Origin of the sequence: Leptolyngbya sp. AN10 (genome assembly GCF_050565645.1) — a bacterium.
In the GTDB taxonomy this organism is placed as follows: domain Bacteria; phylum Cyanobacteriota; class Cyanobacteriia; order Leptolyngbyales; family Leptolyngbyaceae; genus Leptolyngbya.
The window spans coordinates 1-57671 of sequence record NZ_JBNXVP010000035.1 but is presented as its reverse complement, the minus strand read 5'-3'; the positions used below and the strand labels follow the sequence as shown (position 1 = coordinate 57671).

General features: G+C 47.4%; 49 protein-coding genes. 25 read left to right on the top strand and 24 right to left on the bottom strand.

Annotated features, from left to right (window positions below):
* Window positions 1-34 precede the first annotated feature (34 nt).
* The 5 genes from ACQ4M5_RS32270 (at window position 35) to ACQ4M5_RS32250 (ending at window position 4116) form a co-directional block, all read left to right on the top strand.
* Window positions 35-163, top strand: a complete 129-nt coding sequence (locus ACQ4M5_RS32270; protein ID WP_430679912.1) for a hypothetical protein — start codon at window positions 35-37, stop codon at window positions 161-163.
* Window positions 164-256: 93 nt separating this feature from the next.
* Window positions 257-541 carry a hypothetical protein gene (locus tag ACQ4M5_RS32265; protein ID WP_430679911.1) on the top strand — a complete coding sequence of 95 codons (285 nt, stop codon included), beginning with the start codon at window positions 257-259 and terminating at the stop codon, window positions 539-541.
* 55 nt (window positions 542-596) lie between these two features.
* Window positions 597-1301, top strand: coding sequence for a hypothetical protein (locus tag ACQ4M5_RS32260; RefSeq protein ID WP_430679910.1), 705 nt, complete (start codon window positions 597-599; stop codon window positions 1299-1301).
* Window positions 1302-1386: 85 nt separating this feature from the next.
* Window positions 1387-1578: a hypothetical protein gene (locus tag ACQ4M5_RS32255; RefSeq protein ID WP_430679909.1), complete on the top strand. Its 192-nt coding sequence runs from the start codon at window positions 1387-1389 to the stop codon at window positions 1576-1578.
* A 123-nt stretch (window positions 1579-1701) separates the two neighbouring features.
* Window positions 1702-4116 (top strand): carotenoid oxygenase family protein, encoded by a 2415-nt coding sequence (locus tag ACQ4M5_RS32250; RefSeq protein ID WP_430679908.1) that lies wholly within the window; start codon window positions 1702-1704, stop codon window positions 4114-4116.
* Between the two features lie 103 nt (window positions 4117-4219).
* Here ACQ4M5_RS32250 and ACQ4M5_RS32245 read toward each other — a convergent pair whose 3' ends face one another.
* A complete protein-coding gene (locus ACQ4M5_RS32245) occupies window positions 4220-4462 on the bottom strand; it encodes an alpha/beta fold hydrolase (protein ID WP_430679907.1) in 243 nt (80 codons plus the stop codon).
* 384 nt (window positions 4463-4846) lie between these two features.
* Here ACQ4M5_RS32245 and drmD point away from each other — a divergent pair, with 384 nt between their 5' ends.
* The 3 genes from drmD to ACQ4M5_RS32230 are packed head-to-tail and all read left to right on the top strand — an operon-like array spanning window position 4847 to window position 12697.
* Complete coding sequence (gene drmD, locus ACQ4M5_RS32240) at window positions 4847-8005, top strand: DISARM system SNF2-like helicase DrmD (RefSeq protein WP_430679906.1); 3159 nt, start codon at window positions 4847-4849, stop codon at window positions 8003-8005.
* Between the two features lie 39 nt (window positions 8006-8044).
* Window positions 8045-8536 carry a hypothetical protein gene (locus tag ACQ4M5_RS32235; protein WP_430679905.1) on the top strand — a complete coding sequence of 164 codons (492 nt, stop codon included), beginning with the start codon at window positions 8045-8047 and terminating at the stop codon, window positions 8534-8536.
* 3 nt (window positions 8537-8539) lie between these two features.
* Window positions 8540-12697: an Eco57I restriction-modification methylase domain-containing protein gene (locus ACQ4M5_RS32230; RefSeq protein ID WP_430679904.1), complete on the top strand. Its 4158-nt coding sequence runs from the start codon at window positions 8540-8542 to the stop codon at window positions 12695-12697.
* 5 nt (window positions 12698-12702) lie between these two features.
* Here the strand turns inward: ACQ4M5_RS32230 and ACQ4M5_RS32225 are convergent, their stop codons facing one another.
* Both ACQ4M5_RS32225 and ACQ4M5_RS32220 read right to left on the bottom strand, forming a co-directional pair.
* The gene (locus ACQ4M5_RS32225; protein ID WP_430679903.1) at window positions 12703-12900 is read right to left on the bottom strand and encodes a DUF2283 domain-containing protein; all 198 of its coding nucleotides are present in this window, start codon (window positions 12898-12900) and stop codon (window positions 12703-12705) included.
* The gene (locus ACQ4M5_RS32220) at window positions 12897-13157 is read right to left on the bottom strand and encodes a DUF4258 domain-containing protein (protein WP_430679902.1); all 261 of its coding nucleotides are present in this window, start codon (window positions 13155-13157) and stop codon (window positions 12897-12899) included. The genes ACQ4M5_RS32225 and ACQ4M5_RS32220 overlap by 4 nt, the downstream gene beginning before the upstream one ends.
* A gap of 177 nt (window positions 13158-13334) precedes the next feature.
* Between ACQ4M5_RS32220 and ACQ4M5_RS32215 the strand changes: the two genes are divergently transcribed.
* Window positions 13335-13472, top strand: coding sequence for a hypothetical protein (locus ACQ4M5_RS32215; protein ID WP_430679901.1), 138 nt, complete (start codon window positions 13335-13337; stop codon window positions 13470-13472).
* Between the two features lie 172 nt (window positions 13473-13644).
* Here the strand turns inward: ACQ4M5_RS32215 and ACQ4M5_RS32210 are convergent, their stop codons facing one another.
* From ACQ4M5_RS32210 to ACQ4M5_RS32200, 3 genes are read right to left on the bottom strand one after another with little or no spacing between them, the layout of a single operon-like run.
* Window positions 13645-14496: a hypothetical protein gene (locus tag ACQ4M5_RS32210; RefSeq protein WP_430679900.1), complete on the bottom strand. Its 852-nt coding sequence runs from the start codon at window positions 14494-14496 to the stop codon at window positions 13645-13647.
* Window positions 14480-15181, bottom strand: coding sequence for a hypothetical protein (locus ACQ4M5_RS32205; protein ID WP_430679899.1), 702 nt, complete (start codon window positions 15179-15181; stop codon window positions 14480-14482). The genes ACQ4M5_RS32210 and ACQ4M5_RS32205 overlap by 17 nt, the downstream gene beginning before the upstream one ends.
* Window positions 15178-15984 carry a TIGR04255 family protein gene (locus tag ACQ4M5_RS32200; RefSeq protein WP_430679898.1) on the bottom strand — a complete coding sequence of 269 codons (807 nt, stop codon included), beginning with the start codon at window positions 15982-15984 and terminating at the stop codon, window positions 15178-15180. Before ACQ4M5_RS32200 ends, ACQ4M5_RS32205 begins: the two co-directional genes overlap by 4 nt.
* A gap of 310 nt (window positions 15985-16294) precedes the next feature.
* Here ACQ4M5_RS32200 and ACQ4M5_RS32195 point away from each other — a divergent pair, with 310 nt between their 5' ends.
* The 5 genes from ACQ4M5_RS32195 (at window position 16295) to drmC (ending at window position 26078) form a co-directional block, all read left to right on the top strand.
* Window positions 16295-16966: an HIRAN domain-containing protein gene (locus ACQ4M5_RS32195; protein WP_430679897.1), complete on the top strand. Its 672-nt coding sequence runs from the start codon at window positions 16295-16297 to the stop codon at window positions 16964-16966.
* Between the two features lie 321 nt (window positions 16967-17287).
* Window positions 17288-19402 carry a UvrD-helicase domain-containing protein gene (locus ACQ4M5_RS32190; RefSeq protein WP_430679896.1) on the top strand — a complete coding sequence of 705 codons (2115 nt, stop codon included), beginning with the start codon at window positions 17288-17290 and terminating at the stop codon, window positions 19400-19402.
* Complete coding sequence (gene drmA / locus ACQ4M5_RS32185) at window positions 19399-23394, top strand: DISARM system helicase DrmA (RefSeq protein WP_430679895.1); 3996 nt, start codon at window positions 19399-19401, stop codon at window positions 23392-23394. The genes ACQ4M5_RS32190 and drmA overlap by 4 nt, the downstream gene beginning before the upstream one ends.
* 8 nt (window positions 23395-23402) lie before the next feature.
* Complete coding sequence (gene drmB / locus ACQ4M5_RS32180) at window positions 23403-25271, top strand: DrmB family protein (protein ID WP_430679894.1); 1869 nt, start codon at window positions 23403-23405, stop codon at window positions 25269-25271.
* 9 nt (window positions 25272-25280) lie between these two features.
* Window positions 25281-26078 carry a DISARM system phospholipase D-like protein DrmC gene (drmC, locus tag ACQ4M5_RS32175; RefSeq protein ID WP_430679930.1) on the top strand — a complete coding sequence of 266 codons (798 nt, stop codon included), beginning with the start codon at window positions 25281-25283 and terminating at the stop codon, window positions 26076-26078.
* Window positions 26079-26154: 76 nt separating this feature from the next.
* On the opposite strand, the gene ACQ4M5_RS32170 is transcribed toward drmC, so the two are convergent.
* From ACQ4M5_RS32170 to ACQ4M5_RS32135, 8 genes are all read right to left on the bottom strand, one after another.
* Window positions 26155-27063 (bottom strand): hypothetical protein, encoded by a 909-nt coding sequence (locus ACQ4M5_RS32170; RefSeq protein ID WP_430679893.1) that lies wholly within the window; start codon window positions 27061-27063, stop codon window positions 26155-26157.
* Window positions 27063-27464 (bottom strand): hypothetical protein, encoded by a 402-nt coding sequence (locus ACQ4M5_RS32165; RefSeq protein WP_430679892.1) that lies wholly within the window; start codon window positions 27462-27464, stop codon window positions 27063-27065. Before ACQ4M5_RS32165 ends, ACQ4M5_RS32170 begins: the two co-directional genes overlap by 1 nt.
* Window positions 27465-27539: 75 nt before the next feature.
* Window positions 27540-32192: a CHAT domain-containing protein gene (locus ACQ4M5_RS32160; protein ID WP_430679891.1), complete on the bottom strand. Its 4653-nt coding sequence runs from the start codon at window positions 32190-32192 to the stop codon at window positions 27540-27542.
* A 109-nt stretch (window positions 32193-32301) separates the two neighbouring features.
* Window positions 32302-32439, bottom strand: coding sequence for a hypothetical protein (locus ACQ4M5_RS32155; protein WP_430679890.1), 138 nt, complete (start codon window positions 32437-32439; stop codon window positions 32302-32304).
* 80 nt (window positions 32440-32519) lie between these two features.
* Entirely contained in the window at window positions 32520-33398 is an 879-nt protein-coding gene (locus tag ACQ4M5_RS32150) for a hypothetical protein (protein ID WP_430679889.1), read from the bottom strand.
* Window positions 33399-33406: 8 nt separating this feature from the next.
* The gene (locus ACQ4M5_RS32145) at window positions 33407-34396 is read right to left on the bottom strand and encodes a hypothetical protein (protein ID WP_430679888.1); all 990 of its coding nucleotides are present in this window, start codon (window positions 34394-34396) and stop codon (window positions 33407-33409) included.
* 11 nt (window positions 34397-34407) lie between these two features.
* Entirely contained in the window at window positions 34408-36603 is a 2196-nt protein-coding gene (locus ACQ4M5_RS32140; RefSeq protein ID WP_430679887.1) for a GTPase domain-containing protein, read from the bottom strand.
* A 555-nt stretch (window positions 36604-37158) separates the two neighbouring features.
* Window positions 37159-37449: a YkvA family protein gene (locus tag ACQ4M5_RS32135; RefSeq protein ID WP_430679886.1), complete on the bottom strand. Its 291-nt coding sequence runs from the start codon at window positions 37447-37449 to the stop codon at window positions 37159-37161.
* A gap of 326 nt (window positions 37450-37775) precedes the next feature.
* On the opposite strand from ACQ4M5_RS32135, the gene ACQ4M5_RS32130 reads away from it, so the two are divergent.
* Window positions 37776-37949, top strand: a complete 174-nt coding sequence (locus tag ACQ4M5_RS32130) for a hypothetical protein (protein WP_430679885.1) — start codon at window positions 37776-37778, stop codon at window positions 37947-37949.
* A gap of 312 nt (window positions 37950-38261) precedes the next feature.
* Here the strand turns inward: ACQ4M5_RS32130 and ACQ4M5_RS32125 are convergent, their stop codons facing one another.
* A complete protein-coding gene (locus ACQ4M5_RS32125) occupies window positions 38262-38453 on the bottom strand; it encodes a hypothetical protein (protein WP_430679884.1) in 192 nt (63 codons plus the stop codon).
* A 178-nt stretch (window positions 38454-38631) separates the two neighbouring features.
* Here ACQ4M5_RS32125 and ACQ4M5_RS32120 point away from each other — a divergent pair, with 178 nt between their 5' ends.
* Entirely contained in the window at window positions 38632-40215 is a 1584-nt protein-coding gene (locus ACQ4M5_RS32120) for a pentapeptide repeat-containing protein (RefSeq protein WP_430679883.1), read from the top strand.
* A 455-nt stretch (window positions 40216-40670) separates the two neighbouring features.
* On the opposite strand, the gene ACQ4M5_RS32115 is transcribed toward ACQ4M5_RS32120, so the two are convergent.
* From ACQ4M5_RS32115 to ACQ4M5_RS32095, 5 genes are all read right to left on the bottom strand, one after another.
* Entirely contained in the window at window positions 40671-40835 is a 165-nt protein-coding gene (locus ACQ4M5_RS32115) for a hypothetical protein (RefSeq protein WP_430679882.1), read from the bottom strand.
* A gap of 4 nt (window positions 40836-40839) precedes the next feature.
* Window positions 40840-41631 (bottom strand): hypothetical protein, encoded by a 792-nt coding sequence (locus ACQ4M5_RS32110; protein WP_430679881.1) that lies wholly within the window; start codon window positions 41629-41631, stop codon window positions 40840-40842.
* Between the two features lie 89 nt (window positions 41632-41720).
* Entirely contained in the window at window positions 41721-41921 is a 201-nt protein-coding gene (locus ACQ4M5_RS32105) for a hypothetical protein (protein ID WP_430679880.1), read from the bottom strand.
* Between the two features lie 27 nt (window positions 41922-41948).
* On the bottom strand, window positions 41949-42209 hold the full coding sequence (locus tag ACQ4M5_RS32100) for a hypothetical protein (RefSeq protein ID WP_430679879.1): 261 nt from the start codon (window positions 42207-42209) through the stop codon (window positions 41949-41951).
* A gap of 215 nt (window positions 42210-42424) precedes the next feature.
* Complete coding sequence (locus ACQ4M5_RS32095) at window positions 42425-45811, bottom strand: CHAT domain-containing protein (RefSeq protein WP_430679878.1); 3387 nt, start codon at window positions 45809-45811, stop codon at window positions 42425-42427.
* A gap of 346 nt (window positions 45812-46157) precedes the next feature.
* On the opposite strand from ACQ4M5_RS32095, the gene ACQ4M5_RS32090 reads away from it, so the two are divergent.
* Both ACQ4M5_RS32090 and ACQ4M5_RS32085 read left to right on the top strand, forming a co-directional pair.
* Window positions 46158-46598, top strand: coding sequence for a hypothetical protein (locus ACQ4M5_RS32090; RefSeq protein ID WP_430679877.1), 441 nt, complete (start codon window positions 46158-46160; stop codon window positions 46596-46598).
* Window positions 46599-47137: 539 nt separating this feature from the next.
* Window positions 47138-47884: a phytochelatin synthase family protein gene (locus ACQ4M5_RS32085; RefSeq protein ID WP_430679876.1), complete on the top strand. Its 747-nt coding sequence runs from the start codon at window positions 47138-47140 to the stop codon at window positions 47882-47884.
* Window positions 47885-47898: 14 nt separating this feature from the next.
* Here the strand turns inward: ACQ4M5_RS32085 and ACQ4M5_RS32080 are convergent, their stop codons facing one another.
* Both ACQ4M5_RS32080 and ACQ4M5_RS32075 read right to left on the bottom strand, forming a co-directional pair.
* Window positions 47899-48138: a hypothetical protein gene (locus ACQ4M5_RS32080; RefSeq protein WP_430679875.1), complete on the bottom strand. Its 240-nt coding sequence runs from the start codon at window positions 48136-48138 to the stop codon at window positions 47899-47901.
* 52 nt (window positions 48139-48190) lie between these two features.
* Window positions 48191-48430, bottom strand: coding sequence for a hypothetical protein (locus tag ACQ4M5_RS32075; protein WP_430679874.1), 240 nt, complete (start codon window positions 48428-48430; stop codon window positions 48191-48193).
* Window positions 48431-48617: 187 nt separating this feature from the next.
* Here ACQ4M5_RS32075 and ACQ4M5_RS32070 point away from each other — a divergent pair, with 187 nt between their 5' ends.
* Window positions 48618-48866 carry a GIY-YIG nuclease family protein gene (locus tag ACQ4M5_RS32070; RefSeq protein ID WP_430679873.1) on the top strand — a complete coding sequence of 83 codons (249 nt, stop codon included), beginning with the start codon at window positions 48618-48620 and terminating at the stop codon, window positions 48864-48866.
* 21 nt (window positions 48867-48887) lie between these two features.
* Here ACQ4M5_RS32070 and ACQ4M5_RS32065 read toward each other — a convergent pair whose 3' ends face one another.
* A complete protein-coding gene (locus ACQ4M5_RS32065; protein WP_430679872.1) occupies window positions 48888-49094 on the bottom strand; it encodes a hypothetical protein in 207 nt (68 codons plus the stop codon).
* 63 nt (window positions 49095-49157) lie between these two features.
* On the opposite strand from ACQ4M5_RS32065, the gene ACQ4M5_RS32060 reads away from it, so the two are divergent.
* Entirely contained in the window at window positions 49158-49571 is a 414-nt protein-coding gene (locus ACQ4M5_RS32060) for a hypothetical protein (RefSeq protein WP_430679871.1), read from the top strand.
* A gap of 424 nt (window positions 49572-49995) precedes the next feature.
* Entirely contained in the window at window positions 49996-50679 is a 684-nt protein-coding gene (locus ACQ4M5_RS32055; protein ID WP_430679870.1) for a hypothetical protein, read from the top strand.
* Window positions 50680-50775: 96 nt separating this feature from the next.
* Here ACQ4M5_RS32055 and ACQ4M5_RS32050 read toward each other — a convergent pair whose 3' ends face one another.
* Window positions 50776-52872, bottom strand: a complete 2097-nt coding sequence (locus ACQ4M5_RS32050; RefSeq protein ID WP_430679869.1) for an NACHT domain-containing protein — start codon at window positions 52870-52872, stop codon at window positions 50776-50778.
* Between the two features lie 159 nt (window positions 52873-53031).
* Here ACQ4M5_RS32050 and ACQ4M5_RS32045 point away from each other — a divergent pair, with 159 nt between their 5' ends.
* From ACQ4M5_RS32045 to ACQ4M5_RS32030, 4 genes are all read left to right on the top strand, one after another.
* Window positions 53032-54246, top strand: a complete 1215-nt coding sequence (locus ACQ4M5_RS32045; RefSeq protein ID WP_430679868.1) for a caspase family protein — start codon at window positions 53032-53034, stop codon at window positions 54244-54246.
* Window positions 54247-54254: 8 nt separating this feature from the next.
* Window positions 54255-55172, top strand: a complete 918-nt coding sequence (locus tag ACQ4M5_RS32040) for a hypothetical protein (protein WP_430679867.1) — start codon at window positions 54255-54257, stop codon at window positions 55170-55172.
* Between the two features lie 153 nt (window positions 55173-55325).
* Window positions 55326-56540: a hypothetical protein gene (locus ACQ4M5_RS32035; RefSeq protein ID WP_430679866.1), complete on the top strand. Its 1215-nt coding sequence runs from the start codon at window positions 55326-55328 to the stop codon at window positions 56538-56540.
* Window positions 56537-57556, top strand: coding sequence for a hypothetical protein (locus ACQ4M5_RS32030; RefSeq protein WP_430679865.1), 1020 nt, complete (start codon window positions 56537-56539; stop codon window positions 57554-57556). Before ACQ4M5_RS32035 ends, ACQ4M5_RS32030 begins: the two co-directional genes overlap by 4 nt.
* Window positions 57557-57671: the final 115 nt, after the last annotated feature.

Here is a 57671-nt window from a genome sequence, read left to right as displayed (position 1 = left end):
GATGAAAACCTTTCTCATCGGGAGAACAAACGGTATGAAACGCCTCTTTGCACTGATGTCTGCTGCGCTGGTTTTTAGCACTTCTGCCACGCTGGTTGCGGGATCGATTGTCATCAATGGGCAACCTGCACAAGCTTATCCTGCTCGTCACCTCGGTGAGTAGTTCGAGCATCTGCGTAAGGTGTTTGTGAGTGCCACTCAGCTTCATAAACACCGATTCACTTCCTCGATGTTGCACTAAATTGCGAGAGTCAAAATGAATTCACTTCTTAACGTTCGCTTACTTCTCGTTACGGCTACGCTCATCTCTGCGGCGGCTACACCTGCATCTGCAATCACTCGAATCGGCAATGCTGAAGCGCCGCAAATCAAGGCTTGTGTTTGTCGAGGCAAAGTGATTCCGCCTCGGCTCTGTCCGCTGATTCACTGTACTGATGATGCGACACTTGGCGCTGCCGCTGAGCAGCCTTCTAATCTTTTGATGGCGCGGGACTGGTTCGGTTGGGAAAGAACGCCCAAATCGAAGCGCACTCCTGTCTAGTTGGTCTTTTGAGGGGCGATCGCCCCTCAGTTTCTAATCCTTTGGAGAATTGATCATGTCACAGATCGATGCGGCTACTTTTCTCAATCCTCAAAGCAATCAGAAAGAGATTTTATTGGCAGACTTGCAAGCTGCAAAATGGATTGAGAAGATCCAGGTAATGACTGATTTAGAAAAGCTCGCTGAGCATTTCATCTTCTATCACCATCATTTGACTCAATCGATCATGGGGACAACCGTGAGCCGCTTGGAGCAGGTGGATAGACAGCGCTTAGGTGAGATTATCCAGAGATGGGCAACGCTCTACTCAGTCGCACTCGATCAACTCAAAATCCATTTTCCGGCGCATTCTGCCCCTGATCTCATGATCAACGGCAAGAACTGGACAGAAACGATTCAGATTAATGGAATCGGACTGATGCGGTTAGCGAATGAATCGAGATATGCAGAGTACTGGGCAGAGAAATCCTTGTCGGATTCTGCAATCTACGACTCTTACAGCGAACGGCTAGACTTTCTGACTACAGAAGCCCATTGGCAGCTTAGCCAGCTTAAATTAACAGAGTCACTCGCCCTTTTCGATGCTGCAAATCTCGGTGTGACAACCTATGACATTGCCAGAGCAATCTATGACGCTCCAGATTCCGACTTTGTGGAACAGTTTCAATCTTTAGGGTGGCAAGTTCATCGCTTTGAGCCAGAAGCGAATCACGTTTGCTTGCTGCTGTATGAAGTCTTGCGGTCATTTAGCGATCGCTAATCCAACTCAGTCATTTTCAGTCTTCAACTCAGTCATGCCTCAGCTTTGATTAGAGCATACAGGCAGTTCAGTCAGGAGAACAACCATGATGCAGATTACGAACAAGCTCGATCGCTTCTCTCGCTTTTTGACTGCGATCGTCAATTTCCAACCGAAGCTAACTCACCTAACTAGAGAGAATTTACAGTCTAGCCCAGAGAATGCGGCTCATTCTCAATCTGTTGAATCGATTCGCGACGTTCAAGCTGCATATCTAAGTCGAGGATGGATTCGATAGACAAGCGATGACAATTGCGCTGATTGTAATTGTTATCACTGGCTCTAAGTATGAAAGTGAAAAGATCCTTAAAGCCTAATGGGTTTTGGGAAAGATGCCCTATTACTCTTAAGTAACAAAAGTATGTCTGGCAAAATCCGAACCGTTATTCCTATGGAATCTCATCATATTCCATCTTCTGTTGTCAAAGTAAGTCGATGTGAAATCGATGACTTGTGTCTAACCGTACAGGCATTCGAGATTCACCCAAATTCTCAGCTTGCAGCGGTTGAAGGGGATGCTGATTTACCGGAAAACTTAGCAGGATATTACTTTGTGGTATCTGCACTAGCTCAACCTAGCACAAGCGTTTTTAATGGTGATGGCATGATCTATCGCCTTGAGTTTCGCGATCGCAAGGCCACTCTCAAAACGCGGATTGCTAAACCTCCCTGCTATTACCTTGATCAAGCGATTCAACGGCATCCTGATCAGTATCCTAAAGCCTATGCCTTTCAAACTTCAGGACTCAACCGCATGAGTCGTAAACTGGGCAGTCGCAATCAACTTAATACAGCTTTTCTGCAAACGCGCGATCGACTAGTTTTAACGTTTGATGCCGGGATTCCTTGGGTCATTGATCCCGATAGTATGGAACTGATCGAGCCAGTCGGCAGAATGGATGAATGGCTCAGTGTCACCTCTCCGTTTGAAGGACTCATCCCGATGCTCAGCGAAGAGATTCTACCGCCCTACTCTAATCCGGCTCATCCCGTTTGCGATCAGTTCAAACCCGAACATGACTTTCTCAATTGCCCCAACTCTCCCGCTGAATTCCAACCAGATCACTTTTTAACCCTAAATTACTCGACAGGCTATAAAGGGAAGTTTAGGAAGAACTTCGATCGGACAATCGGCTGGATTCGGAGAAAAACAGCTCGATCGCTGAACATCGGTCGAGGAAAGAATACACCTTGCACTGATCGAATCTATGGATTTACTGATTTAGTTCGATATACCTTTGAAGACCATCAATTAGAGCGCTGGCAGTTGGTGCTACCGGATTGGGACAAGAACAATCCTGATGATGAGAAATTAGTGATTGGAGAGCAATCCATCCACCAAATGGCGATAACTGAAGATTATATTATTTTGATGGACATTGCTTTCAAAATTGAGTTCTCACAGATCTTTGCACCTTACAGTGTTGGATTGTTTGACCCATTGCTCGATCGACTTTTTAAGAGTCTGGTTCAGATCGGCAAAACACTCTTCTCTAAACAACAGCAAGCGAACTTACTCAAGCAACGATTAGATCTGGGTTATAGACTGTATGCTTTCTTTCTCAAGCTCCTACCTGCTGCTCAAATTACGAATTGCTATATTGTGAGTCGAGCAGAGTTACGAAAGTGCTGCAACAATCCAGGAGGAAGCTTAGCAGAGCCACCTAAATCGCTGCAAGCACGGAAAGTTACTATTCCGAGAGAAGTGTCTCACTTCACCGCAGACTATCATAATCCCGATGGCAAAATTACTCTTCACATTGGGCATCAAAATGGGACGGATGTTACTGAGTGGATTAGCAAATATGACAAGCCTGTAGAAGGACATGAAATGCAGTTTGGTCAAGAGCAGTCTCAGCGATTAGCGGGAATGAGTACAGGCGCAATGGATGTTAGCTCTTTTGGACGTTATGTGATTGATGGCGAAACAGGTGCACTACTGGATTCTAAAGTCTTTAGTGATGTAGAACATACGTGGTGGCCCTCAGTATATACCCATCGCGATCTTTGCCGTGAGCGAGCGACTGAGCCTGCCACTGAGGTCAAAAATATCTATTGGATGTGTTGGGGATTTTCGTGGGAGCTTGTTCCCGATCGAATTTATCAAGCCTATAAGGAGCGCGAGTTTAGAGTCGTTCACCATACTCAGTTGCCCAAAGAAAGCAAACCCTGCAAATTACTCCGTCTCGATACTCAAACAATGGAGATTGTAGACTGGTTTGACTTTCCGCCCGGTCACTTTGCCTGTTCACCTCAATTCATTCCGAAATCAACACCTTGCCCACCCCATCAAGATCCATCCACTCATGGATATCTTGCCTGTGTTGTTCTATCCGACACTTCCGATGCCCAACCCCAGGATGAGTTCTGGATTTTCGATGCTAACAATCTGGGTCATCGCAAGTATGATGATTTGGGTCATCTTATCAGTGAGTCAAGTTGTCTGCATAACAAAGCGGTGGTTTACAAGTTAAGCCATTCTCATACACTCAATCTTAGTACGACAATTCATTCAACTTGGTTGTCATTCAACGACTTTCTTCACAAAAGTAGTTTATATTCTACCCCGCAAAAGCGAAGAGACTTGCGACGGGCTGCATTTTGGCAAGATTTTGGCGCATTCGTTGACCCTAACAGTAAGACAACTGATATGACAAAGAACCCTAGAGCATTCAAAGTGCTCGATGAAACGACAAAATCCCTGTTTCAGCAGATTCAAGCTGAATTCATTGCACAAATATTAGAAGCAAAGCTAAGCAGTACGATTAGTGAATAGGTGTCTCAGCTATTTTGCTGACGCTGAAGGTAAGCCCAATTTTGTACGAGAATCATCATTGTATGTCGCCTGTTCCCAGTCGCTGGCTCGCGTTGTCGTGCCCTCAGTCGGAGCGTAGCACTCGGATGAGTTCTTCAACCACGAGGTCGGGTCGGGACAGAAACGGGTGGTGATCGGCGGCAAGGTCGATCGAGCGGGTGGCTCGACTGTCGTGGAAGCGCTGTAGGGCGAGGGAGGTACTGCGGTCCTCGGTGCAAACGAGGTACGTCGAGGGTCTGCCCCGCCACGCTGCTCGGGTCGTCTTAGTCCCGAAGGCAGTTATCGATTGTGCGGTAATTCGGTTCAACGCCTCGGATCTCTTCGTCTGTCAGGTCCTGCCAGAAGCGATCGCCGCACGAGGAGGCGGTTGTTTACTCTAATTTTCCTAAGTGGAACAGGAGAAGACGAATAGACTTCTTGCGTGGATGCCCTAGCGAATGGAATTCGCGGCTAAACAAACGAAGTCTGCCTGCGCGGACTGGTTGAAAAACGGCTGTCAGTGTACGCAGGTACACTTTGTCCGTATAGCCCCGAATTCTATTCGGTGGGTGTTTCGGATTCACGCAAGAAGACGAATGAACTGGGTGGCAGCGAGAACTGCCTGTTATGGTTGGAGATCGTTTTATACCTGCAAGAGTATGATACGGAAGTAGTTTGCAGCCAATTACTCATTTCGGGCTTCTGTACTTCTATGAGCGCTATCAAAGCCATTCCAGAGCAGGGACAACTCGTTAAGGTGCGGCAGCGGCTGTATGTGGTGACTGACGTGCGCCAGACGACGCTGCCCACCGATGTTTTGTTCTCCAAAGTCCCACCCGCTCAACATCTCGTTTTGTTGTCCTCGATCGAAGATGATGGCTTGGGCGAAGAACTTCAAGTGATTTGGGAGCTGGAGCCTGGAACGCAGGTGTTTGAGCGTGTAGAATTGCCGAAACCCACAGGCTTTGATGATCCAGCCCGACTGGATGCGTTTCTCGATGCGGTGCGGTGGGGAGCTGGCTCTTCCGCTGACATTCGTACCCTCCAAGCTCCGTTTCGGAGTGGCATTGATATTGAAGATTATCAGCTTGATCCGGTGGTTCGAGCAATTCAGATGCCGCGTGTCAATTTACTAATCGCTGATGATGTTGGATTGGGAAAGACGATCGAAGCGGGTTTAGTGGCTCAAGAACTCCTGATTCGCCATCGCTGTCGGCGTATGCTGATTATCTGTCCGTCTTCGCTGCAAATTCAGTGGCGTGACCAAATGCGGGATAAGTTTGGGTTGGATTTTCGCATCGTCGATAGTGCCTTGATGAAGGAATTACGACGGCAGCGAGGAATTCACGTCAATCCTTGGATTCATTTTCCTCGACTGATTACCTCGATCGATTTTCTCAAGCGGGATCGCCCACTGCGACTGTTTCGAGAAGTGCTGCCCGCAGAAGGCGAATCAATTTATCCCCGTCGTTTTGATCTTTTGATTGTTGATGAAGCCCATAATGTAGCTCCTTCTGGCAGTGGGCAATACGCGATCGATTCTCAACGCACCGCCACCATTCGCCTGCTAGTTCCGCATTTTGAACACAAATTATTTTTGACGGCAACGCCTCACAATGGTTATCCAGAGAGTTTTACAGCACTGCTAGAACTTTTGGATACGCAACGGTTTGCCAGAGGGGTCGAGCCGGATCGCAATCAGCTTCAAGTCGTGATGGTGCGGCGGTTGAAGCAGGAAATGCAAAATTGGGATGGGTCGCCCATGTTTCCGGGGCGCAAATTAGAAGCGATCGCAGTCGATTATCCCCAACTAGAACGGCAAGTTCATGCCGCGCTCAAACGCTATACAGAGTTACGAACAAAAGGCGTGGATGACAACGTTGAAAAATATGCCACGGAATTTGTATTGAAGCTGCTCAAGAAACGGCTGTTTTCCTCACCAGAAGCATTCTTGACCACATTGACACAGCACCAAGAATCTTTGACAACTGCTCGTCGTCGTCAAGCCAGTCGTTTGACAGCTAAACCAACCGAAGGAGTTCTACGACGACAACTTGAACAGGTCGAGGAAGATTTTGCGGACGACGACCTGTACGAAGCAGCAACGGATGAGTCGATTAGCAACACGAGCCGTTTGTTCCGATCGCTGGCTCCAGAAGAACAGGATTTGCTTCGAGGGATGCTTCAGTGGGCGGAAACGGCGGCTCGACAACCCGATGCCAAAGCCACTGAACTGCTCAACTGGATTAATGCTGTGATTCGCCCCAATGAGCAGTGGTCAAATGAACGAGTGATTATCTTTACCGAATATCGAGCGACCCAGAAGTGGCTCTATAACTTGATGGCATCGGAGGGATTAGTACAGGGCGACCGTCTGATGATGCTGTATGGTGGGATGAATTCCGATGATCGCGAAGCTGTTAAAGCAGCATTCCAGGCACATCCCGATGTTTCTCCAGTTCGGATTCTGTTAGCCACGGATGCAGCTTCAGAAGGTTTGGATTTACAGAATTTCTGTTCGCGCTTGATTCACTATGAGATTCCCTGGAACCCGAATCGAATGGAACAGCGGAATGGACGGATTGATCGACATGGACAGCGATCGAGCGAAGTGAAAATTTACCATTTTGTCGGCAAGGACTATCAGGAGCAAGCAACGAGCGGGACTCGTCCTGGGGATTTAGAAGGAGACTTGGAATTCCTAATGCGGGCGGCACTGAAGGTCAACAATATTCGTGAGGACTTGGGGAAGGTGGGTCCGGTGATCGCGTCTCAGGTTGAAGAAGCGATGTTGGGACGACGGGTGACGCTGGATACGTCGAGGGCAGAACGGGAATCGGAGCCTGTGCGCCGGATGCTCAAGTTTGAACGCAAAGTGCGCGATCAGATTGAGAAGCTACGAGAGCAGTTACATGAAACACGGCAAAACCTGCGGTTGACTCCGGAGAACATTGAATCGGTGGTGCGAATTGGGTTGGAATTAGCGGATCAGCCTCCGTTGATTGAAGCAGAAATCGAAGGGCTGCAAGGTCGAGCGTTTCATTTACCTCAACTGAAGAGTAGTTGGGCGGTTTGTGCAGAGGGTTTAGAGCATCCGCACACCAAAGAGATTCGCCCGATCGTCTTTGATCCCAATGCAGCACATCGACGGGATGATGTTGTCTTAGCGCACTTGAATCACCGCTTGGTACAGATGTGTCTTCGCTTGCTGCGGGCGGAAGTGTGGTCTACAGAAGGCAGAAAGCAATTGCATCGAGTAGCTGCTAGAGTAGTTTCGCCACAGGCAGGACTGGAAACTCCCGCAGTCATCGCCTATGGGCGCTTAGTAATTCTGGGCAGTGACCAGCAGCGACTGCATGAAGAAGTAATCGTAGCAGGTGGTGAATTGAAAGAGGGGCGCTTCAGTCGGTTAGGGGTGATGAAGTTGCAAGCGGCATTAGGTAATGTCTCTGATCAAGCAGTTCCCGAAGCGATGCAGCAGAAATTAGCTCAGATGTGGGATAAGTGCGAGAATTCGCTGATGCAGGCGTTAGAGGTGCGAAAAGCTGATCGATCGACGAGTCTACGACAGGATTTGCAGAACCGGGCTGAGAAAGAAATTGCTGACATTACTGCGGTTTTGACAGAACTTCAGAAAAGCATCTTAGCTGAGTTGCAGGAACCTCAAGTCGAACAGCTTGAAATCTTTAGTAATCCAGAGCGGGAGCAGTTTGAGCGGAATATCAATAGTTTGAAAGCGAGGGTAGAACAAATTCCGATCGAGATCGAGCAAGAAACAGCTTTGATCCGAAAGCGGTTTGAGAATCCAACTGCGCGGCTGTTTCCCCTAGCAGTCACGTTTTTGGTTCCACAAAAGCTTATTCGCCCCTAATAGACTGGTAGGGCTGACTTTTCGTTCGATGGTGAACTCATGCAAAAGACCCAAGCTTTCGCAATCCTTGCCCCGGTTCCAGAGATGCACTTGATTTCTGGATTGGAAGCGATCGCGGCTCAACTCGATTTAGATGACCTTCCTGCGGATCATGTGCCGAAGGTGGCGTTTGGCAGTATGGCGTTTGAATTGTTTGCGGAAGTTGAGACACTGCGGGCGGGAAAAGCGATCGAGGTTTTGATCTATGCGTCTCATGCGAAAGGCGAACAGCCATTGAACCCAGAGGCAACTTGGCGAGGATTGTATGTGGGATATGTCGGATCGCGTCGGGGTCGGTATCCAGGGAAATCGATTTATCGTCCTAAATCGACGATTACGGATAGTCCGACTTGGGCAGGGTTTTGGGAAGTTCAGGAATTAGAACGGCTTAAAACCGCAATTCCAATTGGAAATTTGCGAGGTAAAAATAAGAAGACCAATTATCAAGCTCGATTTATTCCCGAAGGTTCAGTTCTGATTGAATTCCCCTAACTTATGTCTACTGCTCGTCATCACGCTGAATGGTTGTCGTTAGTTGAAGCATCAGGTCCATTTTTGAGTTTGCCTGTGCTACTCAAGACGTTTCCGGCAGGATTAGATGCTCATGACCCGGAGCATTTGAAGCTGTTGCGATCGGCATCGGAGGAATGGCAGGACAACCAATTTGGACTGAAGCCAGAACCCGCTATCCATCAAGCATGGGTAGAGTTTGTGCTGAAACAAACGCTGGAATTACCGGATGAAGTGTTGCTGAGTGGACAACAGATTCCATCTGGGTTGAGGGTGACGTTCGCAGAACAAAACGAGACGATTCGCCCGGATTGGGTTGTGGTGAATCCAACGGGGACATCGGATGCGGGAAAGCCTCGGCTACTGGTGCAGATTGTTCCGGCAGAACAGGGATTAGAAAAGCCATTGAAGGGGTCGCGATCGTCATCCAGTCCAGCGACGCGAATGATGGAATTGCTCCATGCTTGCAATGTGCGGCTGGGATTGGTGACGAATGGCGAACACTGGATGCTGGTGAATGCGCCGAAGGGAGAAACCACTGGGTTCATTTCCTGGTACAGCACCCTTTGGATTGAGGAGCATTTGACACTGCGGGCATTTCGGAGCTTGCTAGGAGTGCGGCGATTCTTTGGGGTGGATGATTCCCAGATTTTAGAGAAGTTGCTGGCGGATAGCTTGACCGATCAGCAAGAAGTTACGGATCAGTTGGGCTATCAGGTGCGACGGGCAGTTGAGGTGCTGGTGAGCGCGATCGCACGTCTCGATCAAGACCAAAACGGGGCATTGCTGAAGGACATTTCAGAACCTCGGCTTTATGAGGCGGCGCTGACTGTGATGATGCGGTTGGTGTTTCTGTTTTGTGCAGAGGAGCGGGGCTTATTGTTGCTCGGCGATCCGATTTATGACCAGCATTATGCAGTGTCTACTTTGAGGGAACAACTGCGATCGCACGCGGATCAACATGGAGAAGAGGTCTTGGAGCGGCGATCGGATGCTTGGTGTCGATTGTTGGCAACATTTCGGGCAGTGTATGGCGGGATTTTTCACGATACGTTGCAGCTTCCCGCGTATGGTGGGAGTTTGTTTGATCCCGATCGCTTTCCGTTTTTGGAAGGGCGGAAGCAGGGGACAGAATGGGATGAGAGCGAGGCTGATCCACTGCGGCTGAACAATCGGATTGTATTGCATTTGCTCGAAGCATTGCAGATTTTACAGATTCGGGTGCAGGGAAGTGGTGTAGAGCCGCGTCGGTTGTCATTTCGAGCGTTGGACATTGAGCAGATTGGGCATGTTTATGAGGGCTTGCTCGATCACACGGCAGTTCGGGCAACGGTTCCGGTGTTGGGATTGGTGGGGACGCGCTACCAGGAACCAGAGATTGAACTCGCAGAATTGGAGCGGTATCGGGCTGAGGGCGAGGAAAAGCTATTGGCATTTTTGAAAGAGCAGATGGGGAAATCGCCTGCTGCTTTGAAGAAATTGCTCAAGACGGAAATTGAACCTCGTGAGGAACAGCGACTGCGATCGGCTTGTAATAATGATGCGGAATTGTTCGATCGCTGTTTTCCCTTTGCATCGTTGATTCGGAAAGATACGCTGGACTATCCGATTGTGATTTCAACGGGCAGTGTATATGTCACCGAAGGAGTCGATCGACGGCAGAGTGGAACGCACTATACGCCGCGCAATTTGACCGAGGAGATTGTGCAGTACACGCTGGAACCGTTGGTGTATGAGGGCGTGGCAGAGGGGAAACCGAAGGAAGAATGGCGACTGCGATCGGCATCCGAATTGCTGCAATTGAAGATTTGCGATATGGCGATGGGCAGTGGGGCGTTTTTAGTGCAGACTTGTCGCTATTTGGCGGGGAAATTGGTCGAGGCGTGGCAGTTGGCAGAGGCGGAACATCCGGGGCAGGTGGTGATTGCACCAGAGGGAACACTGTCGATCGCACGTCCAGAAGAATGTCCGATTCCCAAAGAGCCAGAGGAGCGGTTGCTGGTGGCGCAGCGGATTGTGGCAGATCGCTGTCTGTATGGAGTCGATAAGAATCCGTTGGCAGTGGAGATGGCGAAGTTGTCGCTGTGGCTGGTGACGCTGGCAAAGGGGCGACCGTTTACGTTTTTGGATCATGCGCTGAAGTGGGGCGATTCGCTACTGGGGATTACTCGCGCTGAACAGATCGAGTTTTTGAAATTGAATCCCGAAAACGAAGCCGTACAACTGAGAACCGTATCCGATCGCTGGAAACCGCTTTTACAAAAAGCGATCGAGAAACGGCAATTGCTAGAGAGCTTTAGTGTGAATGACATTACAGATTCTCAGAAGAAGGAGCAACTCTTTCAGGAAGCAGAAGAAGCCACTGAGAACATTCGTCATGTTGGGGATTTTCTGATTGCAGAAGCCTTGGCAAGCGCAGTCAAGACGAGCGATTTAACTTCGGATGAGTTGAAGGTTTTAGCAGAGTTAGTGCTTGAAGCATTGAATGAAGAAGATGCACAGAAGCGGAAACGAGACATTGCTGCGATTCGAGCAAAAACCTTGCGAATGTTAAATATTGGAACTCCAGAAAATCAAGCTTCTCGAAAGCCATTTCACTGGTTGCTGGAGTTTCCTGAAGTATTTTTTGAAGGAGAGAAGAAGGGATTTGATGCGATCGTGGGTAATCCCCCATTTCAAGGCGGACAAAAAATCACAGGCGCAATTGGGACAGACTATCGCAACTATCTAGTAGAACATCTCGCGAAGGGTCAACGAGGCAGCGCGGACCTATGCGCCTACTTCTTCTTACAAGCCAATCAACTCACGAATAATACTGGTGGATTCGGATTAGTTGCTACAAATACAATCGCTCAAGGTGATACTCGTGAAGTTGGCTTAGATCAATTAGTTGAAAGTGGTTGTGTGATTAATCGTGCGGTTCCGAGTCGTCCTTGGGTTGGGTCTGCAAGTTTAGAAGTTGCGTATATTTGGTCATGTAAAAAGCAATGGCAAGGTGAATACATTTTAGATGAGAAAGTAGTCACTGGAATTACATCATTTTTAACGCCACCTGGAAAAGCACTTGGTAAGCCCTATCAACTGATTGCAAATCAGAATAAATCGTATATCGGCTCATATGTTTTAGGTATGGGATTTGTTCTCACACCGGAAGAAGCACAGGCACTTATCGACAAAGATCCAAAGAATAAAGAAGTGCTGTTTCCCTATCTCAATGGTGAAGATTTGAACTCACGCCCAGATCAATCTCCGAGCCGTTGGGTGATTAATTTCAAAGACTATCCGTTAGATGCGGAACATGATGATCCGAAGAAGCCGAAAGGTGCGCCCTATGCAGCAGATTATCCTGATTGTTTAGCGATCGTGCGTGAAAAGGTGAAGCCTGAGCGGGATAAGAATACTTTCAGTAAGTCTGCTCGTGAAAAATGGTGGCTTTATGAGAGGTCACGCCCAGAGCTTTATGGAGCGATCAAAGAATTTGAGCATGTATTGATAACGGCTCAAACAAGTCGTAGATGGGCACTCACTTTTCAAAGAACAGATATTATTTATTCGCATACAGTTGTCATTTTTCCGATAACAACCTGGACCGAGTATGCAGTAATACAAGCATTTACTCATGAAGAATGGCGCTTAAAATACGGAGCAAGTCTACGATTAGACGCACGATACACACCTTCAGACTGCTTTGAAACCTTTCCTTTCCCGATTCTCAGTTCTCAATTTTCCATTCTCAATTCCATCGGCGAAACCTACTACAACCATCGCCAATCCATCATGCTCGATCGACAAGAAGGACTGACCAAAACCTACAACCGCTTCCATGATTCCAATGAAACCGCAGACGACATTGCGAAACTACGATCGCTGCATATCGAAATGGATCAAGCGGTCGCGATCGCCTATGGTTGGCAAGACCTCGACTTAGGGCACGGCTTCCACCAAACGAAGCAAGGCATCCGCTTTACCATCAGCGAAATGGCGCGGCGGGAAGTCCTCGATCGACTGTTGCAAATGAACCACGATCGATACGCTGAAGAAGTTGCCCAAGGCTTACATGACAAGAAAAAATCCAAAGGCAAAACTACCAAAAAGAAAAAAACTGAAGACAAACCCCAAGATGAGCAAATCAGCCTGTTCTAGAAAGCTCACCCTGTCACAACATGTTCGAGCGATCGCGGATCTTTCACCCGTACAGAAGCACTCAGAACTTCCAGACCCACCACATTTCCCGCCTCGTCATAATCCAAAATAATGCCCGATGAGTCCTCGTTACTCTCCTCGATCGGCGCATCGCTCAACACGATCCGCAGCACATCAGTTTCAGCATCATAGATCACCTTCATTCCTGCCTCCAGTACCGCTTAATCTGACTGGTTCGATAAACCGTGATGACGATCGCGGGTTCCGTATTGTCAGCCACAATTGCCCGAACTAAATAAGTTTTACCATTCTCAAACTCAAACTGCGACTGATACGCTTTATTTCCATCTCGATCGTCTACAATCTGCTGCGGATTTTGCAAAACAGAATCTAAAAACTCCCTTGGAATCTCTCGCCGTTCTCGTTCCTCCTCCGCATGACGCGAAATATAAAAACTCATTGCCTCAAAGCTCCTCATCTCTGCCCAAGTTTACAGCGAAACAAAGTGCGATCGCCTATGATGGCAAGACCTCGACTTAGGGCACGACTTTCACCCAACCAAGAAATCCGCTCTACCATCAGCGAAACGGCGCGGCGGGAAATCCTTGAACACGAAGTGCGCTGAAAGTATCGACTCTTGCAACTGAACCACGATCGATATGCTGAAGAAGTCGCCCAAGGCTTACACAACAAGAAAAAACCAAGAGGCAAAGGTAACGCCAAACAGAAAAAGCCTGACGATTCTCCCCAAGACAAGCAAATCAGCTTGTTCTAGCCCAATTTGGTAAAGTTAAAACAGCATTGAGGACATCAAGCGCATGACTGACACCGCCAACTTTAGGCAAACTCTATTGGAAACTATGTGCGCTGCTTTGCAGATACCGTGAGGGTTGCTACCTCTCACCCAGCCTTTACAAACCAGGACTACCAGATGATGTACTATCCCCTCAACTTTGAATAGAAAGGTGGTCTAGATCGAGCCGATCACTCTGCACATACTCTTTTGCCGTCATATCTTCTAACGTTGTTACAACACCTTCCACACGCTGAAAACGTCCAGCAGCAGAAACCAACCTCAACCACTTCTCAAGCAATTTATTCCAACTGGTTCCCTGAAACTGAAGGTCTTCCTCATTCCGAATAAACCAAAACATCAGTTCCATAGAAACTGCATCCCAAGCAGGAGAAGCTTGAACCCGAATCTCTTGTAGCGATCGTAAAGCCTCTCCTTCAGGGCTATTCTTACCATGCTTGCTTTGTAGCTGTTTCTGGAGCGGTTTAATAAACTCAATAAAATCATCTGGAAATGCAAATCGAACTCGCTTTCGAGCCAATGCTTGCCCTAAATTTCTAAAATCCTGATCACTGATACACCCAACTTGCCGCTCCCATTCTGTAACAACGGCTTTCTCAATCGTCATGACCCGATCGAGATCTGCTACAAGACTTAACTCAGCCGCACCTGGAATAAACGCATACTGAGGTCGTCTCCCTCGCTGTACCTCCTGTAAAGATGCAGCCTCCACCTCGACTAGCGGCACAACCTCCACAAATGGACGATCCTCACAAGAACGTACAATATCGCAAGTTTGCGTCACAACAACTAACCCCCGAACTGCAATCTCTGTCAGATCCACACCTTCCTGAGCATCTCTGATTGCTTCCTGCGTAATCGGTTTCTGAAGGTTGTATCGTAAAACAAACCATTGTTCTCCCAGGACAAAATCCCCTTGTCTCCAGGCTTGAAGAGAAGTAGTTACTGCTTGCAGCCAATCTCCTCGGTCATTGATTTGCGTCATGCTTACGATTCCTTACCACCCGTGCAGGTTTTGATCTTCCAACCTCTCGATGCACCGGATCTTGTAGTGCATTTACTAAATCCGCTGGAGGAGGAGGTAACCGAGACACGATCGCAGTTTCAGACAACGCGGCAACTTGCGGTTTTGGTAGCGCATTCCCCTCTCCCAAACGTTGTTTTACCTCCTCATACTTTCCTGCTGCTAGCAAATCGATCGGTAGCCGGGAATCATCATCAGGACTCAGAAGCAGATTACGATTTAGGCTAGCACTTCCACGATCGATAGATCGAACAGTTCCCAACAACCGATGCAAAGTTTCTTCATGCGCTTTCGATAACGCCTGACCGCTAGCCCAAAAATGCAATGTTCTGCGTGAAACCTGAAAAAGATTCGCAAGTTGATCCCAAGTTAATCCACTCAACCGCCTCAATTCACTCAAAGCCTCCTGAGTCAACTCAGTTGAATTAGAAGCCTCATTATCCGAGACAGCTAGGTGGACAGGTAATCCACTTGTGGTTCTTCTAAAATTTTCTAATGCAGCAGAACTCATTGGCACATCATGGGATGCCGTTCCAGGTAGATGCAGGATCAGCACGCCTACTGCACTAGCAGCGGTGTGACCCATTGCGCCTAAAGCAGAAGTCCTGGCAACAGCATCTAACCTTCTTGTAGACATAGTATTCATACATCACCTCCAAAGCGCCGCAAAAAGCTTGGAGTCACCGCCCATCGAAAAAAAGTATAGATCCGTTCAGCGAAATGTTGTGCTTCATGCATCAGCACTCCAATGTTAAACTCGCGATTTTTAGACAAGGACATATCTAAATCCAAAATCCAGCTTTGCTGATCGATTGGCTCGATCGCATACAAGTCAAAGCTCGTACCAGCAGGTATTAACCCCCATCGAGCAGCAATCTGCTCCTCTCCATTGGGAAGATTGAATAGTGATTCATTAATAGTTTGATGAACAGATGCTTTAATGTCTAGACCGATAATCCCTGAGATTTCAGGGCGCACTAAATCTGCAAGCTGATTGACATCTTCTCCAACCAATTGATCGATATAGCGGAGTCCAAGACGTTCCACAACTTGAGGCTGAATATATGTTTCCAGCGCAGCCAACACTACTTCTAATCGCTTTAGAAAATCATTGCGGCTTAAGTAAGCAGTAGTTTCCAGTGCAACAAAGTCAGGTGCCAATGTAACTCGCCAGTTTCCATCTAGGTCTATAAATCGCCATGTTGTCCGAGGTTCAGTCGGTACTATTCCTTGCATACCCACCACAAACCCCTGAGTTTGCTCTGGTTGTAGAATGGGATACTGTTTCCGTAGTGCTTCTTGAAATCCACTCACAAACTCTTTTCGCTCGATCGATAAGATCAGCGGGAAACGAACTTGAGCAAGTACACGAACCAAAGGTGCGTTTTTCAATGGCACCTCATCAGTCGGTGGCGCTGTGAGTGGATTAAAGTGAGTCGCTTGATCCATATTCTGGTAAGGGTGGAGAAACAACCTGGATTGAGAAACTGGCGTACATTTCTCATGGTTCCCCATGCCCATCTTAGGGGAGATATGTGAAATAGAGTGTGAAGTTTCTCCAGAATTGCGATGTTTTATCTCCTGAGTTACCCCAATCACCTCGTGATCGCCACCTCTTCTTCAGCATATTTAGAAGATGATATGAGAACACATTTTTCAGAATCCCTCAAACTCGTATCTCTCAGACTGCCATTTAATTCGCTTGTCAAATCCTTGAAATCAACCAAACCAGACTCCTCGGTTTGCGGGAGACTCTCTTATGACAATGCTTTTCCTCGCTTGGCAAGACCCATCCTCACGCGCCTGGTTCCCGATCGGTAAGCTTACCTACGACGGGAAACTGTATCACTTCGCTTATCTTCAAGGCACTTTAGAGGCACAGCAGAAAGCAGACTTCCAACCCCTGCTGTCATTTCCCGACCTTTATCAAACCTACGGCTCACCAGAACTGTTTCCCCTGTTTGCGAATCGCCTTTTGCGCCCCTCTCGTCCAGACTACTCAGACTTCGTACAATGGCTCAACTTGCCTAAACATCAAGACGATCCCATTGCCCTCCTCGCTCGTAGCGGCGGCAAACGTGCAACGGATTCTTTTGAGGTTTTTCCCTGTCCAGAACGCGACCCGCAAGGGCAGTACCATATTCACTTTTTCGCACATGCACTCCGGTACATCCCACCCGAAAGCCAGCAATCTATTCAAACTCTGCAAGTTGGAGAGGAATTGCAGGTCATGCACGATCTTCAAAATCCCGTTGATTCCAGAGCCTTAATCCTACGAACCAAGAATCTACACATTGTTGGATTCTGCCCTCGCTATCTAGTGCAGGACTTTTTTGAGTTGGTCTGCCAGTTTCCTCACAAAGTCAAGATTTCTGTAGAACGCATTAATCCTCCTCCAACCCCGCTTCAGTATCGGCTTCTCTGTAATTAATTGGACTACCGAATGGTCAGAAGATTTTCATCCTTTCTCCAGTTCGTCCTATCAGATGATTAGTACAAAGCGCAACTCCGAAGAAACCGCACCTGAAGAATCCAAAGTTCCTGTCTAAACTTGCTGCTTCCACTAAGCCCTAAGCTCCTTGAAATAATATCTAGACACTTGCACTCATTGAGCAATGATCTGAATTAAGGATTCAGATCTCCTTTAGGCAATTCTTCGTTATCATGTGCCAAGATTAACCATGTCGTAACCGTAGAAAACAATCATTTCTGCGATCGCGACATTCGATAGCGACTCAGCCCCCGAACTCTAGTGCCCTTCGAGATCATTCACAAACCCACGTTCACCAATCAACTCCTCGCCATCCCAAAAGAGCGAGTCCTACAGATATTGGAGAAAATCGAAGTTCTACGGGGTGATCCCAAACCTCATGCCAACCTGAAAAAGAAGCTACATGGCTATAAGGGCGACATTTACCGTCTGCGCTCTGGGGATTATCGCATCATTTATACCTATGGAGATGGCTGGGTCGCCTTACTTGGGGTTGATGCCCGCAAGGACGTTTACAGAGGCAATAAGTTAGTCGCAGAGGAAACGGAGATCAACGTTGCTGCCTTTTCTAATCTTGACGATCTCCTCACCCCTGAGAAAGCTCCAACCTCTCCGCCCAACCCTGCTGAAACTGCAACCCTTTTACCCGTTGAGATCACCGAAGAACTGCTCGATCGCTTGCTCATCCCCAAAGCCTGTTATCCAGCTTTGTTTGCCTGTCGTACTTTTGATGACCTGCTCGAAGCGGATATTCCTGCTGGAGTCTGCGATCGCGTTTTTGATTGCATTACCGCACCTAACTTTGACTTAGTACTCAGGCAACCGAGTTTTGTCACCGGAAGTTCAGACGAACTCCTGCGCTTCAAAGAAGGAGATTTGCTGGGTTTTCTGCTCAAGCTCAATTCAGAACAAGAGAAATATGTCACCTGGGCACTGAATGCAACAGGTCCGACTCTGCTCAAGGGCAGTCCAGGAACAGGCAAAAGTACCGTTGCGATTTATCGAACTCGCGAGATGCTCAATCAGCTTAAAGCGAGTCGCGATAGCTCCACTACACAGGTACGTGCCCGTTCTCCTCGAATTCTCTTCACCACTTATACGAATGCGCTTGTTTCATTCTCTGAACAATTGCTTCAGCAGCTTCTAGGCGAGGATGCTCAGTTTGTTGAAGTCAAAACGGCTGATGCTTTGGTATATTCGATCGTCTATCAACTCAGTGGTCAGCCCCAAATTGCAACCACTAAAGAACTACTCACCCTTGTTAAGCAATCGATTCTGTGCGCGATCGTAACGCTTGAAGGCAATGTTCTACAGCAACAGGCACAACGGCTTATCCTGCAACGCCTCCAGCCCGAATACTTACTCGAAGAACTTACCGAAGTCATTGATGCAAGAGGGATTGACAGCTTAGAGGATTATCAAGCCACCCCGCGTACAGGTCGCAGCATCCCACTTAACAAGATTCAACGCCAAGCGATTTGGCACTTGCGGCAACACTTCGATCGTCTCTTAAGCGCAAAAGGAACGGAAACCTGGGCACAAATTAGGCTTCGTGCCCTCAAGCTGCTACAGGCTAGCGAAATGTTGCCAATGTATGATGCTGTGGTCATCGATGAAGCCCAAGATCTCAGTCCCACTGTGCTGCGCTTCCTGATTCAACTTTGTGGCGCACCGAATCGTCTCTTCATTACTGCCGATGCCAACCAATCGATTTATGGCAGTAGCTTCCGGTGGAGCGATGTACATGACTCGCTCAAATTTGTCGGACGAACAGGCATTCTGAAAATCAATCACCGCACCACTCAAGAAATCGGGGAAGCTGCTTATTCATATCTGCAAGATGGCACACTCGATCCGGAAGGTGAGGAGCGACTTTACGTTCACACAGGTCCACCGCCTGCGGTTCGTGCCATTGTCGATCGCGCTTCTGAAGGAGATTTACTCGCTCAATTTTGCCGCACGGCTGCTCATGAATTCCGTTTGGGGCTTGGAGCCTGCGCGATTCTCGTCCCAACTGAAAAGGCTGGAAAGAACATTACTGGACAGTTGAATTATCTGGGAATTGAAGCACGATTTATGACGAGCAAAGACTTAGATCTGAACTGTAAGGGTGTGAAAATTCTGCCACTCAAAGCTGCTAAAGGATTAGAGTTCCCGATCGTCGCGATCGCAGGGTTTCTAGAAACCCCCTACCCTACAATCCCAAAAGGCACTCCCCCCGAAGCCACCAGTGAAGTCCTCGTCCGAGAACGACGCACCTTGTATGTTGCAATGACAAGAGCGATGCGTGCCCTACTTGTTCTCGTTCCTGCTAAGAAACCGTCACTCCTTCTCCAATCCTTTGATTCTCAACTCTGGAACCTCGGCGACTTATGAAGATTATCAAGCTTCCGTCCATTCTTCCCAGCAATCTCGATCTAGAAAAAATCAATCAACAGTTGCGCGATCGTACTGCCCAACTCGATTGGAGCGCCGTTGTTTCAGCTTCTGATGAGTCTCTTAATGTCTTGCTAACTGGACTCGATTTATCAGACGATGCGGATGTTCTAGGGGATAGCACTTTATCAGAAACGATCGCGGGCAAGATCGTGCAGGTGCTTCAGGAACAGCCGGAACCTGTTAAGACTCGACAATCAAAGCCAACTGAGCCTAAAATTACTCCTGCCATTTGGCAGCAATCCACCTTATTGCAGCCTCAGTTCGTAGCAACGAATCCAGAACAAAGTGAGGGGCAAGGCAATCTGATTGAGATGCAATTTGTCCCAACTCCTTCACCAGAAGCTGATTCACCTGCTGCGGAGAACGACAAAGCGCCATCCTCTGATACTGCACCTGTTCTACAGCCCCCTTCTTACTACCAAATCCGAGCTGAGCTAGAGGAGGCTGTCTTAGCCGACTTGTTGGGTCCAGCAGGCGGAGAATATGAAGAAGTGGATGAAGCGCGAGTCAGCGATCGCTATCTCGTTGGGTTACTGGCTCCCCTACATCGACGCAATCGCCCCGCTCAATCTGATGATCAACTTGAACAACTTGATGAACTGGTTGCTGCGAAGACTGGAACCGTTGATGAAAGCACAGAGCAGCTCGATGAATTGGCTGTGGGCGGAACCAGTACGATCGAAGATGGCACAACCGAAACGATCACTCCCGCGATCGAAACCATGTTTCCCTCCTCGATGGGCATGAGCTTCTGTGTGAGTGGCACTGCCAAAGCAATCATCATCAATGCAGGATGGGGACAATACGATCGCACCAAGAGCGAGTATCTCCAAACTCCAACAGGCGCACCTAAAGCCGTATGGCGTAGATACCCAGTCATCGGTCAATCTCCACCCATCGCTCTAAAAGCAGGTGCAGTGAACTCCTGGCGGATCGACCCGGAGCGCGAAGTTTATGTGCGTGGGCAAATTCGTGCAGTTGGCTCCGATTGGATTATTAGTTTATTTCTCGTGAATGAACAGCGAGAACCGGATCGCTCTCCGGATCAGGCATGGCTATTTCAGCCCGAAGTCAGCGTTGAATCTGCTGACCCCAATCATCGTGCGATTTTCATCCGTAAAGCAACGAGGCGATCGCTCGGTAAACTCGACCCGGTACAGTATGCCGAAGAACAAGCGATGGAGATGATCTATCGGCATCAAGTTGAATTTGCTGTCGGGCATGGGACAGGCGTTCACGCTGAATTAGCGGAAGGAAGTGATGATCACGCAATTCGCCTTTGCACTCGTGTCGTTCCCGCTTATGAAGTTCCTAAAACGGATGCTCCCACGCCAGATGAGATTCCTGGACTTGTGGGACTGGTTCTAGATATGAAAGAGCTGGCAGAAGCGACCCCAAGCGGTTTGGTTGCGAAACTCAATCCGCTCGTTGCTGCCTACGCAAATTGGATAGAAGGGCAAGCGACTCGGATTGCTGATCCAACCGCCAAACTGCAAGGTTATGAAGCGATCGCAACGGATGCACTTGCGAACTGTACTCGCGCTTTAGAACGCATTCAGTCCGGTCTGGAGTTATTGCAATCTGATTCACAAAGTTTTGAAGCGTTTCAATTCATGAATCGCTCCATGTGGCAGCAGCGAGTTCATTCGATTTATACAGAGCAAGTCCGGCGTGGCGAAACGGTAGAACTTAGCACGATTGATATTCCTAAAAATCGTTCCTGGCGACCTTTTCAGCTTGCATTTATCCTACTCAATCTGCCCAGCATTACTGACCTCAATCATCCAGATCGTACCGATGAAACACAAGCGATCGCAGATTTGCTCTGGTTCCCTACAGGCGGTGGTAAGACTGAAGCGTATTTAGGACTGACCGCTTATACGATCGGACTGCGGCGATTGCAAGGCACGATCGGAGGACGCTCCGGTGAATCGGGTGTTGCTGTGTTGATGCGGTATACGCTTCGATTGCTCACCCTGCAACAATTTCAACGCGCTACGGCTTTAATCTGCGCTTGCGAAGCGATTCGGCGAGAAGATCCTACGAAGTGGGGAAAAGAACCGTTTCGGATTGGATTATGGGTTGGACAGAAAACGACTCCCAACCGGACTGAACAAAGTGAAGAATTCCTCAAGCAGAAGCTTGGACAGTATCAACCCACGAGCAGTGGTTCTCCCCACCAACTCACGAACTGTCCTTGGTGCGGTTCTAAGATTGACCCTGGCAAACAGAATATCAAGGTTGAATCCTTTGCGAAGGGGCAGGCACGAACGCTAATCTACTGTGGTGACACCCTCGGTCGCTGCTTATTTTCTCAGAAACAATCTCCCACTGAAGGCTTACCGATTCTGGTTGTGGATGAAGAGATCTACCGTCGTCTACCTACTTTGTTGATTGCAACGGTCGATAAATTTGCTCAAATGCCCTGGAATGGCGCAGTGCAAATGTTGTTTGGACAGGTTGACGGCTACTGCCAACGGCATGGATTTGTGTCTCCTGAGATTGAGGATTCTCCGAGTCATCCTGCGAAGTATGGTCAACCGCTTGCTAAGACGCTATCTCACAATCCGTTGCGTCCTCCAGATTTAATTATTCAGGACGAGTTACACTTGATTAGTGGACCCCTTGGAACTTTAGTGGGACTGTATGAAACAGCCGTCGATAAACTGTGTTCCTGGACCGTGAATGGCAAAACGGTTCGCCCTAAAGTGATCGCTTCCACAGCAACCATTCGGCAAGCAAGAGATCAAATCCACCACCTGTTCTTGCGCCAAGTGCAAATCTTTCCACCGCAAGGTTTAGATGTTACCGATAACTTCTTCTCGCTGCAACGAGAGCCGAGTGAGGAGTATCCAGGACGGCGATATCTGGGAATTTGTGCAACCGGACGTAGACTAAAAGCTGCCTTAATTCGAGTCTACACAGCAGGGCTTGCAGCATCCCAGGCGCTTTACGAGAAGTATGGCGAAGCGGCTGACCCCTGGATGACTTTGGTGGGTTACTTCAATTCAATGCGAGAATTAGGCGGAACACGGCGACTTGTTGATGATGACATTCAATCTCGTCTTGGCAAGATGGATCAACGAGGGCTGGCAAAGCGATCGCGCATTGAGGTCAAAGAGCTTACGTCTCGAATTGCTTCAACCGATATCCCGATCGTGCTGGATGCGCTAGAAGTTCCGTTTAATCCGAATCGAGACAAGAAAACAGACTCGCGTAAACCGATCGATGTTCTACTCGCAACGAACATGATTTCAGTCGGTGTCGATGTCCGACGCTTAGGCTCAATGGTCGTGACTGGACAACCGAAAACAACAGCAGAGTATATTCAAGCCACTTCGCGGGTTGGACGAACGTTTCCTGGCATTGTGTTCACCGTTTACAACTGGGCACGACCGAGAGACTTGTCCCATTATGAGCAGTTTGAACACTATCACGCGACGTTTTACAAGCACGTTGAAGCATTATCGGTGACTCCCTTTGCGCCTCGTGCGATTGATCGTGGTCTCGCCGCTCTACTCGTTGCACTCGTGCGTCTGAAAGGAACGGAACTCAACAAAAATGACAAAGCTGGGCGCATCGATCGCAATCACCCGCACGTTCAAGAGGCGATTAACACGATCGTCACTCGTGCTGCGAATGTAGAGGGTCTCAAAACGCGAGATCTAGTTAGACAGGAATTAGAAGCCAAACTGGACTACTGGCTAGAACAATCTGCGAACTTAATGGGTGGAGCCGTGCTGGGCTATCAATCTCAGAAAGATGGTGTGACTCAAGGGTTACTCACGCAGCCTGGACAAGGCGATTGGCAACCGTTTACCTGTTTGAATTCGCTTCGCAATGTGGAACCGACGATCGGACTAATTCTGGACGATCGCATCCCTGATGATGATTTCCGTACTCCTCAACCCATGCCCACACCCGATTGATATCCCTTATGACACAAGCACAACCCCGTAATAAAGTTGGTGAACTCCGACCTAGCCAGATTCTCTTTTCCGCTGGTATCGGCTCCGTGATTGATTTACCCAATCTTTCCACAATGGTCATGGGACTTGATGATTGGGATATCAACTATGCCAAGGAGTTAGGAGAGGAACGATTGCTCGGAGCGGTAAAGCGATCGCTCTCACCCTCTGTCAAGCGTCTACTGTCTCCACCCCTCCCTCCTGAATCCGATGGAGCGCCAAGCTTTCTCGACGAAAGCCACCGAATCGGTATTCCAGTTTCTCCATTTCCCACCTGGATGCTCTGCCCGAATTGCCGCCTCTTAGCACCGCTACAATCTCGATTGTTTGACTTGAAGACCGATCGCTTTCGTCCAGATCAAAACCGCTATGTGCATACGAACTGTCCAAAGGGCAAATACCCACCGACTGTCATTCCGGCTCGTTTCCTCGTTGCCTGTAAGCATGGGCATTTAGATGACTTTCCTTGGCGATACTTTGTCCATCGCGGTGCGGATTGTAAGAAAGGAACCTTACGGTTGAACGAGTATGGGGTGTCCGGTTCTGCGGCGGATATTGAGGTGAAATGTGATAGCTGTGGTGCAACTCGTCGAATGTCTGATGCTTTTGGTGAACCTGGCAAAAAGAATATGCCTCAATGTCGCGGTCGCCATGTTCACCTACGGAATTTTGATGAAGGCGGTTGCGATCAGCAGATGGTTGGTATTCTGTTAGGTGCTTCTAATAGCTGGTTTCCCATTACCCTGTTTGCGCTTTCGATTCCAGCCGTAGCCGATAAGCTGGCACAACTGGTCGAAAAGCATTGGACGGTTCTGGAGAAAGCAGTCAGCCCAGAAGTTCTTGCTGCCTTTCGGCTGATTGGGCAATTAAAGGAATTCTCCAAGCACTCAGATTCAGAAATTTGGGCACAAATCGAGCAGAGGCGCTCTGAAACGATCGACGAAAGTAACGAAGCGAAAGATATCAAAACCCCAGAGTGGCAGGTGTTCTCAGCCGCAGAAACGAGCCTAAATTCTTCAGATTTTTGGCTCACGGCTATTGCGTCTCCCAAAGGCTATAAGTCCTATATTGAGAAGGCTGTGCTGGTCGATCGCTTGCGAGAAGTCCGAGCCTTAGTCGGTTTTTCACGCATCGAATCTCCTGGCGATTTTGCTGAAACTGGAGAGTTGCCCCAAGATTACTGGGCACCCCTCAGTCGTCAAGAGCCAAAGTGGGTTCCCGCCACCGAAGTTCGAGGAGAAGGGCTATTTATCCAGTTCAAGGAATCCGCGATCGCACAATGGGAAACTTTACCCGAAGTCATTACCTACGAGAAACAGAGCATTGAGGCTCATCGTCGTTGGCGCACGGCACGATCGCTGAATCCAGACACAAATTATCCAGGCGTTCGATACATTCTGCTGCATTCTTTTGCTCATGCTTTGATGCGACAGTTTGCGATCGAATGTGGCTATACGGCTGCCAGTCTCCGAGAGCGCATCTACTCAAGAGCGCCGCAGGACGAGAACGGACCGCAGGCAGGAATTCTGATTTATACGGCTGCTCCGGATAGTGAGGGCACACTAGGGGGGCTTGTTAGCTTGGGAGAGCCGACCACTCTCGGTCGCCACATTGATCAGGCGTTAGAGCAGATGTGCCTATGTGCCTCTGATCCGCTGTGCGCGGAACATAGTCCACTACAATCCCCTAATACGCTGCACTGGGCGGCTTGTCACGCTTGTCTCTTTAGTCCAGAAACATCCTGCGAACGAGGCAATAAGTATCTCGATCGAACGGTACTCATTCCAACCGTCAAGACTGAACTCGCTCAACTCGCCTTTTTCAAACTTGGAGAGTGATTGGTGGAAATGTTCTCTTCCAACCTACTAGAACAGATTCGTCGTGTAGCTCAGGAAGTACCCGCCTCAACACTGGAGGCTCTGATTCAGGCTCTTATGACAATTCGGCAGGGCGAGTTGCCCAAGATGAAGCATAACCTTCTTCAACTGCTACCTAGAGCGGCATGGCGGCAAAAGTTCAATCGCCTGGTTGAGATTTGGCAGGCAGAGAGCAGTGATTTGGATGGCAGAGCGATTGCGATCGCGCTCTCCACAGCAGTTCATTGTCAGACGCAAATGCGCCAAGAGCTATCTGTTGAACTTGTTTGGACAGGACCGAATCCAGAATCTTTTCCATTGCGCCGAACGGATCAAACTTTGCTGCAACTGATCCGAGATGCACAGCACGATCTTCTAATCGTTAGCTTTGCAATCTATAACATTCCTGAAATTGTTCAAGCATTAATTGCAGCGCTGGATCGTGGTGTAAACATTCGCATCGTCGCAGAAACTCCTGAAGCTAGCGCTGGCAAGATTTCATTTGGGCTTTTGTCAACGTTTGGGGATGAGGTTCTTAGGCGCTCTCAACTCTGCGTCTGGTTGAAAGCGAAACGTCCGATCGATGAGCAAGGCAGGCATGGCTCACTTCATGCTAAATGTGCTGTGAGCGATCGACAACACCTTTTTGTCTCCAGCGCGAACTTGACTGAGTATGCAATGTCGCTGAACATAGAGATGGGTGTGCTAATTCACAATCAAAGCTTGGCACAACAAGTGATTCAGCAGATTGATAGCTTGATTTTGCACGGAAATCTAACGGTCCGGTAGCAAGAGATAATCTTGCTGTATTCTGTCAAGCGCTGTTTGAGATGATTCTGATTGCAGAACTGTTGAGGTCATTATCTCAGTTATGATCTTTGAGACTAATTGCTTGTGGATGATCGCGCCAGAGATAGCGAGTGAGTTGTTCGCCGTGCTGAGGCTCTGTGTCAGTCCGATCAGGTAGAGGAAAGCGAAGTGATTTATAAAGCAAGTGGCGGTGAGTGTCGAAAGCAGCAGTGATCAGGTCAGCGTAAGTTCTGGCAGCGTCAAGTATCCAGGTGTTATAGATAACTAGAGCGACAATTGCGCCAGAAACTGCCCATTGTGCCCCGAAGATGGGGTACCAAACCATAAATAGAATCGACCAAATCCAAGCACGAGCAGCGGCATTAAGGTCGCTACGAGCGGTGGAGAGATCAGTGCGGGCGGCATCAGGTAGCAGGAGCCAGAGATGAGTCCAGCAGATAATGGCATCAAGTCCGTAACGTTTGAGGGGACGGCGCTCGGCAGAGCGGAGAATATTACCGAGTCGAGTGGGAAGAAGTTCGTTTTCGTCGGGGAAGTAGCGGAATTGTTGATCGCACTGGAAATATAAAGTTCTTTGCTGGGTGTTCATGCTTGACCCAAGGTTATTCAGTGTCCTGAGTTGTTCGATGAGTTGACTACGCTGGTTACGAGATTGTTTTACAAGGAAATTATTTAAGCCTCGAATCTTCTGAAACCAGTAACCTTCGAGGAACTGAATGATGAGGATATCGAAGCGCTGGATAGTCAAAGCAGAGAGGCTAACAATGAGAAAAATTCCGAAAAGGCTGGCAATCTGCAACGATTCGGGCAGTAGAATGAACCAGCTACTCAAGTTTTGCCATCCAAGCTTTTGCCATGCAGCGATCGCACCCCCTGCCCAGAAGATGAACGCTGGAGTCAGGAGCGTAGCGATCCATTGTTCGGCGAACTTACCGCTGAAGGCTTCGAGGAATTTTGCCGACATTACGATTGCATCTCACGGTTATCGATAGGTTGAAGGAGACGATGAGTGGGATCTTTAGCGCAGGAAGGGATGGGTTCGTTGAAATCAATTCGAGACCAAGTATAGCCGCAGTCGGGGCATTGATAACGTGGGTAACTGATTGGTGAACCAGCTCCCGTCAGTCGGACATAACCTTTGACTTCTTCTGTAAAGTCTGATGAATCAGCCAAGAGAGCTTGTGCTGGTTCACGGAGAAGTTCATTGCTACCGAGAAGTAAAAGAATCTCATCGCTAACGTTCTCACCCGCTTGGGCTTGGAGGATGAGCGTATCGAGTTGAGCGATTTGTTCAGGGGGAAGAGTTTGAGCGACTTGAGATCGAAGAATTTGCGCGGTTTTGAGAATTTGCTCAGGGGTGTACATAGGAGAAACGCCTGTGAAAAAGTATGTTTTGAAGTTCAAGTGCTAGGTTTAATTTTCGTGATAAGTTGAGCAGATCTATGCACCTGTATAACTGAAAGCAGCCCAGTGAAAGGAATGTGCGAAATAATTAGGGGGTAAGACGACAAGTCTTTGAAAGAGATCCGGATAGGTGAACTGGAAATATTGAGCTTTCTGCTGGCTAGTAGTGTCGCGAATCCAGATTTGGGCTTGGCAAAGAGCATGATCAATTGGTAAGTTTTCTTTTCGCCATAGGTCATAGAAGCGTGCCAAGAGGATCATAGTGCTGAGTTCGGAGACAGCCCATAAAGAGGCAATGACACCTGCGACACCTACTTGGAGCAGTCCGGCAGGAAGGCTAATAGCCTCGTCGGTATTAGCAATGTCATACAGCACGCTGTGTAGTACACCAGAAAGTCCGGTTTCACAAGCAGAAAGGATAGCAAGACGGATACCAGTTTTTTCGCTCAGGTTTAGTGCAAGAATATCCTTGAGCGTAAGTTTGCCGTCACTCATTTGAAGACAGATACTATCAAGAGGAGAAAAACCTTCTGTAAGCTCTTGAGTTTCGGGATCTGTCATCTCTGCCTCAGTTGGATAAGCTTGACCGTGGCAGGAGAAGTGAACAATTGTTGCTCGTAAGAGGTTTGACAACACAGTCTCTTGAGTTGCATTGGCATGACGAAGAACGATGTGCTGCTCAAAATGGGAAACAGCTCCTTGCACCTCCCATTCAGAGTAAGCTAGGTCTTGAGTAGGATTATCGATTGCCAAAATCACGTTGGGCTGAACACACTCAACGATTCCTTGAGCCGTAGTAAGTGATTTGGCATTGGGAGTATAGGTAAAGTGAATTTCATCTAGGGCATAACGACGACCACTAGGGCTTTTCGCATTTTCAGTCCAAGCAGCATGAAATGGGAAGAAACTCCATACTCCAGAAGGGATGAGAACAGCATGGCTTAAATTCTGGGCTTTAAGATGTTGAATCAGAGGTTCCATCAAAAGGTGCCAAAGTTGGTGGGTGCTTTGATCGATTGCTTCTAACCATATCGATTCATCAAGTTGTCTTTCCCCATAAGCCTTCAACCAAATCTTTAGAGTTTTGCCTAAAGCTTCGTGAGTATGGGCACTGAGCCACAAATCAGTGACTTTATGTGGAGTTACAGTGAGTACAAGAATTCCAGCACTGGTGCCTGTGATATATACAAGAGAGCGATCAGATTGAACAGCAGCATGAATATCAGTAAAGTCGGTCGGTTTGAGAAAATCAGCATAGCCTTCAACTTGACGAATTTGCTTGATAACAGTACCAAGACTTTGGTATAGCTGACGAGCTTGAAGACTGTGGGCTTCGGGAGTGAGGCTTTGGCGAACCTGATATTTTTCTTTAGCTGTCGTACCACTGGTAACATATTCCCTCTGCTGGGCTTCCAAGTTACGAATTTGGTGAGCGATTTCTCTATAGTGGCTATAGAGAGCAAAATTGAGTTGCTTGAGTTCTTCTAGATTGGTCCGATCCCGATCAATAATTTCGCTGAGTCCACGAGCGCGACTTCGTTCTAAAACTAGGGCGGCAGATCTCAGATGCCCGCAGTGAGCAAGCGCGTAGGCAGCGTAAGCGGGAAGATTACCTGTCTCAGAAATTTCAGTAGTCTTGCCATCTAAGAGAATACAGTTTTGGTAAAGACGTTCTGCTGCACGCAGCGCACGAGTGTAAGCCTTAGCGGATTTTAACCAGGCTTGCTTCTTAAAATGTAAGCTACCTAAACAACTTGCAGTTCGCCGACAATCGTTAGGAAAAGCTATCGGGGTGAACACCTTTAGTGCTTTTTCATAGGCAGCAATTGCCTGTGCAAGATTGTCAGCTTTCTCCTCCTGGATTCTGTTCTCATAGGCAACTGCCAAGTGATACTGTGTCATTGCCCACTTTTCTGGGAAAGCCCCACGAGTAAAAACTTGCAGCGCCTGCTTATAAAGCGTAATTGAGTGTTCCAGATTTTCAGCCTTCTCACCTTGGACACGGGACAGATAGGTGTTCGCTAAATTCATCTGCACCATAGCCCATTGCTCCGGGAAAGCTTCATAAGTGAAGACTTGTATGGCTTTACCAGAAATGGTAATCGCTTGTTCAATATTATTGGATCTTTCTCCTTGAATTCGTTCTCCATAAATGCTTGCTAAGTTCATTTGCACCATAGCCCATTGCTCTGGGAAAGTCTCGTAGGTGTAGACTCGCAACGCCTGTTCAGAGTAAATAATCGCTTGTTCCAGATTCTTAGCTTTCTTCCCTCGAATGCGGTATAAATAGGCAGCAGCCAGGTTCATTTGCGTCCTTGCCCACTGTTCTGGAAAAGTCTCACGAGTATAAACTTCTTGAAGTAAGAGTTCAAAGTAAGCGATTGCTTGTTCAAAATTGTCAGATCGCTCTCCTTGGATGCGATACAGGTAAGCAGTAGCTAAATTATTCTGCGCCGTTGCCCATCGTTCCGGAAAAGCTTGGTGTGAGTAGACTTGCAATGCCTGCTTAGAGAAGATTATTGATAGTTCCAAATTTTCAGCCCTATATCCCTGAATGCGGAACACATAGGCATTAGCTAAATTAATTTGTATCATTGCCCACTGTTCTGGAAAAGCCTCATGCGTACAGACTTGCAGTGCCTGTTCAGAGTAAGCGATCGATTGTTCAAGATTACCAGAGCGCTCTCCTCGGATGCGGTATAAGTAAGCAGCAGCTAGATTATTTTTCGTCTTTGCCCACTGTTCTGGAAAACCTTCACGAGTAAAAACTTGCAGTGCCTGCTTAGAGTAGGCGATCGATAGTTCCAAGTTATCGGCTCGTTCCCCTCGAATGCGCCATATATATGAATAGGCTAAGTTCATTTGTGACATTGCCCACTTCTCTGGGAAAGCTTCACAGGTGTAGACTTGCAGAGTTTGCTCAAGCACAGCGATTGCTTGATCTAGGTTATTAGCCTTCTCCCCTCGAATACGTTCCACATAAGCAACAGCAAGGTTCCCCTGCAAGGCTGCCCATTTTTCTGAAGAAGTCTCACGGGTGCAAACTTGCAACGTCTGTTCTGAGATCATGATTGATTTTTCTAAATTCTCCGCTTTTTCTCCTTGGATGCGAGACATATAGGCAGCAGCGAGGTTAACTTGTGTTTCGACCCACTCTTCTTGCAATGCTTCACGAGTCCTGACTTGCAAGGCACATTCATATAAGGCGATCGCGGTTTCAATGTTATTTGCTCGTTCCCCTCGAATACGATCTACATACGCAAGACCAAGACCATTCAAAGTTGTAGCCCATTCCTCCGGAGAGGCTTCACGGGTTCTAACTTGAAGAGCTAGTTCGTATTTTGCGATCGCCATTTCCAGATTATCTGCTCGTTCCCCTCGAATTCGTTCAGAGTAGGTAAATCCTAAATTGCACTGAATTCTTGCCCACTGTCGTGGAAAAGCCTCACAGGTATAAACTTGTAGGGCTTGTTGATAGGCAGTGATTTCCATTTCCAGATTATCTGCCCGTTCACCTTTGATGCGCTTACCATAAGTATGAGCAAGGTCATCTTGTATTCCAGCCCACTCTTCCGGGAAAGCTTCACGGGTAAAAACTTGTAATGCTAAGTGAAAACTAGCGACTGCGTATTCTAGGTTTTCTGCTCGTTCACCAAGAATTCGATCCTCATAAGCGTATCCTAATTTACATTGTGTTTCAGCCCAAATTCCTGGAAATTCTTCACGGGTAAAAACTTGTAATGCTGCATAGTAAGCACTGATAGTTTGTTCGAGATTATCAGACTTATCTCCTTGAATGCGATTTTCATAAGCGACTGCCAAGTAAATCTTTGTCAACGCCCAATCGATTGGAAAGGTATCGTGTTCATAAATCTGTAATGCTCCTTCATATAAACTGATAGCGGTCTCTATATTGTTAGCCTTTTCACCTTGAATACGTTGTCGTTCGTAGATTTTTCCTAGATTAAAGTGTATTCGTGCCCAAATCTTTGGAAAAGCATCAGACGTACAGACTTGTAATGCCTTTTCATAGGCAGCGATGGCGTATTCAATATTGCTAGCTTCTTCACCCTGAACACGTTTCTCATAGGCAGATGCCAAATTATATTGTGTCGTTGCCCACTGTTCTGGAACAGTCTCAAGAGTTTGAATCCGTAATGCTTGCTCATACGCAGTAATTGCAATCTCAAGATTCAGCCAATGAAACCCTTCGGAAAACCCTGCGATTAATTGTCCAAATATGGATAGGTTATGTGCAGTGGAGTCGGGGCTTTTTGTCGTATCTCCGTATAATTGAGATGCTACTTGGGGTAAAGCTTCTAGCAAGTTTGGATTCAAGTGCGCTACCTGCTGGGACCACACTGGATAGATTTGCTGTGGAGCATCTTGGTTGTCTGCGATCATCTGAAACGTTTCTAGCAAAAACTGTCGAGTGGATTCTGAGGCTTGCGGTACGAATTGCTTCAAGCCTAGTGTCTCTGCCAACTGTGCTGCAAATTCTTTCAACCACTGGGCATTCTCGCTCCCCTGACTTTCCAAATGCACCGCAACCTGCTCCATTGCCGCCAGCAACCTAGCATCAACTAAGTCTGGGTGATTTTGCAGGATGTTTGCTTCCTCTCCTTCATGACAATTCAGCAGTTGTTCAATTAATGCCCCATACGCCTGCATCCGTTGCTCATCCACCATACTCTACCCCTCTAATCAACCCAGCCTTGTTGTAGAAACTCCTTACATCGAAAACTCTTTCTCAAAACACAAGACATCAGCTCAAGAATCTATGCCCTTCAATAAAGAGCTAACGGTGCTTGTCAACCTCGTCTATACATTGAATGAAATGCGCGATCGCATCTTTGGCTTGTTCGAGTACCTCTAACTGGCTAGACGAGAGTGAATTTTCACGGGCAGATTGCTGTAATTCATCAACCCGCAGCATGAATTCAAGCATTTGAAGTAAGTAGCGGAGATGATAGCTGGATAGTCCCGCAACCTCCGAAGCTCCCGAAATTGCTTGATTTAGGGCAAGGTAGAGGGACTGTGTGAGGTTGTTGGTACCTTGCTCAATGATGTCGCTGAAGGCGGTTGGCTCGACGTTCCGCTTCTTGGCGGTGAATTCTGAGGAACTGAGTTGAGAGTGCTGCTCCAGATCATCCACCCGATCGCGACCACGATGACCGCGACTAGAATTCCGAGCAACAGAGTTTTTTTTTGCGATCCCAACTCCGTTCTGTTACTTGCTGAAGTAGAGACTTCTACCCAAGTTTGAGACTCAATTCGATTAGACAGCCCCCGCCACACTTGAAATCTCTCTAGTGCCTCCTGTGATTTGAGTGTAGTAACCACGACTAGAATTTGATTATCCAAATCATGCGGAAGACTAAACTGTGACAGTTCTAGAGCTAGATCAGCTCTTAATTCGATATTGTTCTTCCCATATTTAAAATAAGCAGAAGTTGCGGGTTTAACACCAACCTCTAAGTGATCAACTAAATGACGAAGCTGTTCAAAATCGACCTCAAACCCGTATTGACCACCGATACCAATCGCCTTGTCAATGTCTGCTGCTAATTCGCCCCGAAGTGCCCGAACAGTAATTGCTCGAAAAAGCTGCTCGATTTCGGGTTTTTCTTCCGAAACCCAAGCAACAGAATTCCTAATCTGTCGGCGCATAAAATCGCTGCGTTCCTCCCGACTTTCCAGTGCTGTCACTAATAGCAGCAAATATTTACCAGAACGCGCCAAAATAATCGATGGCTTTTGACTTTCAATTAATTCCTCAACCTTGAGGTCTTTCAGCAAAGGAGGAATACTCGGACTCTGGCTGCTCTTGCGAACTTCTAGCCAGCGATAATCGTGTTCCTGAGATCTACCACGACTTTGAACGTAAATAATCATATTTTCTCTCACTGAATATTCAGCCACTTTTCGCCTTTGAGAATGGCAAATCCACTGGTTGTTTTGCAGCCCCGTGCAAATTCATCGACAGCTTTTTTCAAATGCGCGTCTAAGCTGAGCCAATTACGAAGAAAATTAAAAAATCCCCAATTGCGCTGATCCAGATGCAGCTTGAGCAAAAATCTCATCAGATACCGTAGCGGTTGTTCGCTGTCTTTCGGACTATATTTAGCATCATGCTTTGTTTTACGAAAGTAGAAGTGCGGAGTACCATCTGCATCTGGCTCAATTCGCGTCACGATTACACTTCCCACCGTCTGAACCGGAGTAATCACACTTACAATCCAAGGACTCAGCTTCTCAGAGTCAAAATGTTCGATTAAGTTGGCGTAGCCGGATTTAACTTGATTTAATAGTTCGCTCGCTGTCTTTTCGTCCTTAAGATACTTTTCACACTTCACGGGTGCAAAAATAATTAGCCTCGGCGAGTCCAAATCTTGATAAGCCGCATTGAATAGGTCTTTCATCTGCTGTGGGCGGTTGACCTTCTCATGATATTTACCCTTTTCTTCCATCAGCGCTGGGGCATCGATCGCAATCATAACTGCAACTGATTTCTTCAGAATCTCTTTAACAAAGTTTTTCTCTTCAGGTGTTGCCTCTACTTGATGGTAGCCACCAGGATAATCTCGAAAGTTTAACTGTAATGAAGGCTTCTCTCCTTTTTTGCCCAAGCCAAATTTGAATGATCGTAGCGACTCTGGTCCCGCGATTGCCTCAGTGCCTCCAATCCCAACTCTTCCTCTAGCTTCAAACACATCAAGTAAGCTTTTCAGGTCTACTAGTCGATCCTGCAAAATTGCTGAGCTGTCTTCGTCTGGTGTAAGTTGCAGATTGGTGACACCAATATTTTTCTCGAACTGTTCATACATTGCAGTTAAGAGCGTTGTCTTTCCGACACCACTCGGACCCAACATGGTGATTTGAAGTTCTTGCATTTCTACTCTTCTCAATCAATAAATCTGAACTGTTCAATTTGATTTGCTGTCGCGACTCGTTCTACCGTTTCTAGCCAGACTCGACGAGTTCGGCTTCGTTCTCCTAACTCTTGAAATTGTTCGCTCCAAACATCAGAGCGTACATCTTCTAAAAAAATCCGCCATTCTGTTTGAGCATTTTTAGAGCGTAAGACTCGATCGACAAACTCTTCAACGATCGCGAAGGCAGCTTGGCTTGGCTCAGCTAGCAAGTCGTCAAGGGCAGTTCGGCACCGATACACCGCCTCCGCATGTAGCGACGAGAGACAGCTTAATACTTCCTCAGCAGACGGCGAAGCAGAAAGCTGAAGTTGAGTCGTATCCGGAGTCAGATCATCAAGGTGTTGACGAATTCGGTGCTGAATCAAACCTCGGTAAGACAAGTCAAACGAAGCCAAAATCTCAAAGCCTAACTTGATTTGGCTAGAGGAACCCGAAATTAAATGTTCGGGAATTTGGTCAGCAATTGCGCTAAGAAATTCAGCAGAGCGGAATTGAGTGAGTTCTCCCAATTGCCCTTGACTAATCAGCACGTCGGCAACTTGAGATTTGACTCGTATCAGTCCCTGTTTGAGGGCTTCATCAACTACGAGAAAATGCTGTGACAGATGGGCACGAACCTCATTCAAATATTCATAGTAAGCATTGGGGTAGCCACCAATTCGATTTCGTCGCGTCTCGATATCTTCAATTGTGGGTAATCCCGTATCTGCTCGACACGCAACAAGTGCAACTTCTACTTGTTGCTGAAAGTCTAAATCCGGTTGATCTCGCTGATCTTTCAACGCTTTTAACAACCCTTCTAACCCGGTTGTGAGTTGATCCCAAAGCTGCTGAAACAGGGTTTCAAACAACGGAAACCAATTCGTTTTGTAATTAGCGTGATCGATTGCTTGCTGTGCTTTCTTAAGTTCCGAAGCGATCTCCTTTTGCAGTTGAAATAAGCGTTCCTGGCAGGATGCTGCATACTGCTGATCGAGCCGTGCAATATTCTTAGCCATGTACTGAAGCACAGAATCGAGTAGGGCGCTAGTTTCAGTGCGATCAGCGCAGTTTGCAATCATTTGCTGAATCACCTTGATGTGTTTCTCACCCAGACTCTCCGCCAGATCTTTACAGTTATTCTGATTGTCGCCATTTTTAGAATCTGGATTGGTGCGGTTGAGAACCAGAAAAGACCATTCTTCAATTGGCAATGCGGTTAGGGCATCTCGCGCTATGTCGTAGAGACGGACATCAACATCCGCCCAGTAATCTCCCGACGACTTGGGCATTCGCACAAATAGAACAACATCTACGTCTTGCCCTAGTGTCTGAACCAGACGAGATTCATCTCCGACTCCCGTATCTCCCAACCCTGGCATATCTACTAGCGCAATTTTCCCTACCTCTTCATGCGGAAACTTGCAGGTAATCTTAACTTCTTGAACTGCTAGGTAATTAAAGAAGATGCGTTGTCCATCAGGCGTGTCTTGAGCAACGTATTCTCGGATCTCGTTTCTCGAAATTTGTTTTGGAGAAGCGTTTAACAGATGACGATAACTTTCAATGTGAACATGGTACCGCTTGAGATGCTCATACATGGCTCCAGGTTCAGCGTAAGCAGAAAGTTCGCGTGGGAGTTCTGGTAAAAGACCGTTTGCAAAAGTATTGAGAGAAAATGGCTTAGACCCTAAACGAAGTTTCTCGTAGTAAGGCGCGATCACGCCGTTTAGAAAAGATTCCTCGGAGTGAAACCAGACCTCGCCATACGTTTCGAGTACAGGATTGTGATGAATTGTACTGCGAACGCCCGTGCAATGTTGACGATCGCCATCAGGAATCTCATCGGTTGTCAACCCACTCAGACTTTGAAGCAATCGGCTTTTGCCTTGCCTCGCTCGTCCAATGACACCAATATTAAGAGTCTGGCGAGAAAATCGCAGTCTGAGTTTGCTCAATGCCTGTATCTCAGCCGTAATGTGAAGTTGTATTGGCGCAGTATTGACTTCGCTTAGCCGTCCATAAACTTCTGGGTCATCCACTTTTTGAGCCAGTTCACTACACTGATTCTGCAAAGATTGCAGCACTTCAGAAAAGGTTTTGAGATGATGCTCAACTGCCCCTATTCTCTGTGCAAGTGGACTACGTTTTTCGATGATTGCAGCGATTTGAGCTGTCTTCTCCATATTGCGTCCCGCTGGATTACACGGCACTCTATGACTTCCCTCTGAAATAATTCAGTATTCAGTACATAATGCTCCTCAATTGTATTACCCTAATTTCCGTATTTTCATATAAAACTATAATTAAACCTTAACAAAAAAGCTACAGTTCACTTGTTCTTAAGCTGCATAGCTTTAGGCAGCAAGCACGTTTAGAGTGAGACCTAAAGGTGATATTGAAACAACTCGCAGGATTGCGTCTCAATTTTGACAATTATCCTTTCATCAGATTCAAACTTACTTTTCGTTTTGCCTCAAACTGAATTTCATGTTCTGGATGTCAAAGCTTTTAATTGTGATTGCTTGGGGGATTGGCTTACTAATCTATCGGTGAAACCTTTTTCTGTTCACCCTTTACTCGCTAAGCGGCTTGACAGATTAGAACTCGATGATTTGGCTAGAAAAGCGGTCGCTGAAAAAAAGCCGAAAACCTTGCCATGCAGGATCAGGAACGAGTGGTTTTTAGGAGTACCGCTGTAATCAAGTAAAATTATCCAATGCCGCAGATACCGCTCTCCATTAATTCTCAAAAAATGCCCTTGCCTTCTGGCGATGTTCACTTGTGAGCGCACTGCCGATCGTCGCGAGTGCTAATGCAATTACAGAAGCATCATCTGTAAAGCCCAAGCCCACGATAACATCAGGGATTGTATCCATAGGAGCGAGAAAATAGGTCAAAGCGCCTGCAATTGTTAATTTAACCTCGATCCGGGTGTTAGGATCGATCATGCAGAAGTACATCGCGACAGCATCGCTGGTAAAAGGTATTATGCCGACAAATTGGCGAACCTGATTCAGAAAGTCATTCATCCCAAGTCTCCAAGCCTAACATCTAGTATTATTCGTGACCAGACATAGAAGTCGCTATGTCGGAAAACCGAAGCTTAAAGGGTGGGCGATTCCGACAGTCAAAATATTGTTTAAGGAGAAAAATAGCAAATATGATTAAGGAAGGGTGGGCGAAGGGAATCAGCGAAGGAGGCAGTGTATCTCAAGTGAAGGTTATCGAAGAAATCTAGTGAACGCTTAAATCAATCCAGTTCACACAAGCCGTTTTTCAATTCAAGAACTTTGCAACAGAACTAATAGGGCTACGGATACCACTCACCCATAAAGACAAACGCGCCAAGTGTGAAATGATTTTTTCCGATCCTGAACTGCTCGAAGCTCTAGCGATCGAATTGGGGCACCCTGGCACACTCCCAAGCGAGCGAGTGATTGCTGATTATTTCGGAGTATTCGCGCCGCTAATTGGGGATGTCCGCGCAGAGTTTGAGGCGAAAGGCACTGTAAATATTTCTGGTGAGTGAGTCGATCGCAGAGGTCGATCGCTCGAAACTGGCAATATCGGGAAGAAAGGCGTAAAACGTCCGAGTGGCACAACTCAGAGCAGCGATGTTACTCCTGAAGATGACGATAAAAACCTGTAGCAAACAATCCGCCGAACACACCGGAAAAGACGAAATTGCACCCAGATTCACCGATAGCAGCATTTGATCAGAACGTTCTTCAGCAAACTTGCAAGATTTGGAAATCTAGAGCAGCAATTTTAAAAATGGTAGGAGATACGGTTAAAAAAATTGCAGAGATAAAGAACTGGGGGCAATTTCAGCCCCACTCTCCTATTTTTCACTTCCATCAAACACAAAGACAATTCCCTGGTTGCCTCCTCTAAACTCAATTCTGCCGGGAAACTTGAGCGCGATCGCGGTGAGGGCAACGACTCCTGTAACGAGAATTGAAATTGTGATAGGGCGTGAAAGTTTGGCAAAAGCAGAAATCTGTTTTCTTGATGAAGAAGGAAGGTTACTCATATGGACTCCTAAGAGATTGAATTTCATGCTTCTAGCATCCCTCGAAAATCCTAGAAGCTTCTCCAGAAAAGGATTTTATAGATTTCTCTTTAGCCTGATGTATGACTATTTTTATTCATAACTAACTTATGCCCAAGTTTTGATTGGTTTAAGATTGCTGAGAGAGAACGGTAAGACGATGAAGCCTCCAGCCAAACGTGAAAGGATAAAGGTTACAGCCTCAGTCAAAGGAGTCGAGCGATCGAGAAAAGCTTTGGCTCGATTGGGCTTTGACTCAATCAGTAACTTCGCCAAGGCTCAACTGATGGGTAAAAGTACAGTTGATAAGTTTTTCAATCAGCAGTCCATTCAACTCTCCTCATTCAAGAGAATTTGTGAGGGTTTGATGATAGAAGATTGGAGAAGTATTGCAGAGTTAGAACCTATTATTAAGCAGCGATCGCTAGAAGATCCTGAGCAAGTAATCAACCCAGGCGCTGCCATAGCTGTAAATCAGTCGATAAGTATAAAATCGTCTGCTAGCCGCCAAATTACCGTTACTAACAGAGAGAACGGAGAGATCAAAGCAGTTATTGTTCTAGAGGGTGACATTGCCTCTATTAAAAGTGATTCTGAATGGACGTTTGAAGTTCTCCTGAAACAGTACGGAGGACATGACATCCGATTAGGAGAAATTCAGGCGGGCAGCATCAGAGTTACGATTCAAGGCTCTCCAGGAAATGTCGCAAAGCTGATAGATCGAATTACATCAGGAGAACTGACCGAGATAAATGGGTTTCCAGTTGAAGATATCCAAATTTTGACTCCAGAGTTTCTGGAAGAGTCTGAGGGAGAGAGTTCTGATGGAAAATGGGATTTGATCCAAGAGATTGTCAGTCACCCAACTCCGCAACGTCAATTGAGAGAAGTGGATTTAAGTGATGCTGACCTAAGTGATGCTGACCTAAGTGGTGCTAATCTCCAGAATGCCAACTTAAATGGTACTGACCTAGGTTGTACTGACCTAAGTGGTGCTGACCTAAGTGGTGCTGACCTAAGTGGTGCTGACCTAAGTGATGCAAACTTTATCAGCACCCTCGACTGTGACTTCGACCGTGACTTCACCCTCGCCCGCGTCAGCGCCAGCGCCCTCGACTTCATCCTCGCCCATGACTTCGCCCATGACTTCGACCGTGACTTCGACCGTGACCTCGACCTCGCCCGCGACTTCATCCATGACCTAGCCCTCGACCGCGCCAACGCCATTGACTTCGCCCGCGACTTCGCCAACGCCATTGACCTCGCCCTTATCCGCACCAACGCCCTTATCCGCACCCTTATCCGCACCCTCGCTACCACCAACGCCCTTATCCGCACCAACGCCCGCACCCTCGGCTTCGACCTCACCGATGCCCTTATCCGCATCCAAGCCCTCAGCCGCGCCCTCAACCGCGCCCACACCCACGTCACCAACCTCACTAGTGTCCGTAACCGCGCCAGCACCCTTGCCATCACCCTTGCCAGCGCCAGCACCTTCGTCTACCTCGACCCCCTCGATTGCAAAAGAATCAACTTGAGTAACGCTAACCTCAGTAGTGCTAATCTCAGCGGTGTTAACCTCAGTGGTATCGACCTCAGCACCACCAATCTCAGCGGTGCAATCGTACAAAACACCCGGTTTGGCAAAGGCATCGGACTCACTAAAGACGAAAAACTCGACCTGAAACGGCGAGGTGCAATTTTCAATGACTCTACAAGCGATCACGAATTCATCTCCAGATAGCAATTCTTGGTCTGCTGATTTCCCTGAGCTAATACCAATTCGATCAATTAATGCAACATATGGAACAATTGTCGTCTCACCGAGAACCCCTAGTAGAGACGATTCGGCGAATCGTCTCTACGTCGTCGGGTGAACGCAGGATGTGTTGCACTGTTTTTTCAAATTGGTATAATACCGATTCTGATCATTTGATGCAACACATCGAACAATCGTCATTTCACCGCGAAACCTGGGCAGAGACGATTCGCGTGGGCAGAGACGATTCGGCGAATCGTCTCTGCGACATCGGGCAAACGCGGGATTTGTCGCATTGATTTTTCCAATTGGTATAAGAGGAACGATCGCACTCTCAACCCACTAGAGAAAAAGGGCATTGCAGCCCCCTTAAATTTCATAATTGGAATATGGCAACGATTCTGGCAAAAAGGGGCACTTGCTCATTTTTTTGAGCATTTTTACAGATCAACAAGCTTTTTAGGAAGACAGCGATCGTTCAATCGGGCGATATACTTGCCAATGGGTTTAATTTCCGGCAGTTGGAGGAATTCTTCGAGGGTGAGCGACTTGATCGGAATCTGTCCCACGACGGTTAAGGCGGAAATCGTTTGCCTCGCCTCCACTATTTTACTTTTTCTCGCCACTTGTGGGCGGTGTGAACTGAAGCCGATTAGACTGAGATCCCCGGAAAAGGTACTCGGTTACTTCCAAGCCCATTGCTTTTTCTTCTGCGGGATGGGCGGGTAAGGGGAGGCGGAGCGATTGGTAAAGGGAAGTGCGATAGAGGTCAAAGACGGATTCGATCAGGTCGCCGTAGACGATCGCACCATCGAGAATCCAGCAGTAGGCAAAGAAAGCAGATGCGATCGCGCAAGGAATTGCCCACCATGTCCAGATTGTCCAGACTAGAAAGAGAATACTCCATGTCCAAATTCGCACGCCGTTGTTGAGTTCAGTGCGGGCATCTTGCAGTTCTTTTCTGGCGCTGTCGGGCATGAGGAGCCAGAGACGCGACCAGCAAATGATGGCATCGAGTCCGTAGCGATCGTAGGGACGGCGCTCGGCGGCGCGGAGAATGTTGCCGAGACGAGTGGGCATGAAGTCGTCGTCGAGACTGGGGAATTGACGGAGGGCACGATCGAGCCTGACGTATTCGGCGCGATCGAGGGCAGAAAGTTGGTGCTGGTTATATTTCTCGTGTAGTTTCTTCCATCGGTTTAAGAGGTTTTTTCGACGCTTAATTTGGGATTGGGTCATGCGATCAAGGATGGGTCGCCCTAAATTGCGAATGCCCGGATACCAATAGCCTTCGAGTCCGCGTAGCACTTCGGTATCAAAGCGTTGGACGACAAAGGCAGAGATGAGAACGATCGCGAGAATGCCGACTTGGAGCGGCTCAAATTTGGCATCGGAAATCATTGGGCAATCGATTGCCAACTGTAGCGGTCAGTATAAGCGAGAATACCGCCGATCCAGAAGACAAACGCGGGTGCAAATAGATTAGCAATTCATTGTTCGGCAAGTTTAGCCCCGAACCCTTCCAAGAACTTTGCGGACATGGGAAGGCACTGAATGAGTGGTGGCTGGGCAGGGATGAGCAGAGCAGTGAGTTGGGAATCGAGGTTGGCGGCGATGTCAGAGGGTAGGAGTTTGGGGAGTTTGGGCTGGATGGCTTGGGCAATTTGGCGAATTTGGTCTAGGGTAACCATGGGATGAGTCGATTGAGAAGGTGGCAGCTATTCGGTTTCGTCGGTGTCGGGGAGGGCTTCTAAGGCATCTGAGATAAGGGTTTGGAAGTCTTCGCCACAATGGATATGCATGTGAATGGCGGAAGTGAGCAGTTCAGCGAGGATGGTAGCTTGTTGGTTAGGGGTTAGATTAGGCAGTTGGAGTTGGTTGAGCAGGGTAACGACTTTTTGACATTCACTACCGAGTTCACGGGTCAGTGTATTAAGGGTGCTGTTGCTGACGGCGATCGGGCGTTCTGTGATTTGCATGGTTAGTTTCCCAGTTGTTTTTGGCTTGCTGAATGCCTTTTTCAAAAGCACAGATTTCTTTTTCTCAGTGGGCAATGAGTCCTTGGTCTGGAGATTCTTTCTCTAAATCTAAATCAGATTTTCTCCTGATGCTCTGTGATGCGTTGGGTTAGGCTCCGGATTGCTTTTCGGTGGTTTTTCTTGCCCATGAAGTGTTGTTTTCTCTCTTCTCCAGTTTATATGCCAAGATAGCTGAAAGCTGCCCAGTGGAAGGGGTGAGCATAGGCACGATCGCTTGGATTCAAGGTTATCAAACCGCAGTATCGGGCTTTTTCGCCGTCGGTGGTACTGTGCATCCAGCGTTGGGCTTGGTTTAGGGCGATTGCAGGTTCAAGTCCGTCTGTCCGCCAGAGGTCGTAGAAACGGGTCAAGAGGATCATGGTGCTGAGACCAAAGACTGACCAAAGGGAGCCGATGACTCCAGCGACTCCAGCTTGAAGTAGTCCGGTGGGTAACCCGATCGCTTCATCGGCGTTTTCGATTCCGGTGAGTCCGGTTCCGCAGGCAGAGAGAATAGCAAGACGAATGCCACCGCGATCGCTCAAATTCAGCGCAAGAATATCTCGCAACGTCAGAAGTCCGTCACTCATCGAGAGTCCACTATTAAGCGGGTCTGCGAGATTGGCAGTCCCGTGGCAGGAGAAGTGAACGATCTCGGCTTCTGAAAGATGCGATCGTACTTCTTTAATCGTGGCTTCGTTGTGGCGGAGAACAGTGCGTTGGTGGAAACTTGCGATCGCGGCTTTGATTTCCCGTTCTGAGTCTTTGAGGTTTTGGGTTGGATTATCGATCGCAAGGATTGAGTCGGTAGGGGTGCGAGTCGCGATCGCTTGAGCAGCGGTAAGAGATTTGGCATTCGGGGTGTAGGTGAAGTGGATATCATCGAGGGCATAGCGTCGTCCAGTTGGCTTTGTAGCATCCTCTGTCCAAGCAGCGTGGAGCGGGAGTAAGCTGAGGTATCCAGTCGGGATGAGAACCGCTTGATCGACGTTATGGGTTTGGAGATGACGAATCAGGGGTTCCATCAGCGGTTTCCAAAGTTGACGAGTGACGTGATCGATTGCGTCGTACCAGCCTTGTCGATCGCGCTGGAATTGATTGTAGGCAGCAAACCAAGTGTTATTCAGCAGGTCAGTTAATTCGGTGTCGGTGAAGTTGTTGAGCCAAATTGCATCAATGTTGTCTGGCGTGACCAGTAGTGCAAGGCTACCCGCAGAGGTGCTGATGAGATAGACCAAGGGGCGATTGGGCTGGGTAGCCGCATGAACTTCTGCAAACTTGGGCAGCGTCAGGAAGTTTTCATAGTTAGGAACTTGGCGGATATGTTGGATCAGGTGATCGAGTTGCTGACGGAGTGCGATCGCTGCTTCTCTAGTTGTTTCAGGGGTAGGTTGCTGACGATCGGAGGAAGTTGTTTGCTCTCGTTGCGTACTTTCTAGATTGCGAAGAGATTGGGTTAGGGTTTGGTATTGGCTGTATAGGTCTGGATGGCGTTGTTGGAGCTGAGCGAGATCGGCGCGATCTCGGTTCAGGCTTTCGCTTAGCCCACGCGCCCGTCCTTGTTCTAAGGTTTCTACCGCTTGGGTAAGGTTGCCAGTCTGAGCTAGCACATAAGCCGTTCGTCGAGGGAGGTCTGCTGTTTCTGCCAGTTCTGCCGCTTTACTCTCTAGGAGAATGCAAGACTGGTAAAGGATTTCGGCAGCTTTTAGAGCATTGCTGTAGGCTGTCTTTGCCGCATTCCAGTTCTGTTGCTGAAAGTGAAGATCACCAAGATTACGAGATGTTCGACGACAGGCATTAGGGAAAGCGTTGCGGGTGAAGATTTGGAGCGTTTGCTCGTAGGCGGTGATCGCTTGTTCAAGATTATCCGCTCGTTCGCCACAAATTCGGTCAGCATAGGCAAGAGCCAAGTTATTCTGTGTCATTGCCCAATCTTCAGGAGATGCGTTGCGGGTTCTGACTTGGAGCGCTTGTTCGTAGGCGATGATTGCTTGTTCGAGGTTATCTGCCCGTTCGCCGCAAATTCGTTTACTGTAAGTAAAAGCCAAGTTATGTTGCGTGACTGCCCAATCTTCAGGAGATGCGTTGCGGGTTCTGACTTGGAGCGCTTGTTCGTAGGCGATGATTGCTTGTTCGAGATTATCCGCCCGTTCGCCGCAAATTCGGTCAGCATAAGCATTTGCTAAGTTATGCTGCGTCATTGCCCAATCTCTAGGGAAAGCGTTGCGGGTGAAGACTTGTAGCACTTGTTCATAAGCAATGATTGCTTGTTCGAGATTATCCGCCCGTTCGCCACGAATTCGGTTACGGTAGACGGCTGCCAAGTTATGTTGCGTGACTGCCCAATCTTCAGGAAATGCGTTGCGGGTTCTGACTTGGAGCGCTTGTTCGTAGGCGATGATTGCTTGTTCGAGATTATCTGCCCGTTCGCCACGAATACGTTTACTGTAGGCAAGAGCCAAGTTGTGCTGCGTCATTGCCCAATCTTCAGGGAAAGCGTTGCGGGTTCTGACTTGGAGTGCTTGTTCACAGACAATAATCGCTTGTTCGAGATTATCCGCCCGTTCGCCGTGAATTCGCTTACTATAGACAACTGCCAAGTCATTCTGCGTCATTGCCCAATCTTCAGGGAAAGCGTCGCGGGTGAAGACTTGGAGTGCTTGTTCGTAGGCGATAATCGCTTGTTCAAGATTATCCGCTCGTTCGCCACGAATTCGGTTACTGTAAGCAGAAGCCAAGCCATTCTGTGTCATTGCCCAATCTTCAGGAAATGCGTTGCGGGTTCTGACTTGAAGCGCTTGTTCGTAGGCGATAATCGCTTCTTCGAGGTTATCTGCCCGTTCGCCACGAATTCGTTTACTGTAGGCAGAAGCTAAGTTGTGCTGCGTTATTGCCCAATCTTCAGGAAATGCGTTGCGGGTTCTGACTTGGAGCGCTTGTTCATGGGCAGTAATGGCTCGTTCAAAATTATCTGCCCGTTCGCCGTGAATTCGTTTACTGTAAGCATTGGCTAAGTTATTCTGCACTATTGCCCATTGTTCGGGGAAAGCGTTGCGGGTTCTGACTTGTAGCACTTGTTCATAGGCAGCGATGCCTAACTCTAAATTTAACCCGCGAGTTCCTAGAGGAAACTGGTTAATCAAATTACCAAACTCTACGAAGACCCATGCGATAAGAGCTTTATCCTTCTTCTGAATTAAGAATTGAAATACGTCTGGCAATGCTGATAGTAATGCTTGATCAAATCTGGCAAGATTGGAGCGAAAGAACTCATACATCTGGTTCCGGTCACCCTTAGTCTGAGCAATCAACTGCACAACTTCTACTAGAAAGCCTCTCGCATATAGTGCCTGCGCTACCTGCCCCGCAAAGTTCCGCAGCCGTACCACACTGCGATCGCCCTGACTCTCCATCCAGTCAGCATATTTCCGCATCATCTCCAGCAGCCCCGCATTCACTAATTCTGCATTCGCCTGCAACAGCGCCTCCTCTTGTCCCTGCGGACAATTCAACAGTTGCTCAATCAACTGGATATACGCCTGTTCCCGTTGCTCATTCGTCATAAGTTATCTCTCAAGCAGCCGCAGAAAGCTACACAACTATTTTTCATTTTGCCAGATTTACATGGGAAGAAATTTCAGTTTCCTGACATTGCATATAGGGATAGCCGCTACCCGCATCCATACATTCCGCTTAGCGCCGCAATCCCTGTCAGGATCACTTTGGCGGCTTTATGAATCAATTTGGGCAAAATCCACGATCGCATAGGGGATAGAACTAAATTATCTGAACATTCCCAATTAACTTCACGATGTCAGCCCCAAAATCTAGATCTCCGCTTCAACAAACGATCTCATTTCTTTACTGTTCTGGAATGATCAAACTGGAGAACGAGATGCTTATAGAGCATTGCTGGCAACTGCATTCAAAACTCCAGAAGCCGGAGATGTCTTATCTGCTGAGTATCTTCGATCGCTCGCTCAAACTCTGTACACACAGCTAGTCACTCTAAAGCAACAGCGATCTCAAGAACTTGCTCAGGCTGAGACACCAGAAAACATTAGCATTACGTCAGATCGATTAAATAGAATTCAGCAACGCATTAACACATTCATCGTTTTGCCGGAGGGACTCGATCGTAAAACCGTGAAAGATACGTTGAAGAAATTGAATACCTGGAAAGGTATTCGATCGGTTCAAAAGCTGCTGAGAGATTACACTGATGGAGCAAAAGCTCAATTAGAGACCTCACAGTTTGTGGTTGAACTGGTTAAGGATACAGATGAACAGAACTTAATTCTAAGTGATGGCATCAAGCCTGTCGCTTACCCAGTCATTCAGCAATCTTAGAACTATGAAAGCTACTGAAATCAACTTCCTGCAATTTCTCCAACCCCGCAAACAATTTGTCATCCCGATTTATCAGCGAACTTATAGCTAGACAATAAAACAGTGCCAACAACTTTGGCAGGACGTGATTCGGACAGCGGAAGACCCTGATAGGGCAGGGTATTTCATCGGTTCGATCGTCTACATTGGCGATTCAATTCATGTAGCATCAATGCCAGAACTGCTGGTAATCGACGGACAGCAATGACTGACCACGCTTTCTCTGTTGCTTGCAGCAGTCGGTAAAGAGATCGAGGAAACGGGTACAAAACTCGAAACGAATCGCCGCAAGATTGAGAATTTCTTTTTGTTCAATGGTTTAGAGGATGGTGAAGAACGTTACAAACTGCTGTTGACACAAAGTGATCGCGATACGTTTATCAGTTTGATTGAAGGACGTGATGTTCAGAATGCTCACCATCTTTTAAGCCCATTCGCTATTGTCAAACGGTTTAAGATAGAGGGTCAAGGTGTTGCCATTCGGTCAGTGAGACGAAAGGATGAACCAGACTGCCAAATTAGCACGGACATTTCGCAAAATAGTGGTCAGATCTGCGATCGCGATCACAGTCATTTTTGGTACAAGTTTTGTTGGAATCAGTGCGTATGTCTTTTCCCCGCCTTCGGTTCACCGTCTTTCATTGCCATCCAATCTGATCGGGCTGGATTCCCCACTCGGTCAACAACTCCTTGCAGAGAGCCGTACTAAGCAGGATTACGCTATTCTCGCTCAACAGTTTCAAACTCAGAAGCTTCGGGCTTATTGTGGTGTCGCTAGTGCTGTTACGGTACTCAATGCCTTAAAACCATCGGTTCCCCCATTCAATCAAGACACTTTCTTTACTCCGCAAGCCGAAAAGATTCGGTCTTCCTACGCCGTTGCCTTCATGGGAATGTCGTTGGAACAGTTAGCAGCGCTCTTAAAAAGTCATGAAGTACGAGTTGAAACGCACCATGCTTCTGACACGACCCTAGAGCAGTTTAGAACCCAAGTGAAAGCGAATTTAGCCCGCGATCGCGATTTTGTTGTCGTGAATTATGAGCGTGCGGGTATCGGTCAGACCAAAGGAGGGCACATCTCCCCCATTTCTGCTTATCACGAGAAGAGCGATCGTTTCCTAATTAAAGATGTCTCTAGCTACAAATACCCTCTGGTTTGGGTGTCTGCCTCTGATTTATGGAAAGCAATGAACACGCACGATTTCAGTACAAATCGCACTCGCGGCTATTTGCTGATTCATCAGTAAGCAAACTCAACTTCTCATCGCCACTTCAATTCCCAATCCGGGCACTCATTCATAGCACAAACATTCTGAGTCGGACTGTGGAAGGCGTTACATACGTCTGGCTCATGAGGCTTAATCCCACGCATCCAATAGGAACAGGTTGAACAGGAACGAGCGGAAGGTTTGGGTGCATCTCTACCCGTACGATCGCGATCGATATTCCCCTGCTGCCGATGAATAGTGAACATTGCAAACACTTTTACTAACTGTCTCATCTCTTGATTCTTCCACTAGGCTGGACATCGATTCTAGCTTCTAGCTTAATCCTCAGACCGAATCATCTTTCCAGCCACAATGCTCACAACTCGAATGAACCCGCACTGGATGAGTTTGCTGTAATGACCGCTCACAATTCGGACATCTCCCCGTAGACATCGGATGCCAGTTCAACAACTCAATCTGCTGCTCTTTCGTCCAGTGCGGGTTGGGAGTCTCAATCAATTCACCCGCGTAATACGAAGAGTTTTCGCACTGTGAGAGAAGGAGATCGTCATTAGATTCGCTCATAATTTGCTCTCATCAGCATTCGTGACTTTCATCTTGTAGCATTTCATCGGTGAGGGTTGAACGATTCTGTTAGGAGATTGTGGAGCATTGATTGCGGTGGAATCCCAGGAGAGAATTGAACGCCGGAAATGTTCGCAGGACGGATTAATGAAAAAAGCAGAGTCAATGCAATGGCATTACGTCTATATTGTTCGGTGCGCAAACGGCAGCTTGTACACGGGCTACACTTAAGAATGTCGAACAGCGAATTGCGGCTCACAATGCGGGCAAAGGCGGGCGGTATACGAGAGCGCATCGACCTGTGGAATTGGTTGCGTCATGGCAGTTTGTGACGAAGAGAGCAGCAATGCAGGTGGAATATCAGATTAAGCAGATGAAGAGGTCACAGAAGATGGAGATCGCCGAGGGTCGTAAGAGTCCGCCGTGGACGGGTTGAAATCTAGAGCGCAGCGGGGTATCAACCGATAATCGCGATCGCGCAGCAGCATTGTTCGCACGGCGATGAAAGAGTTGAGCAAGTTCCGATCGTGATGGGTGATCGACGAAACGCGAGGGTGATCAATTGAACTAAAAAGACTGCTTTCTGTATGTGAAAAGAGGGCAAAGGGAATTCTAAAAGAATTGCTGTGCCCACGAGATACGCCGAAACAGTGGTGTTCGTCATCAGATTCGTTTACTCTGAACCAGAGCGCCAATTGCTGCGAATCGAAAGTAAGGAGTATCGGGCATGACTGATTCAACCATTCACGTCGGAGACCTAAATTCACTGAGGGGTTGTCAGGTTCGAGTCTTAGGTCTCAGTCAGTTTCTGATGACGGATTTAGACAAAGAAAGTCCGATTTTCCGCATGAATAGCGCACTTCAATTCGCGGAAGCCGCTGCGCTACTCGTTCGTGAGGAGTTGAGACACGCAGGAACCGTGACGGTGAATCCTGAGTGGGTTCACACGCTCGTTGCGACAACGATCGAGGAACAGAAGCAGCAGATCAGGGAGCTTGTGAAGCGGTACTCCAACGCAAGTGATAATAGCGAACGGTGCTGCGTTGCGCTTCAGCTTAATGCGATCGCCACAACGATTGCGCGTGACTGTGCAGATAGAGTTACGGTGCAACAAGTCAGCAAAATTGATAGCGGTTCTTGAACGACTGATAGTGCAAAATTGCACTCAGATCGGGATCATGTCAGCTTTTGGTGACCCATAGATGCGAACCCTACGGGAAGCGGAGCTACCGCAAATTCCGCTAACGCGAATATCGGGCTTCAGAAGAATCTGAAAGCTTCGATCACCACCAAAAGCTCGGAAGTTCCTGAAACGACTCTTACGCAGTTTTGGTGAAATTGAGGATTTGAGCAAGTTGAATTATAAAAAATGCGTTTCAAGGATTCGCGATCGCACCTATTTTCGGGCAATAATTGCTTGTATATTGATTACCTCTTCTTCATAAGAAAATACACTGAGATTGCATATTTTCCGAATTCTATAAATAGGTTTCGCAATAGATTAAGCAGTAATCCATCGTGCTTAATATGGAAATTGATTCTCAAATGACTGAGGAAGGACGATCGTGGCTCAAAGAAAACAATCGAAGGGAACCTGTGCCTACTGCGGCAAAGAGCTTTCCAAGAGCGGCATCACGAAACACCTTGCAACTTGTCCACAGCGACAAGAAGCGATCGCGAATGCTGAGAAAAAGAAAGGGAATAGCGAATTGCTTTATCATTTGCGAGTGCAGGATGCGTATCGAAGTGAGTACTGGCTTGACCTGGAGATGCGCGGCTCTAAAACTCTTCAAGATCTAGACAATTACCTACGATCGATTTGGCTCGAATGTTGCGGTCACATGAGCCAGTTTTCATTAGGAGGTGGATTTGTGCGAGAAGTTGGGATGCGGCGGAAAATTAGTGATGTGTTTCAGAAGAGCGACGAACTCACACACATTTATGATTTCGGCACGTCTTCAGAAACATTAGTCAAACGTGTGGATGTCCGAGAAGGAAAGCCTACGACGACAAAAGCGATCGCGCTGGTGGCAAGAAACAATATGCCAGAGTATTCCTGCATTGAATGTGAAAAACCTGCGACTCATTTGTGTATGGAGTGTTTAATTGAAGAGCATTCCGAAGGGACGCTATGTGATAACCACACGGAGAGTCACCCTCACGATAATTACGGTGAACCCATGGAATTGGTAAATTCTCCTCGAATGGGGATGTGTGGCTACGATGGTCCAGCAGATCCGCCCTACTAATGGCTACTGTCAGAAGTTAGCATAATCAGAATCGTAAACAGCACAAAACGTCATCTGCTTCCGCTTTCCAAGCTTAATTCCCAAGTCTTTCGACTTCTATCCTCTTTCTAAAGGCATCGCAGCGAAGTGTTCCTGCAACAACCGATGAATGAAACGGTAGCGTCCTCCTACTCGTTGAAGAAAAAGACGCTCAGTACAATAATCTAAAAATCGAGCATAATTCCAAGGAGTACAGCCGAGGCACCAAAGGAAGACGCGGAGTGTGAGATGTTGAATGCAAACCCGCCCTCCTAGTTCTAAGCCTAATAAAAGACCCAAAGCCATGCCAAAACTTGTTCCAACAACTAAAGCTTGAAACGTCAGGTCGAACGAACGCTGTATCACACCTACCGTTATTGCAAGAAGAACCCCGATGATTAATTCCCAAATAAGAACAAAGGTGAGCAAGTTATTTCTTGACTTCAGAATTCCCTGATTGGGAATAATCTTTTCTTCGATGTCTGAGCCACCTTCGATACCACTCATTAAGCCGAACAGAGGACAACTTATAGCACCGAGCATGACTCCCGCAATTAAACATGCGATTCCTAACATCCCCTTATGACTCAACAAATAGGCAACCCTAGCTCTCAGCTTCCTTGTAGAAAGATATGTGCGAGCATGATTGATCCGGAGTAGAGACTCTGAGATCGTCACTCCGAACTCTATTCCAGATTTACAGCCCTGCCCAAATGATCGCCAAGACCATCTCAACGTTTCAACCGTTTGAATCTTTTGCTTGATTCTCGTCATCGCTCCAAAGCAGAATCCAACCAGAGCAGCAAGAACTGAACTAATGATTCCATTGGAGAGATATAGCGGTACTGCAAAACTTATTGCCAGAGCGAACCCGATTAACAGACGATTAAGCAGGTCATAGACGAACTGCCAGAAAGAACGTTCTGGCAACCATGAGGGTTGTATTGCTTCAATTAAAAATTCAGTTTCAGATTCTCGTTGCATCTGTTGGGCAAGAAAAACTAACTGATCGACTGTTTTTCGTTCAGTAGGAAGACTTCCTCGAATTTCAATGTCCCGCCGTACTGGACGTTTCATCATCTGACGGATATAGGCGTTCAGCAAAGCACGAAAACGTCCTTCAGTGGTAGGCTGCCGCCAATCTAAAAATTCTAGCTCTGGCTGTGCTATAACGAGCATACTTAACCATAAGGGAGTTCTAACTAGCTCACGTAAATTCCAATCTCCCTGAATCAAGTTCCACAGGTCTTGGCGCTGCAATTGTTCTAGATAATGATAGATTTGCTCGTCCTTAAGAGGTTCGATATAGATAGCTGCATTGAGTTCGAGCTTAATTTTCTCATGTTTACAGTACTCTTCATCACGGCTACACACAACAATAGAATGAGGACGAGATTGGCTTTGTAATAGAGCATTGATTGCATTAATACAAGGTGCTTGATCAGAGCTTCTTAACTCATCTAGTCCATCTAGCATCAGCAGCAGTTTGCCATCTCTCAACCAAGGTCTAGAAATATGCTTAGCAACACCGTATTGCACACTCAATTCTGCCGTCAGCCAGTCTTGGATCGGTTGCTGATTATCTTTCCAATTCGATAGATTGAAGAGTACTGGAATTGGAAATTCTGCGCTTTGCTCTGCTTGATTACATAGAGCTTGCGCTAACTCTAGTAATGTCGTTGTCTTTCCTGCACCTGGCTTTCCTAAAATTAAGAGCTTACCTGCGATCTCTGGTTCCTCAAAAACCTCTAGGAGCGTCATGAAGTCTGGAAGTAATTTAGCAGGACTGTCGCCAATCTTAACCAGTGAATCCCAAGGACGTTTGACTCGACCAGGTTGTAATTCTCTCCCTAATCTAATAAAAACCGCATTGTGTAATGATTGCTTCAGTCTCGATTCAACTTGATTTCTAACTGCTCCTAGCAGCCTCTTTTCACTCCAGGGTCGTTTTCCCATCCATGTACGGAGGGCTTCTGCATCAGATCCAGTGACGACAAGATTACGATCGCCGACCACATTTCCATTACCCGCAACAATGACTGTTCGATCAGCGTTTCCCTGAATTGTCACTTGCTGCGATCGCACTGCCCTTTCCAAAACCTGCAAATCTCGCTTGCTTAGGGGTTCTCCCGATTCAATTCGATTGAAAACGTCTTCTAGCTTGAAATCGAGCATATTATGCAATCAATACAGGCTTATTATTTTTCCATTTCCAACTATAAATTTTCTCTGTTTATGCAAAAACGTCTGTCAAAAACCTTTAGTTTCCGTAAATACACTAAACGACAAAGTTATTTTATAAAGACGAAGCCTTGACCTTAGGACACGTTGATTATGCTTCAAACCTTTGCCCACGGTTACGCTCTCCTCGTTGGAATTGGACAATGCGCTGACTCCCGCTTATCGCTACCTGTCACTGTCAATGATATTCAAGCCCTACAACAAATTCTGGTCAATCCTGATTTGTGTGGGTATCCAGATTCTCACCTACGATCGCTCCATGACCAAAATGCAACAAAGCAATCGATCTTGAATGGGCTACAGTGGCTCAAAGCTCAAGCTGAGGCTGATCCAGAAGCAACTGTAATCGTTTACTATTCTGGTCACGGTTGGCTCGACACGAGCGATCAGAGCTACTATCTTCTCCCGCATGATCTCAATCCGTATGCTTGGAAAGACACTGCGATCGCCGCAGAAATCTTCAATACTGCCCTGCGTCAAATTCCTGCCAAGCGACTCCTAGTGATTCTCGATTGCTGTCATGCTCAAGGAATGGCAAGTGCTAAAGAAGGACTAATGCTTCCGCCCAATGTCACTCCAACGGCTCCCACAAGAGGCTTTTTTGATCGTCTCGCTCAAGGTGAAGGGCGTGTCGTGCTGTTGTCTTCAAAAGGCGAACAGAAATCCTGGATTCGCAAAGACGACACCATGAGCATCTATACTTACCACTTGATTGAGGCATTACGCGGCAAAGCGAACAAACCTGGAGAGACGACTGTAACCGTAGCAGACATCGTGAAACATCTCGATCGAACTGTACCGCTCAGTGTCCAACAAGAACACCAAGCCCAACAGCAACCCTGGGTGAGCAGCGAGATGACAAATTTCGATCTAGCGCTGATTCAGGGTGGAAAAGGGCTTCCTGTGGGCGGATGGGATGCCGTGAAAGATCAGCCGACTGCATCGGTGACTGTGCAGGCGATTGGCGATCGTTCTGTTGCCGTTCGAGATGCTTCGGGATCAACCATCGTCACCGGAGATGGCAATGTGGTGGGCAAGCATAATGTTGTTCAGCAGGGCAAATACAATCTCAATGCTGGGCACATCACAGGACTGCGGGTCGGAGATGAATCGGATGATGATGAAGCAGAGATCCGATCTGCCAAAGGATTTGAACCGTTACCAGGCGAAGCGCAACCGATCGCAGCGACAAAATTTGTGTGTCCAGAAATAGACTGCGAAATTTCTTGGGTGCGCCGTTCGGTCGGGCAGACCATTCCACAATGCTCGCTTCATCAGGTCGATCTCGTCCCCGTTCGCCGTTCATAAGGGCTGTCATGCTACCAAAGTTTCTAGAGAGTTTAGGCGATACACTTGCCAAAGAGTGGGTGGCAAAAGTTTTTACGCCTGCTTTTGTCTTTTGGTTTGGGGGTCTGTTGGCGTGGATACTTCACTCGCAATCGAACTGGAATACCTTCGAGCAATGGCTGAATCAGAAAGCGATCGTACAGCCATTCACAACGCTCATCGCGGGACTGCTTGCTATTTCAACTTCCGCGATCGTCGTTCAGCAACTTGAGTTTTCGGTCTTACGATTGCTAGAAGGCTATTGGTTTCGATGGCTGCGACCGCTACGACGACAATTAATCAAGCGGCAGAGAGCGAAAATCGAGCAAGCAGAAAAGCGGTTTCAGATTTTAGCAAGCCAGGGAATTAAGAATCTTACGCCAGAAGAAGCAGATGAGTATGTTCAGATCGATTGGCAATTGAAGCAGACTCCAACTGAGATCGATCGCTTGATGCCGACGCGACTCGGTAATATTCTGAGAGCGGCTGAACGTCGTCCTCTAGAGAAGTATGGATTAGAGTCGATCGTCTGTTTTCCTCGCCTCTGGTTGCTCTTGCCGACTGAGGTGAAAACTGAATTATCCGAGGCACGAGCCAGACTCAACACAATGGTCAGAATTTGGATCTGGAGTGTGCTGTTCTTGATTTGGAGCGTTTGGGCTTGGTGGGCAATCCTAGTCGCTGTTTCTTCTGCGTTTCTTGCTCATCGTTGGATACTGGATGCGGCTGCAATCTATGGGGATTTAGTCGAGTCCGCTTTTGATTTACATCGCACGACGCTCTACAAGTCCCTGCGATTCCCGTTGCCCAAAAATCCCACAGAAGAGCAACGAACGGGTCGAGCATTAACTGATTATCTTTGGCGGGGAATTATAGAGCCAGAGCCTAGTTTTGAAGATCCAGATTAAACGAAAGATGAGTGATCTGAACTTAGCGATCGCAGCTTTAGGCAATTAAATGCTACATCTCGTTGTCCAACCGTTTGAAAAACCGCATGAGCATACCGATTGAATATCAAAAATCTGCAAAAATGATCTACAGTTTCGTTCAATGGATCAGCAATGCCTAGAGATGAACTCAATCCAACCGGGATTCGGGCAACCCACGCCCTTGAGCAGGTGCTTGCGTCTGAGAACAATGATCGTGCTGAGCAGAACGTGCAACAGCAAGGTAAGTATGCGATCAATCTAGGGAAAGGACAAGAAGTTCATATTGGCGATCGTATTACCTACCAGACAGACATCAACACAATTCGGCGGATTGTGAGAGAAGAACTTCTGATCCACAACAAGGAATATGGAGAACCGATTAAAACAGGCTTGAATGCCTTGGCAGAATTAATGAAGCTTCCCAAGGTTCAACAAGCAGCGACTGCCTTTCGGATCGATTTCCAAGCGGCGCATCAACAGATTGACGTGATCGCTGATCTGAAAGAGCTTCACGATCAGCTCCACACTTTGGATCAGTGTTATCGCAGCATTGCAAGAGATAAGCATCTCAAAACATTCATAGAGGACTCGATTGCTTTAGAAAGCTTGATTGGATATCATCAGGCACTTCAAGTCGTGATTGCTAGTGTACGAGAAATTGCAGATCGACAGATTGTTAATGTCAGCAAATTAAGCTGGTTGGAAAAATTAGAGCAGGCGTATTTAGCCTTGCAGCAGGCAATTGACTCCTCCAGTATAGAGCAGTTGCAAAAGACGATCTGGTTACTAGAACGAGTCTTGGCAATTCAACCCTCGCGAATCAATACTAGTTTGAATGCAGCCGCAGGCGCTTTACGTTTACCAGCGCTAATTACTGCTACTGCAACAATCTGGCAGCAGTTCAAAGATGGCGAAATCGATCCAGGAAAATTGAGTCAGTTCAAGAGCGGCGTTGAAGCGATCGCTGAACTAGACAGCCGACTCACTGCCTTGATCATTGCTCACGATTACCTTCAGGAGATGGATTTGGATTTGCGGCGGATTGAGGCACACCTGGATTTAGATTTGACAGAACTAGAGTTGTCCTGGTCTGATTTGAAGAACAAGACTGAGATGTTGTTTGAGAACCAGACAGATGACTGGGCTGTTTCTTTTAAGCAGGATTGTCAGAATCTAGATGTAGCACTTTCAGAAGACAATCCAGCAAAAATAAGGCGATGCTTCTGGTCGTATCAAAGACAGGCGCGGCATAGCTTCTACAAGGTGGATGTGACATTGAAAAGGCTATGTGACGAGTTAAGAAAAGTGGGCGAACCCTTGACCGCTATTTTGAGGATACTCGAATGAGTCAGTCTAACCTCTCGAATGAAACAAGTGATGGAGAGAATTTTCCATCACTGGCATCGCTCAGAATAGTTCATAACCAATTGCTTAAGAGGTATCGAGAGCAAGGGAACAGTCCTGATGTGCTATATGAAATCGATGCGTTAATCCGTCGAGGCAAGATTCTGGGAGCCTTATTAGACGGCGAGGACGATCGTTGGGCTGCCCAAGGACTTCTAGATTATTGGTCATCGATGCTATACCGGGCTGGTTATGAACCTCCCGATGCTACTTTAGGTGAGTTCGATTCAACTTATGCTCCGAATCTGGACGATAATTCCTGTCCCTATGCAGACCTTGAGCCGTTTCGACAAATCCAGAGCGCAAGTCCAAGTGCCAGCAATTTGCGAGAAGCCATCGAGAAACCAGCAGACCTGGTTGGTCTAAAGTTCGAGGAAGGAATCATCGATGCTTTAATACAAGATACACTCTATGAACCTGATGGAGCGTCGTTATTACAGTTCATCTTGTTCCGTTTGTGGGAGAGGCGCGATCGCAACAAAATTACCTGGGAGAACTATCGTCAGGTTGGTAGAGGACGACAAGCGTTGATTCAAGCTGCTGATCAATTAATCGAGGAATTGTCTTCAGAAGAACAAGACATCCTGAAGCGAATAATGCTGAATCTTGCTCAGTTTGGCAAGGGACCAAATCTTGTCAAAAAAAGAATTACACGCTCAGAACTTTATAGATTGTTAGAACCTGCTGAAAAAAACCGATTCCCTGAGAACGCGCCGTTAGAAAACTCACTCACAGACCCAAGTGAGTCATTAGAGATCAATAACTTAGCTAGTTCTGACAGAACATTAGGGAGCAATGTTTCTCCACTAGAGTTTAATGAAATCCTCCGAATACTCGCTAGCGATGTTTCGCATTCTTTCACATCAAACTCACCTCATGTGCAAGACCGGTTTCATGCTTTGTTAAAGAGGCGGCTTCTCGTTGAAAGTCAACATAACCCTCCACTACTGGTTGACTGACAAAACTGGAGGAGAGGAGCAAAATCCCGTAATCTAGTGGATTACCACATCAAACTAAATTACTGCTATGGAAAATGCTCCTCGCCTCTATGATGCCGTGTTTAGCATGTTGGGT

Bases quoted from the DNA above. Each gene is read 5' to 3' on its own strand.
- ACQ4M5_RS32040 (WP_430679867.1), top strand. From the start codon at position 54,255: ATGCTACCAAAGTTTCTAGAGAGTTTAGGCGATACACTTGCCAAAGAG.
- ACQ4M5_RS32100 (WP_430679879.1), bottom strand. From the start codon at position 42,209: ATGCAAATCACAGAACGCCCGATCGCCGTCAGCAACAGCACCCTTAAT.
- ACQ4M5_RS32140 (WP_430679887.1), bottom strand. From the start codon at position 36,603: ATGGAGAAGACAGCTCAAATCGCTGCAATCATCGAAAAACGTAGTCCA.
- ACQ4M5_RS32145 (WP_430679888.1), bottom strand. From the start codon at position 34,396: ATGCAAGAACTTCAAATCACCATGTTGGGTCCGAGTGGTGTCGGAAAG.
- ACQ4M5_RS32210 (WP_430679900.1), bottom strand. From the start codon at position 14,496: ATGACGCAAATCAATGACCGAGGAGATTGGCTGCAAGCAGTAACTACT.
- ACQ4M5_RS32260 (WP_430679910.1), top strand. From the start codon at position 597: ATGTCACAGATCGATGCGGCTACTTTTCTCAATCCTCAAAGCAATCAG.
- ACQ4M5_RS32050 (WP_430679869.1), bottom strand. From the start codon at position 52,872: ATGCTCGATTTCAAGCTAGAAGACGTTTTCAATCGAATTGAATCGGGA.
- drmC (WP_430679930.1), top strand. From the start codon at position 25,281: ATGTTCTCTTCCAACCTACTAGAACAGATTCGTCGTGTAGCTCAGGAA.
- ACQ4M5_RS32225 (WP_430679903.1), bottom strand. From the start codon at position 12,900: ATGAAGGTGATCTATGATGCTGAAACTGATGTGCTGCGGATCGTGTTG.
- ACQ4M5_RS32130 (WP_430679885.1), top strand. From the start codon at position 37,776: ATGATTTTTTCCGATCCTGAACTGCTCGAAGCTCTAGCGATCGAATTG.
- ACQ4M5_RS32125 (WP_430679884.1), bottom strand. From the start codon at position 38,453: ATGAGTAACCTTCCTTCTTCATCAAGAAAACAGATTTCTGCTTTTGCC.
- ACQ4M5_RS32120 (WP_430679883.1), top strand. From the start codon at position 38,632: ATGAAGCCTCCAGCCAAACGTGAAAGGATAAAGGTTACAGCCTCAGTC.
- ACQ4M5_RS32110 (WP_430679881.1), bottom strand. From the start codon at position 41,631: ATGATTTCCGATGCCAAATTTGAGCCGCTCCAAGTCGGCATTCTCGCG.
- ACQ4M5_RS32255 (WP_430679909.1), top strand. From the start codon at position 1,387: ATGATGCAGATTACGAACAAGCTCGATCGCTTCTCTCGCTTTTTGACT.
- ACQ4M5_RS32220 (WP_430679902.1), bottom strand. From the start codon at position 13,157: ATGAGTTTTTATATTTCGCGTCATGCGGAGGAGGAACGAGAACGGCGA.
- ACQ4M5_RS32160 (WP_430679891.1), bottom strand. From the start codon at position 32,192: ATGGTGGATGAGCAACGGATGCAGGCGTATGGGGCATTAATTGAACAA.
- ACQ4M5_RS32105 (WP_430679880.1), bottom strand. From the start codon at position 41,921: ATGGTTACCCTAGACCAAATTCGCCAAATTGCCCAAGCCATCCAGCCC.
- ACQ4M5_RS32075 (WP_430679874.1), bottom strand. From the start codon at position 48,430: ATGAGCGAATCTAATGACGATCTCCTTCTCTCACAGTGCGAAAACTCT.
- ACQ4M5_RS32085 (WP_430679876.1), top strand. From the start codon at position 47,138: ATGAACCAGACTGCCAAATTAGCACGGACATTTCGCAAAATAGTGGTC.
- drmD (WP_430679906.1), top strand. From the start codon at position 4,847: ATGAGCGCTATCAAAGCCATTCCAGAGCAGGGACAACTCGTTAAGGTG.
- ACQ4M5_RS32150 (WP_430679889.1), bottom strand. From the start codon at position 33,398: ATGATTATTTACGTTCAAAGTCGTGGTAGATCTCAGGAACACGATTAT.
- ACQ4M5_RS32080 (WP_430679875.1), bottom strand. From the start codon at position 48,138: ATGAGACAGTTAGTAAAAGTGTTTGCAATGTTCACTATTCATCGGCAG.
- ACQ4M5_RS32200 (WP_430679898.1), bottom strand. From the start codon at position 15,984: ATGGATCAAGCGACTCACTTTAATCCACTCACAGCGCCACCGACTGAT.
- ACQ4M5_RS32195 (WP_430679897.1), top strand. From the start codon at position 16,295: ATGACAATGCTTTTCCTCGCTTGGCAAGACCCATCCTCACGCGCCTGG.
- ACQ4M5_RS32155 (WP_430679890.1), bottom strand. From the start codon at position 32,439: ATGCTGCGGGTTGATGAATTACAGCAATCTGCCCGTGAAAATTCACTC.
- ACQ4M5_RS32205 (WP_430679899.1), bottom strand. From the start codon at position 15,181: ATGAATACTATGTCTACAAGAAGGTTAGATGCTGTTGCCAGGACTTCT.
- drmA (WP_430679895.1), top strand. From the start codon at position 19,399: ATGAAGATTATCAAGCTTCCGTCCATTCTTCCCAGCAATCTCGATCTA.
- ACQ4M5_RS32235 (WP_430679905.1), top strand. From the start codon at position 8,045: ATGCAAAAGACCCAAGCTTTCGCAATCCTTGCCCCGGTTCCAGAGATG.
- ACQ4M5_RS32030 (WP_430679865.1), top strand. From the start codon at position 56,537: ATGAGTCAGTCTAACCTCTCGAATGAAACAAGTGATGGAGAGAATTTT.
- ACQ4M5_RS32035 (WP_430679866.1), top strand. From the start codon at position 55,326: ATGCCTAGAGATGAACTCAATCCAACCGGGATTCGGGCAACCCACGCC.
- ACQ4M5_RS32065 (WP_430679872.1), bottom strand. From the start codon at position 49,094: ATGACGAACACCACTGTTTCGGCGTATCTCGTGGGCACAGCAATTCTT.
- ACQ4M5_RS32230 (WP_430679904.1), top strand. From the start codon at position 8,540: ATGTCTACTGCTCGTCATCACGCTGAATGGTTGTCGTTAGTTGAAGCA.
- ACQ4M5_RS32265 (WP_430679911.1), top strand. From the start codon at position 257: ATGAATTCACTTCTTAACGTTCGCTTACTTCTCGTTACGGCTACGCTC.
- ACQ4M5_RS32250 (WP_430679908.1), top strand. From the start codon at position 1,702: ATGTCTGGCAAAATCCGAACCGTTATTCCTATGGAATCTCATCATATT.
- ACQ4M5_RS32045 (WP_430679868.1), top strand. From the start codon at position 53,032: ATGCTTCAAACCTTTGCCCACGGTTACGCTCTCCTCGTTGGAATTGGA.
- ACQ4M5_RS32060 (WP_430679871.1), top strand. From the start codon at position 49,158: ATGACTGATTCAACCATTCACGTCGGAGACCTAAATTCACTGAGGGGT.
- drmB (WP_430679894.1), top strand. From the start codon at position 23,403: ATGACACAAGCACAACCCCGTAATAAAGTTGGTGAACTCCGACCTAGC.
- ACQ4M5_RS32270 (WP_430679912.1), top strand. From the start codon at position 35: ATGAAACGCCTCTTTGCACTGATGTCTGCTGCGCTGGTTTTTAGCACT.
- ACQ4M5_RS32170 (WP_430679893.1), bottom strand. From the start codon at position 27,063: ATGTCGGCAAAATTCCTCGAAGCCTTCAGCGGTAAGTTCGCCGAACAA.
- ACQ4M5_RS32135 (WP_430679886.1), bottom strand. From the start codon at position 37,449: ATGAATGACTTTCTGAATCAGGTTCGCCAATTTGTCGGCATAATACCT.
- ACQ4M5_RS32095 (WP_430679878.1), bottom strand. From the start codon at position 45,811: ATGACGAATGAGCAACGGGAACAGGCGTATATCCAGTTGATTGAGCAA.
- ACQ4M5_RS32165 (WP_430679892.1), bottom strand. From the start codon at position 27,464: ATGTACACCCCTGAGCAAATTCTCAAAACCGCGCAAATTCTTCGATCT.